The organism is Paracoccus sp. MKU1 (genome assembly GCF_001447385.1).
In the GTDB taxonomy this organism is placed as follows: domain Bacteria; phylum Pseudomonadota; class Alphaproteobacteria; order Rhodobacterales; family Rhodobacteraceae; genus Paracoccus.
The window spans coordinates 54,094-109,306 of record NZ_LLWQ01000162.1; the positions used below are offsets into that span (position 1 = coordinate 54,094).

Annotated in this window: 53 protein-coding genes, 1 tRNA gene and 1 other RNA gene (2 of these 55 running past the window's edge); 25 read left to right on the forward strand and 30 right to left on the reverse strand. The window is 67.9% G+C overall.

Annotated elements, in window-relative coordinates; translation table 11 throughout:
• A protein-coding gene (locus AQY21_RS11980; protein ID WP_058097878.1) for a TIGR00282 family metallophosphoesterase crosses the window boundary here: on the forward strand, positions 1–790 show its 3' portion. The gene continues 29 nt to the left of window position 1, outside the view; only the last 790 of its 819 coding nucleotides appear in the window; its start codon lies beyond the left edge, outside the window; it ends in the stop codon at positions 788–790.
• A 100-nt stretch (positions 791–890) separates the two neighbouring features.
• Complete coding sequence (locus AQY21_RS11985; protein ID WP_058097879.1) at positions 891–2,669, forward strand: SLC13 family permease; 1,779 nt, start codon at positions 891–893, stop codon at positions 2,667–2,669.
• Positions 2,670–2,797: 128 nt separating this feature from the next.
• Here AQY21_RS11985 and AQY21_RS11990 read toward each other — a convergent pair whose 3' ends face one another.
• From AQY21_RS11990 to AQY21_RS12000, 3 genes are all read right to left on the reverse strand, one after another.
• Entirely contained in the window at positions 2,798–3,631 is an 834-nt protein-coding gene (locus AQY21_RS11990; RefSeq protein ID WP_058097880.1) for a 1-acyl-sn-glycerol-3-phosphate acyltransferase, read from the reverse strand.
• Positions 3,628–4,407: a GNAT family N-acetyltransferase gene (locus AQY21_RS11995; RefSeq protein ID WP_058097881.1), complete on the reverse strand. Its 780-nt coding sequence runs from the start codon at positions 4,405–4,407 to the stop codon at positions 3,628–3,630. The genes AQY21_RS11990 and AQY21_RS11995 overlap by 4 nt, the downstream gene beginning before the upstream one ends.
• Before the next feature lie 137 nt (positions 4,408–4,544).
• On the reverse strand, positions 4,545–4,724 hold the full coding sequence (locus tag AQY21_RS12000) for a DUF3553 domain-containing protein (RefSeq protein ID WP_036754938.1): 180 nt from the start codon (positions 4,722–4,724) through the stop codon (positions 4,545–4,547).
• A 40-nt stretch (positions 4,725–4,764) separates the two neighbouring features.
• On the opposite strand from AQY21_RS12000, the gene AQY21_RS12005 reads away from it, so the two are divergent.
• Entirely contained in the window at positions 4,765–5,421 is a 657-nt protein-coding gene (locus AQY21_RS12005) for a histidine phosphotransferase family protein (RefSeq protein ID WP_058097882.1), read from the forward strand.
• A 3-nt stretch (positions 5,422–5,424) separates the two neighbouring features.
• On the opposite strand, the gene AQY21_RS12010 is transcribed toward AQY21_RS12005, so the two are convergent.
• The 8 genes from AQY21_RS12010 to AQY21_RS12040 all read right to left on the reverse strand — a co-directional run bounded on the left by AQY21_RS12010 (position 5,425) and on the right by AQY21_RS12040 (position 13,101).
• Positions 5,425–6,366, reverse strand: a complete 942-nt coding sequence (locus AQY21_RS12010) for a hypothetical protein (RefSeq protein ID WP_058097883.1) — start codon at positions 6,364–6,366, stop codon at positions 5,425–5,427.
• A complete protein-coding gene (locus AQY21_RS12015; RefSeq protein WP_058097884.1) occupies positions 6,366–7,637 on the reverse strand; it encodes a glutamate-5-semialdehyde dehydrogenase in 1,272 nt (423 codons plus the stop codon). Before AQY21_RS12015 ends, AQY21_RS12010 begins: the two co-directional genes overlap by 1 nt.
• Before the next feature lie 69 nt (positions 7,638–7,706).
• Positions 7,707–8,060, reverse strand: a transfer-messenger RNA (tmRNA) gene (gene ssrA / locus AQY21_RS27185).
• A gap of 182 nt (positions 8,061–8,242) precedes the next feature.
• A complete protein-coding gene (locus AQY21_RS12020) occupies positions 8,243–9,295 on the reverse strand; it encodes a PotD/PotF family extracellular solute-binding protein (RefSeq protein ID WP_058097885.1) in 1,053 nt (350 codons plus the stop codon).
• A gap of 72 nt (positions 9,296–9,367) precedes the next feature.
• Entirely contained in the window at positions 9,368–10,330 is a 963-nt protein-coding gene (locus AQY21_RS12025; RefSeq protein ID WP_058097886.1) for a YgcG family protein, read from the reverse strand.
• A gap of 28 nt (positions 10,331–10,358) precedes the next feature.
• On the reverse strand, positions 10,359–11,282 hold the full coding sequence (ppk2, locus tag AQY21_RS12030) for a polyphosphate kinase 2 (RefSeq protein WP_058097887.1): 924 nt from the start codon (positions 11,280–11,282) through the stop codon (positions 10,359–10,361).
• 2 nt (positions 11,283–11,284) lie between these two features.
• Positions 11,285–12,211 carry a homoserine O-succinyltransferase gene (gene metA / locus AQY21_RS12035; protein WP_058097966.1) on the reverse strand — a complete coding sequence of 309 codons (927 nt, stop codon included), beginning with the start codon at positions 12,209–12,211 and terminating at the stop codon, positions 11,285–11,287.
• Positions 12,211–13,101, reverse strand: a complete 891-nt coding sequence (locus AQY21_RS12040) for a hypothetical protein (RefSeq protein ID WP_058097888.1) — start codon at positions 13,099–13,101, stop codon at positions 12,211–12,213. The genes metA and AQY21_RS12040 overlap by 1 nt, the downstream gene beginning before the upstream one ends.
• A gap of 272 nt (positions 13,102–13,373) precedes the next feature.
• Here AQY21_RS12040 and AQY21_RS12045 point away from each other — a divergent pair, with 272 nt between their 5' ends.
• From AQY21_RS12045 to recN, 15 genes are all read left to right on the forward strand, one after another.
• Entirely contained in the window at positions 13,374–14,354 is a 981-nt protein-coding gene (locus AQY21_RS12045; RefSeq protein WP_058097889.1) for a TerC family protein, read from the forward strand.
• 280 nt (positions 14,355–14,634) lie between these two features.
• Positions 14,635–15,804, forward strand: a complete 1,170-nt coding sequence (locus AQY21_RS12050) for a putative peptidoglycan glycosyltransferase FtsW (protein WP_058097890.1) — start codon at positions 14,635–14,637, stop codon at positions 15,802–15,804.
• Positions 15,801–16,904 (forward strand): glycosyltransferase, encoded by a 1,104-nt coding sequence (locus AQY21_RS12055; protein ID WP_058097891.1) that lies wholly within the window; start codon positions 15,801–15,803, stop codon positions 16,902–16,904. Before AQY21_RS12050 ends, AQY21_RS12055 begins: the two co-directional genes overlap by 4 nt.
• Complete coding sequence (gene murC, locus AQY21_RS12060) at positions 16,901–18,328, forward strand: UDP-N-acetylmuramate--L-alanine ligase (protein WP_058097892.1); 1,428 nt, start codon at positions 16,901–16,903, stop codon at positions 18,326–18,328. The genes AQY21_RS12055 and murC overlap by 4 nt, the downstream gene beginning before the upstream one ends.
• The gene (locus AQY21_RS12065; protein ID WP_058097893.1) at positions 18,325–18,588 is read left to right on the forward strand and encodes a DUF2484 family protein; all 264 of its coding nucleotides are present in this window, start codon (positions 18,325–18,327) and stop codon (positions 18,586–18,588) included. The genes murC and AQY21_RS12065 overlap by 4 nt, the downstream gene beginning before the upstream one ends.
• Positions 18,589–18,592: 4 nt before the next feature.
• Positions 18,593–18,961, forward strand: a complete 369-nt coding sequence (locus AQY21_RS12070; protein WP_058097894.1) for a hypothetical protein — start codon at positions 18,593–18,595, stop codon at positions 18,959–18,961.
• Positions 18,962–19,086: 125 nt separating this feature from the next.
• Positions 19,087–19,764 (forward strand): metal-binding protein ZinT, encoded by a 678-nt coding sequence (locus AQY21_RS12075; protein WP_058097895.1) that lies wholly within the window; start codon positions 19,087–19,089, stop codon positions 19,762–19,764.
• Between the two features lie 114 nt (positions 19,765–19,878).
• The gene (gene murB / locus AQY21_RS12080; RefSeq protein ID WP_058097896.1) at positions 19,879–20,799 is read left to right on the forward strand and encodes a UDP-N-acetylmuramate dehydrogenase; all 921 of its coding nucleotides are present in this window, start codon (positions 19,879–19,881) and stop codon (positions 20,797–20,799) included.
• Positions 20,800–20,929: 130 nt separating this feature from the next.
• Positions 20,930–21,853, forward strand: coding sequence for a D-alanine--D-alanine ligase (locus AQY21_RS12085; protein ID WP_203416489.1), 924 nt, complete (start codon positions 20,930–20,932; stop codon positions 21,851–21,853).
• Positions 21,841–22,863, forward strand: coding sequence for a cell division protein FtsQ/DivIB (locus tag AQY21_RS12090; RefSeq protein WP_058097898.1), 1,023 nt, complete (start codon positions 21,841–21,843; stop codon positions 22,861–22,863). Before AQY21_RS12085 ends, AQY21_RS12090 begins: the two co-directional genes overlap by 13 nt.
• Positions 22,864–22,884: 21 nt before the next feature.
• Complete coding sequence (ftsA, locus tag AQY21_RS12095; RefSeq protein ID WP_058097899.1) at positions 22,885–24,219, forward strand: cell division protein FtsA; 1,335 nt, start codon at positions 22,885–22,887, stop codon at positions 24,217–24,219.
• 220 nt (positions 24,220–24,439) lie between these two features.
• The gene (gene ftsZ / locus AQY21_RS12100) at positions 24,440–26,065 is read left to right on the forward strand and encodes a cell division protein FtsZ (RefSeq protein ID WP_058097900.1); all 1,626 of its coding nucleotides are present in this window, start codon (positions 24,440–24,442) and stop codon (positions 26,063–26,065) included.
• A gap of 232 nt (positions 26,066–26,297) precedes the next feature.
• Positions 26,298–27,236 carry a UDP-3-O-acyl-N-acetylglucosamine deacetylase gene (gene lpxC, locus AQY21_RS12105; protein ID WP_058097901.1) on the forward strand — a complete coding sequence of 313 codons (939 nt, stop codon included), beginning with the start codon at positions 26,298–26,300 and terminating at the stop codon, positions 27,234–27,236.
• Positions 27,237–27,364: 128 nt separating this feature from the next.
• Positions 27,365–28,207, forward strand: coding sequence for an outer membrane protein assembly factor BamD (locus tag AQY21_RS12110; protein ID WP_058097902.1), 843 nt, complete (start codon positions 27,365–27,367; stop codon positions 28,205–28,207).
• Positions 28,208–28,214: 7 nt separating this feature from the next.
• Complete coding sequence (gene recN, locus AQY21_RS12115; protein ID WP_058097903.1) at positions 28,215–29,858, forward strand: DNA repair protein RecN; 1,644 nt, start codon at positions 28,215–28,217, stop codon at positions 29,856–29,858.
• On the opposite strand, the gene AQY21_RS12120 is transcribed toward recN, so the two are convergent.
• From AQY21_RS12120 to AQY21_RS12140, 5 genes are all read right to left on the reverse strand, one after another.
• Positions 29,855–30,172, reverse strand: a complete 318-nt coding sequence (locus AQY21_RS12120) for a hypothetical protein (protein WP_058097904.1) — start codon at positions 30,170–30,172, stop codon at positions 29,855–29,857. The genes recN and AQY21_RS12120 overlap by 4 nt on opposite strands.
• A gap of 80 nt (positions 30,173–30,252) precedes the next feature.
• Positions 30,253–31,128, reverse strand: coding sequence for a 3-hydroxyisobutyrate dehydrogenase (gene mmsB, locus AQY21_RS12125; RefSeq protein ID WP_058097905.1), 876 nt, complete (start codon positions 31,126–31,128; stop codon positions 30,253–30,255).
• Entirely contained in the window at positions 31,125–32,147 is a 1,023-nt protein-coding gene (locus AQY21_RS12130) for an enoyl-CoA hydratase/isomerase family protein (RefSeq protein WP_238986759.1), read from the reverse strand. Before AQY21_RS12130 ends, mmsB begins: the two co-directional genes overlap by 4 nt.
• Positions 32,147–33,292: an acyl-CoA dehydrogenase family protein gene (locus AQY21_RS12135; RefSeq protein WP_058097968.1), complete on the reverse strand. Its 1,146-nt coding sequence runs from the start codon at positions 33,290–33,292 to the stop codon at positions 32,147–32,149. The genes AQY21_RS12130 and AQY21_RS12135 overlap by 1 nt, the downstream gene beginning before the upstream one ends.
• 203 nt (positions 33,293–33,495) lie before the next feature.
• Positions 33,496–34,995, reverse strand: a complete 1,500-nt coding sequence (locus tag AQY21_RS12140) for a CoA-acylating methylmalonate-semialdehyde dehydrogenase (protein ID WP_058097906.1) — start codon at positions 34,993–34,995, stop codon at positions 33,496–33,498.
• Positions 34,996–35,102: 107 nt separating this feature from the next.
• Between AQY21_RS12140 and AQY21_RS12145 the strand changes: the two genes are divergently transcribed.
• From AQY21_RS12145 to AQY21_RS12160, 4 genes are all read left to right on the forward strand, one after another.
• Complete coding sequence (locus AQY21_RS12145; RefSeq protein WP_058097907.1) at positions 35,103–35,996, forward strand: LysR family transcriptional regulator; 894 nt, start codon at positions 35,103–35,105, stop codon at positions 35,994–35,996.
• Positions 35,997–36,090: 94 nt separating this feature from the next.
• Complete coding sequence (locus AQY21_RS12150) at positions 36,091–36,528, forward strand: CBS domain-containing protein (RefSeq protein WP_058097908.1); 438 nt, start codon at positions 36,091–36,093, stop codon at positions 36,526–36,528.
• A gap of 108 nt (positions 36,529–36,636) precedes the next feature.
• Positions 36,637–37,131, forward strand: a complete 495-nt coding sequence (gene coaD / locus AQY21_RS12155; protein WP_058097909.1) for a pantetheine-phosphate adenylyltransferase — start codon at positions 36,637–36,639, stop codon at positions 37,129–37,131.
• Positions 37,132–37,185: 54 nt separating this feature from the next.
• On the forward strand, positions 37,186–38,049 hold the full coding sequence (locus AQY21_RS12160; RefSeq protein ID WP_082658086.1) for a DUF2189 domain-containing protein: 864 nt from the start codon (positions 37,186–37,188) through the stop codon (positions 38,047–38,049).
• 58 nt (positions 38,050–38,107) lie between these two features.
• Here AQY21_RS12160 and AQY21_RS12165 read toward each other — a convergent pair whose 3' ends face one another.
• The 8 genes from AQY21_RS12165 to pyrC form a co-directional block, all read right to left on the reverse strand.
• The gene (locus AQY21_RS12165) at positions 38,108–38,611 is read right to left on the reverse strand and encodes a polymer-forming cytoskeletal protein (RefSeq protein WP_058097910.1); all 504 of its coding nucleotides are present in this window, start codon (positions 38,609–38,611) and stop codon (positions 38,108–38,110) included.
• On the reverse strand, positions 38,601–39,890 hold the full coding sequence (locus AQY21_RS12170) for a M23 family metallopeptidase (protein WP_058097911.1): 1,290 nt from the start codon (positions 39,888–39,890) through the stop codon (positions 38,601–38,603). Before AQY21_RS12170 ends, AQY21_RS12165 begins: the two co-directional genes overlap by 11 nt.
• Before the next feature lie 426 nt (positions 39,891–40,316).
• Complete coding sequence (locus AQY21_RS12175; RefSeq protein ID WP_058097912.1) at positions 40,317–41,711, reverse strand: short-chain fatty acyl-CoA regulator family protein; 1,395 nt, start codon at positions 41,709–41,711, stop codon at positions 40,317–40,319.
• A 61-nt stretch (positions 41,712–41,772) separates the two neighbouring features.
• Complete coding sequence (locus AQY21_RS12180; RefSeq protein WP_058097913.1) at positions 41,773–42,981, reverse strand: multidrug effflux MFS transporter; 1,209 nt, start codon at positions 42,979–42,981, stop codon at positions 41,773–41,775.
• Positions 42,982–43,044: 63 nt separating this feature from the next.
• A complete protein-coding gene (locus AQY21_RS12185; RefSeq protein ID WP_058097914.1) occupies positions 43,045–43,407 on the reverse strand; it encodes a DMT family protein in 363 nt (120 codons plus the stop codon).
• Entirely contained in the window at positions 43,404–44,903 is a 1,500-nt protein-coding gene (locus tag AQY21_RS12190) for a replicative DNA helicase (RefSeq protein ID WP_058097915.1), read from the reverse strand. The genes AQY21_RS12185 and AQY21_RS12190 overlap by 4 nt, the downstream gene beginning before the upstream one ends.
• Before the next feature lie 238 nt (positions 44,904–45,141).
• Positions 45,142–45,813: an orotate phosphoribosyltransferase gene (locus tag AQY21_RS12195; protein ID WP_058097916.1), complete on the reverse strand. Its 672-nt coding sequence runs from the start codon at positions 45,811–45,813 to the stop codon at positions 45,142–45,144.
• A complete protein-coding gene (gene pyrC, locus AQY21_RS12200; protein ID WP_058097917.1) occupies positions 45,810–46,853 on the reverse strand; it encodes a dihydroorotase in 1,044 nt (347 codons plus the stop codon). Before pyrC ends, AQY21_RS12195 begins: the two co-directional genes overlap by 4 nt.
• Before the next feature lie 128 nt (positions 46,854–46,981).
• On the opposite strand from pyrC, the gene AQY21_RS12205 reads away from it, so the two are divergent.
• Entirely contained in the window at positions 46,982–47,296 is a 315-nt protein-coding gene (locus tag AQY21_RS12205) for an antibiotic ABC transporter (RefSeq protein ID WP_152988208.1), read from the forward strand.
• A gap of 91 nt (positions 47,297–47,387) precedes the next feature.
• On the opposite strand, the gene gap is transcribed toward AQY21_RS12205, so the two are convergent.
• The 6 genes from gap to AQY21_RS12235 all read right to left on the reverse strand — a co-directional run bounded on the left by gap (position 47,388) and on the right by AQY21_RS12235 (position 53,437).
• Complete coding sequence (gene gap / locus AQY21_RS12210; protein WP_058097918.1) at positions 47,388–48,389, reverse strand: type I glyceraldehyde-3-phosphate dehydrogenase; 1,002 nt, start codon at positions 48,387–48,389, stop codon at positions 47,388–47,390.
• A 242-nt stretch (positions 48,390–48,631) separates the two neighbouring features.
• Positions 48,632–48,775, reverse strand: coding sequence for a hypothetical protein (locus AQY21_RS29360; protein ID WP_058097919.1), 144 nt, complete (start codon positions 48,773–48,775; stop codon positions 48,632–48,634).
• A 216-nt stretch (positions 48,776–48,991) separates the two neighbouring features.
• Positions 48,992–50,047: a flagellar motor switch protein FliG gene (locus tag AQY21_RS12220; RefSeq protein WP_058097920.1), complete on the reverse strand. Its 1,056-nt coding sequence runs from the start codon at positions 50,045–50,047 to the stop codon at positions 48,992–48,994.
• 60 nt (positions 50,048–50,107) lie between these two features.
• On the reverse strand, positions 50,108–51,424 hold the full coding sequence (purB, locus tag AQY21_RS12225) for an adenylosuccinate lyase (RefSeq protein WP_058097921.1): 1,317 nt from the start codon (positions 51,422–51,424) through the stop codon (positions 50,108–50,110).
• Positions 51,425–51,613: 189 nt separating this feature from the next.
• Positions 51,614–53,020 carry a type I glutamate--ammonia ligase gene (gene glnA / locus AQY21_RS12230; protein ID WP_058097922.1) on the reverse strand — a complete coding sequence of 469 codons (1,407 nt, stop codon included), beginning with the start codon at positions 53,018–53,020 and terminating at the stop codon, positions 51,614–51,616.
• A gap of 78 nt (positions 53,021–53,098) precedes the next feature.
• Positions 53,099–53,437, reverse strand: coding sequence for a P-II family nitrogen regulator (locus AQY21_RS12235; protein WP_058097923.1), 339 nt, complete (start codon positions 53,435–53,437; stop codon positions 53,099–53,101).
• A gap of 153 nt (positions 53,438–53,590) precedes the next feature.
• On the opposite strand from AQY21_RS12235, the gene AQY21_RS12240 reads away from it, so the two are divergent.
• Positions 53,591–55,108: an NAD(P)H-hydrate dehydratase gene (locus AQY21_RS12240; protein WP_238986760.1), complete on the forward strand. Its 1,518-nt coding sequence runs from the start codon at positions 53,591–53,593 to the stop codon at positions 55,106–55,108.
• Between the two features lie 82 nt (positions 55,109–55,190).
• Positions 55,191–55,213: transfer RNA gene (locus tag AQY21_RS12245), tRNA-Leu, on the forward strand; it runs 62 nt beyond the window's last position.

The window sequence follows — 55,213 nt, forward strand, 5'->3', positions numbered from 1 at the left end:
GGGACGCGCGGGCCGGCGCGCGATTGCAGAGGGGCTTGCCCCGCTCAAGGAACGGCTGGGCGTCGATTTCACCATCGTGAACGGCGAGAACGCCTCCGGCGGCATGGGGCTGACCGGCGGCCATGCCAAGTTGATCCTCGATGCCGGGGCCGATTGCATCACGCTGGGCGACCATGCCTTCGACCAGAAGGAGATGCTGTCCTATATCGAGACCGAACCGCGCATCATCCGGCCGCTGAACTATTCCAAGGTGGCGCCGGGCCGCGGCGCGCGGGTCTTCGAGGCGACGCGCGGGCGCAAGGTGCTGGTGGCGCAGGTGCTGGGTCAGGTCTTCATGAAGCGGCCCTTCGACGATCCGTTCTCGGCCATCGACGCGGTGCTCAAGGCGCATCCGCTGGGCGGGCTGGTGCAGGCCAGCGTGGTGGACATCCATGCCGAGGCCACCAGCGAGAAGATGGCCATGGGCCATTGGTGCGACGGCCGCGCCAGCCTGGTCGTCGGCACCCATACCCATGTGCCGACCGCCGACACGGTGATCCTGAACCGCGGCACCGCCTATCAGACCGATGCCGGCATGTGCGGCGACTATGACAGCGTCATCGGCATGAAAAAAACCGAGCCGCTGCGCCGCTTCCTGACCGGCATGGCCTCGGAACGCTTTACCCCGGCCGAGGGCGAGGCGACGCTGTCGGGCGTGCTGGTGACCACCGATGACCGCACGGGCAAGGCGGTCGCGGTCGAGCCGCTGCGCCGGGGCGGCCGGCTGGCCGGGACGCAGCTTCCCGCCTGAACCGGGCATGGCCCCGCGCTTTTGCTTGCGGCGCGGGGGAAAATAATTCTATTACCCATCGAAAGGGCCGTGATTTAGCGGCGCACGGGACAGGGATTTCATGCTGGGCTTTGAACTGACCGGAACCAATGCGGCGATCGCGATGCTGATCATCGTGACCATCATGTTCATCGAGTTCATCCGTGAAAAGCACCCGCCCGAGGTCGTGGCCATCGGCACCGCCGCGGTGATGATGCTGCTGGGCCTCTTGCCGATCAAGGATGCGGCCAGCGTGCTGTCGAACTCGGCGCCCTGGACCATCGCCTTCATGTTCATGATCATGGGCGGGCTGCTGCGCACCGGCGCGCTGGAGATCATGTCCAGCGTGGTGACGAAACGCGCCGCGGAGCAGCCGATCCTGACCATTTGCATGACCTTCGGCTTCATCATCGTCGCCTCGACCGTGATGAACAACACGCCGGTGGTCGCGGTGATGATCCCGATCCTGATCCAGCTTGGCCTGCGGGCCAACATTGCCGCCTCGAAGCTGCTGATCCCGCTCAGCTACATGACCATCCTGTCGGGCATGATCACGCTGATCGGCACCTCGACCAACCTGCTGGTGGACGGGGTGGCGCGCGAACAGGGCATGACCCCCTTCGGCATCTTCGAGATCGCTCCGGTCGGCATCGCCATCACCCTGGCCGGCATCGCCTATTTCGCCACCATCGGCTGGAGGCTTTTGCCCGAGCGCACCTCGCTGGCGGGCTTCCTGGGCGCGAGGCGCGAGATGAAATATTTCACCGAGGTCGCCATCCCCGAGGATTCCAGCCTCGTCGGCCAGCCGGTGCTGTCGGCGCCGATCTTCAAGCGCGAGGCGGTGCGGGTGATCGACGTGCTGCGCGGCGATGCCTCGCTGCGCCGCAACCTGGCCGAGGTGGTGTTGGAGCCCGGCGACCGCGTGGTGCTGCGCTCGGAAATGGCCGATCTGCTGGAGATGCAGGCCAACAAGAATTTCCAGATGGTGGACAAGCTCAGCTCTGTCGCCACCGACACGGTCGAGGTGCTGATCTCGCCCGGTGCGCGGCTGGTGGGGCGCCGGCTGGGCGACATGCGCCTGCGCCGCCGCTATGGCGTCTATGTCCTGGCCGCGCATCGCCGCAGCCAGAACATCGGCCGCCAGCTCGACGATCTGGTGGTGCAGGTCGGCGACACGCTGCTGCTGGAGGGCGCGCCCGAGGATATCGCCCGGCTTGCCGCCGATATGGAGCTGGTCGATGTCTCGCGCCCCTCGGCCCGGCCGTTCCGCCGCGAGCGTGCGCCCATCGCGATCCTGTGCCTGCTGTCGGTGGTGTCGCTGGCGGCGCTGGACGTGGCGCCGATCATGGCCCTGGCCTTCATGGCGGCGGCGATCATCCTGATCACCCGCTGCGTCGATGCCGAGGAAGCGTTCTCCTTTGTCGATGCCCGGCTGTTGGCGATGATCTTCGCCATGCTGGCGGTGGGCGAGGCGCTGGAGCACACCGGCACGGTCACCCTGGTGGTGGATGCGGTGGCGCCCTATCTTGCCGGCCTGCCGCCCTTCGCCACCTTGATCGCGGTCTATTTCCTCGGCCTCGTCATGACCGAGGTGCTGTCGAACAATGCTGTCGCGGTGCTGCTGACCCCGGTGGCCATCGCGCTGGCGAAATCGCTGGGGCACGATCCACGCGCCTATGTGGTGGCGGTGATGTTCTCGGCCACGGTCGCCTTCGCCACGCCCATCGGCTACCAGACGCATCTGATGGTCTACGGCCCTGGCGGCTACAGGTTCAGCGATTTCGTCAAGGTCGGCGTGCCGCTGGACATCATCTGCGGCATCGTCGCCTGCCTGACCATTCCGCTGTTCTGGCCTCTGTGAAATATCCGGGTCCGGCTGGACCTGCGCCGCCGCTGCATGGGTATTTCGGCAACGGAGAAAAGTCAGGGGCGGGCCGGTTCTTCTCCGTTGTCCAAATACCCATGCAGCGGCGGCGCTCGCCGAGCGTTTCAGTCTTGCTCAAAACCGCTGCGCACCGCTGTCTCGGCTTGCGCCGCCAGCGTCTTGCGGGTCTCTCCCGCCACCGGGATCGGCGTGTGCAGCCGCACCGTCACCGAGCCTTGCGGATATTGCGCCAGCACCGCCAGCAGATGCGGCCCCAGGTCCATGTCGCCCCACCAGCCGTAGAAGCGCGGGTCGCGGCCTTTTGGCGCATGGTAATGTGCGCTCATCGGCTGGATCGCCAGCCGCTCGGGCAGGGCGGGGTCCAGGAAGCCCTGGAACAGTGTCGGCTTGAAGGGCAGCACCCGTCGCCCGTCGCTGCTGGTACCCTCGGGAAAGAACAGCAGCCGGTGACCGGCGCGGGTGCGGGCGGCGAACTCCTCGGCCTGGGCGCGGGCGAGCCTGGGGTCGCGGGCGACGAAATGCGTGTCGGTGACGCGGGTCAGGATGTTGATGCCCGGCCAGCCCGCCACCTCGGATTTCGAGACGAAGAACACCGGCATCGCCGCGTTCAGCGCGAAGATGTCGAGCCAGCTGGAATGGTTCGCCACCACTGCCCCGGGGCCGCGCATCGGCTGGCCGATGCAGCGCCAGCGCAGACCCATGATCCACAGGCAGATGCGGCAGACGCCTTGCACCCAAGGCCCGGTGAGGGGCCGGCGCGGGCCGGTGAACAGACGCTCGGCCAGGCGCAACGGCAGGATCAGCAGCACGCCGAACCCCAGCACCAGCACGATGCCACCGCCACGCAGCAGGACCAGCAGCCAGCCGAGTGCACCGGGACGTGGAAGGGCGGGCGGCGGCACGTCGTCCCGCCAGGTGGCGCGGGAGCCTGCGCTCATTGCCCCTGCCGGGTTTCGTAGAACTTGCGATGCTTTTCCGACATGGCCTTGGTGTCCACCATCAGGAAGACGTCGGTGGTGTTGAATTCGCGGTCCAGCCAGGCGCCTTCGCCGACCATGCCGCCAAGCCGCAGATAGGCCTTGATCAGCGCCGGCATGCCGGTCATGGCGGCGCGGCGGTCCAGTTGCTCGGGCGGGATCAGGTCCATGCGGCGATAGCCGTCGGGCCGGGCGCGGGGCCGGATCGCCTCGGGCGCCAGGTGGTGATGATAGAGCCACGACAGCGGCTGGGCCAGCGCCTGCACGTCGGTGCCGTGGAACGAGGCGACGCCGAACAGGATCTCGACCCCGCGCGCCAGCACGTAATCGGCCAGCGCGTTCCACATCAGGAACATGCCCGAGCCGCCGCGATAGGCTGGATGGATGCAGGACCGCCCCAGCTCCAGCAGCGACCGCCCCGAGGCGCGCAGCGGCGCCAGGTCGTATTCGCTGTCGCAATAGAAGCGGCCGAAGGCCTCGGCCCGGTCGCCCGGCAGCAGGCGATAGACGCCGACCACGTGGTCCAGCGCCTCGCGCGAGCGGCGGTCGTCCACCAGCACCAGATGATCGACCACCGGGTCGAACGCGTCGCGCTCGAACCGGCCCTGATGATCGACCAGCGGGCCGTCGCCGCCCAGCTCCTCGACGAAGACATGATAGCGCAGGCGCTGCGCCGCCAGCAGGTCGGCTTCGTCCGTGGCAAGACGGGTCGCGAAATAGGACGTTTCTGGCGTCATCGTTACGGCCTGGACCCCGGCTGATGGCATCTGGCCCCGTGTCTAGGCGGGGGGGCGGCACATTGCAACCACTCGCGGCCTTTGCGACTCAACGGCGATTGACTCGCCAAAAAGTTGAATTACTCTGCAATGGTCGCCTAAAAGGGGTCGGTCGTGACCAGTTCAAGATTGATATGTCTGCCATTCACCACCTGCTTGCCGGCATTGGTGAAATTGATGGTGATACGGTCACCGATGCGCGACTGGACCTGCCCGGTGCCCCATTCGGGGGCGCCGGGATGGCGCACGATCATGCCGGGTTCCAGGATCTCATTCATCTCATGCCCTTTCCTGAGGCATCATGCAGGCTAGTCTTCCATGGACGATCTGACAATCCATCGCGCGCCCGAACCTCCCGGAGCCATCGCGCCCGAGCGCCTGGCCGCGCTGGTCGGCTCGCGGCTGTGCCACGACATCGTCTCGCCGCTGGGGGCGATCGGCAACGGCCTGGAACTGTTGCAGCTTTCCGGGGCGTGGCCGGGCATCGGCGCCAGCCCCGAGATGCAGCTGATCGCCGAAAGCGTCGAGGCGGCGCGGGCGCGGGTGCGTTGGTTCCGCATGGCCTTTGGCCATGCCGCCCCCGACCAGCGGCTGAGCCTGGCCGAACTGGCGGCGCTGCTGGCCGATGTCGAGCGGGGCGGGCGCATCCGCGTCCGGCTGGAAGCCGAGGGTGACCTGCCACGCGCCGAGGGCCGCATGATCCTGCTGGCGCTGATGTGTTTCGAGACCGCGATGCCCTGGGGCGGCAGCGTGCTGGTCTGCCGCGGTGCCAGCGGCTGGCGGCTGGTGGCCGAATGCAGCCGCACCAAGTCCGATCCGGCGCTGTGGTCCTGGCTGGACCGCGCCCCCGGATGGGAACGGCCCGAGCCCGCCGCCTCCGAGGTGCATTTCCCGCTGCTGGCCAGTTTCGCCCGTGCCGCCGCCCGTCCGCTGGCCTGGGAGCTGGACGAAACGGGCGGCGAGATTGCGTTCTGAAATTCAGATCCCGCCGGACTTCAGCGCCCGGTCCAGCCGTCGGGCCAGTGCCGGCGGGACAGCCTCGAAGCTGTCGAGCAGTTCGGACAGCAGTGCGACCGCCAGGTCCTCGCCCCGTTCCAGCAGGATCAGCCCCGCCTCCAGGCAGATGCGCGGGCTGGCGCCGCTTGCCAGCGCCCGCAATTCGCACAACGCGCGGGCGGGATGGCGGGGCAGGGCGGCGGCGGCGAGGTTCAGCCGATAAAGCTCGGCCTTGCGGCGCGCGGCACGATGCATCTGCCGGACCAGCGCCGCGTCCAGCCGGTCCTGCACCACCATCCCGGCGATGCGGCCGGTTCCGCCTGCCGCGCCGATCACCCCGGTCGCCGGATGGCCGCCGAAGGGCAGGGCGATGGGCGTCAGATGCGGAAACCCGGTCCGGATCAGCGCCACATGGGCGCGGTCGGCGCGGATCGTTGGATCATAGATCAGCGCCCCGCGTACGCCGCGGTTGCCCAGCGTTTCGGGCCGCGGCATGGGCAGGCCGATGCGTGAGAATTTCCCGTGCCGGCCGGGATCGAAGGGCGCCACCGCCGGGTCGATGCAATATTGCGGCGAGACGGCCATGACCCGGCTGGCATGGCAGGCGGCGGAATAGAGCAGCGCCGCATAGCCGCCCATCGAGAAGCCGGTCGCCGTGACCTCGGCATAATCCCGGGTCGCCTCTTGCAGCGCCTCGGCCAGCGCCGCGCTGCGGTCCGAGACGAACCAGTCGCGCCGCGCCGTCTGCACGACCAGCGCGTCGATCCCCAGCCTTGCGGCGAAGCGCGGCGCGGCGGCGGGTTCGAAGCCCGTCATGCGGTCGCGGCCATGCTCGAAGCCGACCACGGCACGGCGCCCGTCGCCCGTGCCGCGAAACAGCGTGATGCGGTGGCGGTCGTCCTGGTGCAGCCTTTCGGGCCGCATCAGGGGCGGATGGTGCCGTCGCCGGTGACCAGATACTTGAAGCTGGTCAACTGTTCGGCGCCGACCGGTCCGCGGGCATGCATCTTGCCGGTGGCGATGCCGATCTCGGCGCCCATGCCGAACTCGCCGCCATCGGCGAATTGCGTCGAGGCGTTGCGCATCAGGATGGCGCTGTCGAGCCCCTTGAAGAAGCGCTCGGCGGTGGCGTCGTTCTCGGTCAGGATCGATTCCGTGTGGCCCGAGCCATGGCGGCGGATATGGGCGATCGCTTCCTCGACGCCATCGACCAGCTTGACGGCGATGATCTTGTCCAGGAACTCCTGCCCGAAATCCGAGGGCTCGGCCGGGACGGTGCCCGGCAGCTTGGCGAGCTCGCCCTCCGCGCGGACCTCGACGCCCGCGTCCAGCAGGTCCTGGACCAGCACGGGGCCATGTTTCGTATAGAATTGCCAGTCGATCAGCAGGCATTCGGCGGCGCCGCAGATGCCGGTGCGCCGGGTCTTGGCGTTCAGCACCACGCGGCGGGCCTTGTCCAGGTCGGCGTCGCGGTCGGCATAGACGTGGCAGATGCCTTCCAGATGGGCAAAGACCGGCACGCGGGCTTCCTTCTGCACCAGCCCGACCAGGCCCTTGCCGCCGCGCGGCACGATGACGTCGATGAATTCCTGCGCCCGCAGCATGGCGGCGACGGCCTCGCGGTCGCGGGTCGGCACCATCTGGACAGCGGCCTCGGGCAGCCCGGCCTGTTTCAGCCCGGTGACCAGCGCCTCATGGATCGCGGTGGCGCTGTTGAGGCTTTCCGAACCGCCGCGCAGGATCACCGCATTGCCGGCCTTCAGCGCCAGCGCCGCGGCATCGGCGGTGACATTGGGCCGGCTTTCGTAGATCACCCCGATGACGCCCAGCGGCGTCGCCACGCGCCGGATGTTGAGCCCGTTCGGCCGGTCCCATTCGGCCAGCACCTTGCCGACCGGATCCTCTTGCGCCGCGACCGAGCGCAGCCCCTCGGCCATGGCGCGGATGCGCGCGGGGTCGAGCTTCAGCCGGTCCAGCATGGCGGGCGAAAGGCCCTTTTCCTCGGCATGGTGCATGTCGAGGATATTGGCGTCGAGGATGGCGTCCTCGGCCTTGAGGATCGCCTCGGCCGCACCGATCAGCGCGGCATGCTTGCGCTCGGGCGAGGCCTCGGCCAGCACGGCGGCGGCGGCGCGGGCCTTTTGCCCCAGATCCGCGATCAGCGCATCGGCATCGGAAGAGGTCAGGTCTTTCATGGCGGCATTCCCTTGCATGAGGCCTGAGATAGGCCCGGGCGCGCCAAAAAACCAGAGAGGAAAGGGGGAAGTGCAGGATTCTGTTGCCAGGCTCCTGCGGGCCCCGCCTTACGCTGCTAGGCGGAAGGGCTTAAGTTTCGGTTACCCGAGCTGCTTACGCAGCCAGAGCCACCGGAGCACGGTTGTCGTTGGCAACTGTACATTTTGCACCGATGACGGTGGTAGCTCACCGAGACAAAGCAAACAGCTTTAGACGTTCGTCGATCCTGTTTCGGCCCCATGTGCCCCCAACGAGGGATTCTGGTGGAGCCGCCGGGTACCGCCCCCGGGTCCGATCCGCTTATTACCTGCGCGTTTATGTCCATAGTCCGGGCGAGCCCGGACCCCACGAATATAGGCGGCGCCATTCCGGGGCGCAAGGGAGGGGAACGCTGTTCCCCTCTTGTCCCGCTGCGCGGGCCAATTCACCCCTTGGAGTATTTGGAAAACGGAGAAAGCCGGGACGCGGCGCCCGGTCTGCTTCGTTCTTCAAATACTCATGCGGCCGCTTTGCCAGCGAAACGCCCCGCCAAGGAGGCGGGGCGCTGCAAGAGAGCGGGCCGGGGTCAGAAGCCGGCCTTGATCTTTTCGAATTCCTGCAACTGGCGCTCGCGCTGCTGCGGGTCGTTCGGGGTCTGGGCCAGGATCGGGGCGTCCACGGGCGACAGGCCTTCCTGCACCGCCGGCTCGTCCTTGATCGTCTCCATGGCGGCGGTCGAGGTATGGCCGTAGCCGATGGTGTCCAGGAGGCCCTTGGCCGATTCCGGCGCCAGCCAGGCGTTGATGAAATCGTAGGCCTTGTCCTCGTTGCCCGGGCCGTTCTTGAGGTTGATGAAGCCGCAGAAGAAGGTCGAGCTGCCCTCCTTGGCCGCGCGCTGGAAGCCGACCGGGAAGCCGTCGTTTTCCAGCAGCACCACGCCGTCGTTCCAGGACCAGGCCACGTCCACCGCGCCCGAGGCCATCAGCTGCGCCTGCTCGGCCGGGTCGGCCCAATAGGCGGCGACGTTCTGATGCGCCTGGCGCAGCCAGTCGGCCGCGGCCGCGAATTGCTCGTCGGTGACCTCGGTCCAGTCGGTGGTGCCGGTGGCCAGATAGGCCAGCGCCCAGACATCGTCGGCCGAATCGGGCAGCGAGGTGCGGCCCTGGTATTTCGGGTCGATGAAGATGTTCAGGCTGGCGACATCTTCGGCCGGCACGGTTTCGGTATTGTAGGCGACCGCGGTCGCGCCCCAGTCGGTCGGGATATACCAGACGCCCTGGTCGTCCTTGAAGATTTCCGAATCGAGGAATTTCGCATCGAGGGTCTCGAAGGCCGGGATCTTCGACACGTCCCAGGGCTCGATCAGCCCGGCGTCGCGGTATTTCGACACCATCTGCGAGCAGGGATGCGCCACATCGGCTTTGAAGCCCGAGGCGAGCTTCTGATAGGCCTCGTCGTCATCGCCGTAGAAGGCGAAGGTCGGGCTGTCGCCATGCTTGTCGATATAGCCCTGGAAGATCACCGGCTCCTCGAAGCCGGCCCAGTCGAAGACCGTCAGTTCGGGGTCGGCGGCCCAGGCGGCCGTCAGGCTGGTGCTGGCAAGCGCGAGCGCCAGGGCGGGGAAGCGGAGAGGTTTCATGTCGGAGCTTTCCTTGAGGCAGTCTGGCATGACGCTAGCCGCCCCGTGGCGGCCTCGCAAGCGCGGCCGCGCCTACCAGCGCCCCGAGGCGCCGCCGCCGCGCGACGAGCCGCCGCCGAAGCCCGAGGCGCCGCGCGCGGCGCCGCGATAACCCGGTGTCGGTTCGCTGCGCAGCACCGTGCCGGTTGGCCCATACCAGACGGTCTGCGGACACAGGCGCTGGCGGCTGTCGGACCAGCCGCAGGCCGGGCAGCGCCGCGTCACGCTTTCGTGCGAGACCATGTGGCCGCCCTCGGGCAGCGGGGTTTCCTGCGGCGCGATTTGCGTGTCGAGGCCGCGGCGGCCGCATTGCGGGCAGCGGTTGCGCCGCCAGAGTTGCCGCGCGATGCCGCCGAGGATCAGGAGCCACGCGCCGCCGAACAGGAGGGGGATGATGCGGTCGGCCAGGTCCGGCTCGGGTGCCTTGACCGGCTGGCCCGCCGCGACCGGCCAGGCGATGAGGTCGATCACTGCCAGCGTGCCGTCGCGGATGCCCTGCGACATCCGGGAGTCGCGGAAGGCGGGCAGCATGGTGTTGCGCATGATCTCCTGCGCCAGGATGTCGGCGTCGTTCTCGTAGCCGCGGCCGAGCTCGATGCGCGCCTCGCGGTCCCCGGCCAGCACCAGCACCATGAAACCGTGGTTGCGCGTGGCATCGCCCACGCCCCAATGGTTGAAAAGCCGGGTCGCGAAAGCTTCCAGCCCGTCGGTTCCGCCATAGCGCGCCCGGTCGGCCAGGGTGACGACCGTGCCCTCGATGCCGGCCTGCTTCCGGAGCGCGGTCAGCGCCTCGTCGAGGGCCTGGGCATCTCCGGGCGCCAGCAGCCCGGCGAAGTCGTTGACGCGCAGGTGCTGCCAGTCGGGCAGGGCCTGCGCCTGCGCTTGGGCCGGCGCCAGCAGCGCCAGCCAGAGGGCGACGAAAAGCCATGCCGCCGTCCGGATGGGGCGCTGCGGCCTGTCGGCGCCCGGGACGGTGCTGAACGGCGAAGCCTTCATCTTGCTGCCTTTCTCTGCCGGCGGCGGCCTATCCCGGCAGGATCTCGGGGCCGCCGGTGATCTGCGGGTCGGGCTGGCCGATCACCTCGTCGTCGCGCCCGGCGAAATCCACCGCGCGCAGGATGGTCTGGATCGCCGCGAGCCGGGCGCGGCGCTTGTCGTCGGCGCGGATCACCGTCCAGGGCGCGATGCCGGAATGGCTGCGCAGCAGCGTGTCCTGGATCGCGGCGCTGTAATCCTCCCATTTCGCCAGCCCCTCCACGTCGATGGGGCTGAGCTTCCATTGCTTCAGCGGATCCTGCTCGCGATCGAGGAAACGCTTGAGCTGCTCGGCCCGGCCCACCTCCAGCCACAGCTTGACCAGGATCACGCCGTCATCGACCAGCATGTTCTCGAACAGCGGCAACTGGCGAAAGAAAGTCTCGCGCTGCGCATCCGTGCAGAAGCCGAAGACCTTTTCGACCACGCCGCGATTGTACCAGCTGCGGTCGAACAGCGCGATCTCGCCCTTGGCGGGCAGCCAGTCGACATAGCGCTGGAAATACCATTCCTCGGCCTCGCGCTCGCTGGGCTTGGGCAGGGCGACGATATAGGCCGAGCGCGGGTTCAGGTTCTCGCGCACGCGTTCGATGGTGCCGCCCTTGCCGGCGGCGTCGCGGCCCTCGAACAGCACCACCATGCGCTTGCCGGTATGGATCACGTCGCGCATCAGCCGCACCAGCTGCAATTGCAGCCCGGCCATGCGGTCGTCGTAATCCTTGCCCTTCATCTCCTCGGCATGGGGATAGGAGGGGTCGAGGATGCGCTTGCCATCCGCGGCCGCGACCGCCTTGCGCAGCGCCTCGGGCGCGTCCTTTTCCAGATAGCGGGTGATCGCGCCGACGAAGGGCAGGTCGGGCAGCGATTTCGCCTTGCCGGCCGCGTCCTTCCTGCCGTTGCCGTTCCTGGCCATGGTCACGCCTCGCCGATGCGGTTCAGGTCGAATGGGGTGGTCTGGTAGATCTCGTTGATCCAGTTACCGTAAAGCAGATGGGCATGGCTGCGCCAGCGGTTCGTCGGCGCGCGCGAGGGGTCGTCCTCGGGGTAGTAGTTCACCGGCACGTTGATCGGCTTGCCCGAGACCACGTCGCGGTCGTATTCGTCCTTCAGCGTCGTGCTGTCATATTCGAAATGGTTGAAGACATAGAGCGCGCGATGGCAGGGGTCTTGCAGCAGGCATGGCCCGACCTGATCCGAGGCGATCAGCGTCGTCAGCGCCGGAATGGCGTCCACCTCGTCCTGGCGCACCTCGGTCCAGCGGCTGACCGGCACCAGCACGTCGTCGGAAAAGCCGCGCAGATAGGGGCTGGCAGGGGCCAGGTTGCGGTGGCGGAAGCAGCCGAAGGCCTTGTGGTCCAGCAGGTGCTTTTCCAGCCGGTGGAAGTGCCAGGCCATGGCCATGCCGCCCCAGCAAACGCCGAAGGTCGAATGCACATGGCTTTGCGTCCATGCGAAGACCCGGGTCAGCTCATCCCAATAGGTCACCTCCTCGAAGGGCAGGTGCTCGATGGGCGCGCCGGTGATGATGAGCCCGTCGAACTTCTCGCCCGTCTCCTCGACCTCGCAGAAGCGGCGATAGAAGGATTGCAGGTGATCGGCCGCCGTGTTGCGGCTTTCGTGGTCGGACATGCGGATCAGCTGGAACTCGATCTGCAAGGGCGTGGCGCCGATCAGCCGGGCGAACTGGTTCTCGGTCTGGATCTTCTTGGGCATCAGGTTCAGCAGCCCGATGCGCAGCGGCCGGATGTCCTGCGTCGCCGCCCGGCCCGGCGACATGACCATGACGCCTTCGTTCGACAGGATGTCATAGGCGGGTAGGTCATTGGGCAGGGTGATGGGCATCATGCATCCTTTCTGTCGAGCTTTCCTTCGGAGGGCCGTCTTTCGATGGCATGGCCGATCAGGGCGATCAGGTCCTCGGGAATCTTTACCGCCGCGACCTCCTCGGCCAGGAGCGTCACGCCGCGCCGGGCCATGGCCTCGTAGCGCGGCTGGCGATGGGCCAGCGCCCGGGCATAGGTCCAGCGGATGAAATCGTCGGGGTTCACCTGCTCCTCGGCGAGCCCTTTCTCGACCCGGTAGTCGGTCCAGGCCCGGTCGAGGAAGTCGGGCTGGTAATACATCGGCTTCGGCGCGCGGTCGAAGCGGCGCACCAGCTCTTCGGTATGGGCGGCCGAGCCCTTGATCCAGACCAGCAGCAATTCGCGCTCCAGCGCGTCCAGCACCGGGTCGCTTTCGGCGAAGGGATCCACCACCTCGCAGACCGAGCCGCCGGAATCGCAGACGAAATTGCCCAGATTGTAGATCTCCTGCGCGCGGCGGATGAAATGGCCGGTATCCAGCAGCGCCGCGATCTCGGCCATGCGGTGCTGGTCCTGGCGGCGCATGTATTCCTCGAACTCCAGCCCGCCGCGGGTCACGCTGCCCGGCTTGCCCAGATAGGTCGAGAGCGGCGCGAGATTCTCGAAGGTGATGTTGCTGGCGATATAGACGGAATCCGACAGCAGCAGCTCGCGCAGGAACGGCACCTTCATCGCCTCGCGCTTGAAGTTGTCGGCGATGAGTTCGCCCATGTAGCGGGTGCCGATGCGGTAATCGACCGAATAGTGGAACCATTCCCCCGAGCCGCGCAGCATCGAGGCGAGGAAGGTCTTGCCCAGCCCCGACATGCCGAAGAACAGCACGCGCTTCCTCGGGGCGGCCAGCCATTCGGCTTGGGTCTTGTAGAGCATGGGCCTTCCTTTTGCTGGGCTTGGCGATAGTTAGTCCCGCGCGGGGCCAAGGAAAAGGGGTGCCCGTCCCCGCCCGTCGGCCCGCCGCCCGGAAAAGCGACCCGCCCGCCCTTGCATCCCGGCCCGGAGCCCCTATCTGGGGCGGGCGGACCGGGCCCCTCTGACGACGCTTGTCGTGATGTCGGACCGCATCGAGCCCTGCTCGGTGCCAGCCCGGAACCCATTCCCCGCCCAAGGCTTCGCACCGGCTTTCGTTCAACGTGGAGCCTGACATGGAACCTTTCTACCTGACCCTCTTTCTCGGCACGCCGATCTGGCTGTGGCTGGTCTTCCTCGGCCTCGTCGCGGCGCTGCTGGCCTTCGACCTCGGCGTGCTGAATCGCGGCGACAAGGAAATCGGCGTGACTGAAAGCCTGAAGCTTTCGGCCTTCTACATCACGCTGGGCGTGCTGTTCGGCGGCTTCGTCTGGTATCAGCTGGGCAGCAATGCCGCCGCGGAATACATGACCGCCTTCGTGGTCGAAAAGACCCTGGCCATGGACAACGTCTTCGTCATCGCGCTGATCTTCGCCACGCTGTCGATTCCGCGCCGCTATCAGCACCGGGTGCTGTTCTGGGGCATCCTGGGGGTGATCGTGCTGCGCGGCATCATGATCGGCGTCGGCGCGACGCTGGTCGCGCAATACGGCTGGATCCTCTATGTCTTCGCCGGCTTCCTGATCCTGACCGGCATCAAGATGCTGTTCATCGGCGACAAGGAGCATGACATGGGATCGAACCCGGTCCTGGCCTTCCTGCGCCGCCGGATGCGGCTGACCGACGAACTGCACGGCCATGCCTTCGTCGTGAAGAGGTCCGACCCCGCGACCGGCCGCATCCGCCGTTACGCCACGCCCCTGCTGCTGGCCCTGGTGATGATCGAGATCGCCGACGTGATCTTTGCGGTCGATTCGGTGCCGGCGGTCTTTGCCATCACCACCGACCCCTATATCGTTTACACTTCGAACATCTTCGCCATCCTGGGCCTGCGCGCGCTGTTCTTCGCGCTGGCGGCGATCATCCACCGCTTCGAATATCTCAAGCAGGCGCTGGCGGTGCTGCTGATCTTCATCGGCTCCAAGGTGTTCCTGGCCGATCTGATGGGGCTGGCGAAATTCCCGCCCGCGGTCTCGCTGGGCATCACCTTCGTCATCCTCGGCGCCGGCGTCGGCTGGTCGCTGTGGCGCACCCGCAAGGACGAGGCGCGGGCGTAGCGTGACGTGGGCGTAGCGTGGGACTGCCGGTGCCACGCGTCCGCGCCCGGTTGCTGTTGGGTATTTGGACAACGGTGAAACATGCAGGCGTCGGGTGCGCCTCGGCGCAGCATGTCAAGCTGATCCGGCCTTGCCCATACCGCCCGCCTCCGCGCGATGTGATCCGAAGCTGCCGTAGCGTTAACCAATCCGCAGTAGCGCGGTGCCGACAATCGCGCTATGCTGCCCACCAGACCCGGAAAACGGGCAAGATATATCGAGGCAGTGACGGCGGTATCCCATGACCGAGATGGTCTTTGGCACCACGCCCCTACGGGCAGGTGACCCGATTCTTCCACGTTGGTGGCGCACGCTGGACCGATGGTCCTTGGCCTGCGTGCTGGGGCTGTTCGCGGTCGGGCTGCTGCTGGGCCTGGCGGCCTCGGTGCCGCTGGCCGAAAAGAACGGCCTGCCGCAGTTCTACTACGTCACCCGCCAGGCGGTGTTCGGCGCCATGGCGCTGGCGGTGATGCTGGTGATCTCGACCTTTTCACCGCGGATGGTGCGGCGGATCGGCGTGCTGGGCTTTCTGGCCGCGCTGGTGGTGCTGATGGTGCTGCCCTTCATCGGCACCGATTTCGGCAAGGGCGCGGTGCGCTGGCTGCGCCTGCCCGGCGGCATGTCGGTGCAGCCCTCGGAATTCCTCAAACCCTGTTTCGTCGCCATCTGCGCCTGGTTCATGGCCGCGAGCCAGGAGGTCGGCGGTCCGCCCGGCAAGTCCTTCTCCTTCGGGTTGGCCGTGGTCGTGGTGCTGCTGCTGGCGATGCAGCCCGATTTCGGCCAGGCCTCGCTGGTGCTGTTTTCCTGGTGCGTGATGTATTTCATCGCCGGGGCGCCGCTCTACCTGCTGGGGGGGGTGATGGGGCTGGCCTGTATCGGCGGCGTCTTCGCCTATGGCGCATCCGAGCATTTCGCCCGCCGCATCAACGGTTTCCTCGCCGCCGAGGTCGATCCGCGCACCCAGCTGGGCTATGCCACCAATGCCATCCAGGAGGGCGGCTTCTTCGGCGTGGGCGTGGGCGAGGGCTCGGTCAAGTGGTCGCTGCCCGATGCGCATACCGATTTCATCATCGCGGTCGCGGCCGAGGAATACGGGCTGATCCTGGTCCTCATCATCATCGCGCTTTACGCCACCATCGTCGTCCGCTCGCTGCTGCGGCTCCAGGACGAGCGCGATCCCTTTGTCCGCATCGCCGGCACCGGGCTGGCCTGCGCCTTCGGCGTGCAGGCGCTGATCAACATGGGCGTGGCGGTGCGCCTGCTGCCGGCCAAGGGCATGACGCTGCCCTTCGTCAGCTATGGCGGCTCGTCGGTGATCGCCTCGGGCATCGCCATGGGCATGCTGCTGGCGCTGACCCGCTCGCGCCCGCAGGGCCGCATCGGCGACGTGCTGGGCCGGGGTCGGGGATGAGCGCCCCGCAGCCCCAAGGCCAGCCGCTGTGCCTGATCGCGGCCGGCGGCACCGGCGGCCATATGTTTCCGGCACAATCGCTGGCCGAGGTGCTGCTGGCACACGGCTGGCGGGTCAAGCTGTCCACGGACGAACGCGGCGCGCGCTATGCCGGCGCGTTCCCGGCCGAGGTCGCGCGCGAGGTGGTCAGCTCCGCCACCACCGCGCGCGGCGGCGCGCTGGCCAGGCTCGCCGTGCCCTTTCGCATCGGCGCCGGCATCCTGACGGCGATCCGCCGGATGCGGGCCGACCGCCCCGCCGTGGTGGTGGGTTTCGGCGGCTATCCGAGCATCCCGGCCATGTCCGCCGCGCTGGTGCTGAAAATCCCGCGCATGATCCACGAACAGAACGGCATCATGGGGCGGGTGAATGCCGGTTTTGCCCGGCGGGTGGATCGCGTCGCCTGCGGCACCTGGCCGACCGAACTGCCGCCCGGCGTCGCGGGCATCCATACCGGCAATCCGGTGCGGCGGGCGGTGCTGGACCATGCCGCCGCGGCCTATCTGCCGCCGGGAGAAGGGGTGCTGAACCTTCTGGTCATCGGCGGCAGCCAGGGCGCCCGCGTGCTCTCGGACATGGTGCCCGAGGCCATTGCCGGCCTGCCGGACGAGATGCGCGCCCGCCTGTCGGTCAGCCATCAGGCCCGTGCCGAGGATGCCGATCGCGTGACCGCCGCCTATGCGAGTGCCGGCATCAATGCCGTGGTGCGGCCCTTTTTCGACGACGTGCCGCAGCGGCTGGCGCAGGCGCAGTTGGTGGTCAGCCGGGCCGGCGCCTCGTCCATCGCCGACATCACCGTGATCGGCCGCCCGGCCATCCTGATCCCCTATGCCGCCGCCACCGGCGACCATCAGACCGCCAATGCCCGTGCCCTTGCGGAATCCGGCGCGGCGATCCTTTTGCCCGAATCCGTGCTTGACGCCGAGAGCCTCAGGCGCGACATGCGGGACATCCTTTCCGACAGCGCCCGCGCCATCGCCATGGCAGCAGCGGCGCTTTCGCTGGGTCGCCCCGATGCGGCGCAGCGCCTTGCAGATCTAGTGACGGAACTGACCCGATGAACGCAGCGACCAAACTCCCGGGCGAACTGGGCCCTATCCATTTCATCGGCATCGGCGGCATCGGCATGTCCGGCATCGCCGAGGTGCTGATGACGCTGGGCTACCAGGTGCAGGGGTCGGACGCGAAACGCTCGAAGATCACCGACCGGCTGGAGAGCCTGGGCGCTACCATATTCGAGGGCCAGCGCGCCGAAAACATTGGCGAAGCCGGCGTGGTGGTGATCTCGACCGCCATCAAGAAGGGCAATCCCGAGCTTGAGGAGGCCCGCCGCCGCGGCCTGCCCGTGGTGCGCCGGGCCGAGATGCTGGCCGAGCTGATGCGGCTGAAATCCAACGTCGCCATCGCCGGCACGCATGGCAAGACCACCACCACCACCATGGTCGCGACGCTGCTGGATGCGGGCGGCTTCGACCCGACCGTCATCAACGGCGGCGTGATCCACGCCTATGGCTCGAACGCCCGCGCCGGCGCCGGCGAATGGATGGTGGTCGAGGCGGACGAATCGGACGGCAGCTTCAACCGCCTGCCCGCGACCATCGCCATCGTGACCAATATCGACCCCGAGCATATGGAGCACTGGGGCAGCTTCGACGCGCTGCGCAAGGGTTTCCAGGATTTTGTCTCGAACATCCCCTTCTACGGCCTCGCCGTCTGCTGCACCGACCATCCCGAGGTGCAGTCGCTGGTCGGCCGGCTGACGGATCGCCGTGTCGCGACCTTCGGCTTCAACGCCCAGGCCGACGTGCGCGCCGTGAACCTGCGCTATGAAAGCGGCGTGGCGCATTTCGACATCGCCCTGCAAGGCGAATCCGAGCTGAACGACGGCGAGATCCCGGTGATCGAGGGCTGCACCCTGCCGATGCCGGGCGATCACAACGTTTCGAATGCCCTGGCCGCCGTGGCGGTCGCCCGCCACCTGGGCATGAAGCGCGCCCAGATCCGCGAAGCGCTGGCCCGGTTCGGCGGGGTCAGCCGCCGCTTCACCCGCGTGGGCGAGGTGAACGGCGTCACCATCATCGACGACTATGGCCATCACCCGGTCGAGATCGCCGCGGTGCTCAAGGCCGCCCGGCAGGCGACCAGGGGCCGGGTCATCGCCGTGCACCAGCCGCATCGCTACACCCGGCTGTCCAGCCTGTTCGACGATTTCTGCACCTGCTTCAACGAGGCCGACGTGGTCGGCATCGCCGAGGTCTATTCGGCGGGCGAGGAGCCGATCCCCGGCGCCTCGCGCGACGACCTGGTCGCCGGCCTGATCGCCCATGGCCACCGCCATGCCCGCGCGGTGATGGACGAGGGCGACCTGGAGCGGCTGGTGCGCGAACAGGCGCGGCCGGGCGACATGGTGGTCTGCCTGGGCGCCGGCACAATTTCGACCTGGGCCAACAACCTGCCCGAGCGGCTGACGGAGAAGGCCGCGTGATCGCGCTGGCCAGCCATCCCGCCACCGCGGCGCTGTGTGCCGTGCTCTGGGGCGTTGCGGCCTGCCTTCTGCCCTTCGTGCGGCTGCGCTGGCGCCATTCGGCGCTTTGGGCGCTGGTGCTGTGCGGCGTGCCGGTGCTGGGCTGGCTGACCTATCTGTGCGGCCCGGGCTTCGGCGTGCTGTTCCTGGCGCTCGGCCTGTCGCTGCTGGTCTGGCCGCCCCTGGGCTCGCGCCGCCGCGGCCGGCACGGCGCGCATTGAGGGGATGGAAATCGTCTGGCTGATCGTTGCCGCCACGCTGGTGGTGACGCTGTGGTTCGGCGCAGGACGCATGGCCTCTCGCTCTTTCGGAGTGCTGGCGGCGGGGCTTGCCGCCTTGTTGGCCTCGGCGGGGCTCTGCTATCTGATCGGGGACAGCAAGACCGGCGGCTATCTGGCCGGCATCGTCGGTGCGCTGCTATGTCTGTTGATGCTGATCGCCGTCGGCGGCGTGCTGGCCGGGGCGCTGTTGCGCTGGCTTTATGAGCGGCTTCGACCGCCTGTCCCGCCGCGTGCGGCCCTACGCCCGGCCTGGGACCTGATGGGCCTTGGTGCCTTTGCCGCGTTGGCGGTGATCCTCAGCGCGGTCGAATGACCCCACCCGCCGCTGCGCGAATCTTGCGCCTGCCCTTGTCATGGCGAGGAAAGCCGTCTAGGCAATATATGTAATGTAATCACATTACATATCCTCCACCGACAAACCGCAAAGGGTTCGACCAGATGCAAAAGGCCATCACCACGCAAATCGGCGCACTGGCGCTGGGTTCGATGCTGCTCTTCGCCGCCGGGGCGATCGCGCAGACCGGCGATGCCGGCCATGACCACAGCCATGATCATGCGCATGAGCACAAGGACGCCGGCCGGGATGCGATCCACGCTGGCTATTTCGAGGACGGTCAGGTCCAGGACCGCCCGCTGTCGGACTGGCGGGGCGACTGGCAATCGGTCTATCCCTATCTGCGCGACGGCACGCTGGACCCGGTCATGGCGCATAAGGCCGAACATGGCGACAAGTCCGCCGAAGAATACCGCGCCTATTACGAGACCGGCTACAAGACCGACATCGACCGCATCGCCATCGAGGGCGACCGCGTCAGCTTCCACAAGGGCGGCGAGACGATCTCGGGGCAATATGCCGGCGACGGCCATGAGATCCTGACCTATGCCAAGGGTAACCGCGGCGTGCGCTATGTCTTCAGGAAGATCGCCGGCGACGAGGCGGCTCCGCAGTTCATCCAGTTCAGCGACCACCGCATCGCGCCCGAAAAGGCCGACCATTACCACCTCTATTGGGGCAACGACCGTGCGGCGCTGTTGCAGGAGGTGACGAACTGGCCGACCTATTACCCCGCCTCGCTGGATGGCGGGCAGATCGTGGCCGAGATGATGGCGCATTGAGCGCCGTGCAGCTGGCGGGCATCTGCATCCGCCGGCTTGCGACATGCCGCGCAGGGCCGGTGCTGCGGATGCGGCCGCATTGACGGCCCGGCCCGCGCTGATTAGGAGCGCGGCATGACCCAGACGCTTCCCACGCCCCGCGGCGCCCTGACCCCGAACCGAGCCCTTGCCGACCTGACCTGGCTGCGCGTCGGCGGCCCGGCCGACTGGCTGTTCCAGCCCGCGGACGAGGGCGACCTGGCCGATTTCCTGCGCGGCCTCGATCCGGCGCTGCCGGTCTTCCCGATGGGCGTCGGCTCGAACCTGATCGTGCGCGACGGCGGCATCCGTGGCGTGGTGATCCGGCTGGGGCGCGGCTTCAACGCCATCGCCTGCGACGGCGGCATCGTCACCGCGGGCGCAGCGGCGCTGGACGCCCATGTCGCGCGCCGCGCGGCCGAGGCGGGGCTGGACCTGACCTTCCTGCGCACCATTCCCGGCAGCATCGGCGGCGCGGTGCGGATGAACGCCGGCTGCTATGGCGCCTATGTCGCCGACCACCTGATCTCGGTCCGCGCCGTGGCCCGCGACGGCAGCCTGCACGAGATCGCGGCCGCCGACCTGCGCCTGGCCTATCGCCATTCCGAGATCCCCGAGGGCTGGGTCGTGACCGAGGCGCGCTTCCGCGCCGAGCCGGGCGATCCCGCCGAGCTGGCCGCGCGAATGGAGGAGCAGCTGGCACGGCGCAATGCCAGCCAGCCGACCCGGGACCGCAGCGCCGGCTCGACCTTCCGCAACCCGGCCGGGTTCTCCTCGACCGGGCGGGCGGATGACAGCCACGAGCTGAAGGCCTGGTCGCTGATCGATGCTGCCGGCCTGCGCGGCCACCGCCTGGGCGGGGCGCAGATGTCGGAAAAGCATCCGAACTTCCTGCTGAATGCCGATGGGGCCACCGCTGCCGAGCTGGAGGCCCTGGGCGAGCTGGTGCGGCAGAAGGTGCGCGAGACCAGCGGGCACGATCTGCAATGGGAAGTCATCCGCGTAGGCCGGCCCTAGGAACCGGCCGTAACCCGCCGGCATTGCCGGAAATATCGCGCGAAACGCGAAAAGGGACTTTTGCGATTCCGCCCGAGCGGCTATCCTGACCCGACAAATACCCGGATCAACCGGGGACATGAGGCAGAAATTGGCGGGCAGGTCGAGCAGGACGGCCCCGAAAGTCGTAGTCCTGATGGGCGGACCCTCGGCCGAGCGCGAGGTGTCGCTCTCATCGGGGCATGAATGCGCGGTTGCGCTGCGGCAGGCGGGCTATGAAGTCGTCGAATTGGATGCGGGCAGGGATCTGCCCGCGCGTCTGGCCGAACATGCGCCGGACGTGGTCTTCAACGCCCTGCATGGCCGCTGGGGCGAGGACGGCTGTGTGCAGGGCCTGCTGGAATGGCTGGGCTACCGCTATACGCATTCCGGCGTGCTGGCCTCGGCGCTGGCCATGGACAAGACCCGCGCCAAGGAGATCCTGCGCCTTGCCGGCCTGCCGGTGCTGGACGGCCTGATCGCCGATGCCGACGAGGTGCGCACCCGCCATGTCATGGCGCCGCCCTATGTGGTCAAGCCGAATGACGAGGGTTCCTCGGTCGGGGTCTATCTCGTGTATGAGGCCGCGAACGGCCCGCCGCAGCTTTCCCCGCAGATGCCCGCCCGGGTGATGGTCGAGACCTATGCCCCGGGGCGCGAGCTGACCGTCGCGGTGCTGGGCGACCGCGCGCTGGGCGTGACCGAGATCGTCACCGAGGGCTGGTATGACTACGACGCCAAATACAAGCCCGGCGGCTCGCGCCACGTCATCCCGGCCGAGATCCCCGAGGACATCGCCGCCGCCTGCCGCGACCATGCGGTGCAGGCGCATCGGGCGCTGGGGTGCCGGGGGCTGTCGCGCAGCGATTTCCGCTGGGACGACAGCCGCGGGCTGGACGGGCTGATCATCCTGGAGGTGAACACCCAGCCCGGCATGACCCCCACCTCGCTTGCCCCCGAGCAGGCGGCCCATGCCGGCATGGATTTCCCCGCGCTTTGCCGCTGGATCGTCGAGGAGGCGCTATGCAGGGCCTGAACCCCTTCCATCGCGGACAGGGCGACGGCGGGCGCCCGGCGCCGGTGCGCCCCGCGCCCGCGCGCCCCGCACCGATGGCGGCGCGCGTGCCGCGAAAGGATCCCGCGCCCTCGCGGCTGGCCTATCGGCTGAACCGGATGATGCTGCGGCCGCTGGTGCGGCGGCTGGTGCATGTCGGCCTGCCGGCCTTTCTGGCGGCGCTGGTGGCCGGGATCTGGCTGTCCGACGACACCCGCCGCGCCAATCTGACCGGCGGCATCGACGCCATTGTGGACCGCGTCCAGCACCGCGACGAATTCATGGTCAAGATGATGACCATCGAGGGCGCCTCGCCGGTGGTGGACAAGGGGCTGCGCGCCATGCTGCCGGTCGAACTGCCGGCCTCGAGCTTCGACATCGACCTGGAAAAGCTGCGCGAGCGGGTGCTGAAGCTGGATGCGGTCGAGGCGGTGGACCTGCGCATCAAGCCGGGCGGGGTGCTGTCGGCCGTGGTGACCGAACGCGTGCCGGCGGTGCTGTGGCGCCATGCGCGCGGCATCGAATTGCTGGACAAGACCGGGCATCGCGTCGCATCGGTCACCTCGCGCGAGGTGCGCGGCGATCTGCCGATCATCGCCGGCGAGGGCGCCGACCGTGCCGCGCGCGAGGCGCTGGCGCTGATCGACGCCGCTGGGCCGATCCTGCCGCGCCTGCGCGGGCTGGAGCGCATGGGCGAGCGGCGCTGGGACGTGGTGCTGGACCGCGGCCAGCGCATCAAGCTGCCCGAGGACAAAGCGTTGCAGGCGCTGGAGCGTGCCATCGCGCTGGACCGGGCCATGCACATGCTGGAGCGCGACATCTCGGTCGTCGATCTGCGGCAGGAGGCGCGGCCGGTGGTCCGGCTGGGACTGGAGGCCCAGAACGCCATCCGCCAGGCCCGCGGCCAGCCGGAGCTGGGTCCGGACGGAACGCCGCTTGCGCCGGAGGCGACGGCGGGCAAGGCGGCGAAAACCACGAAAAAGAGCGGCTAACAGCTTGAGGAGGCAGCGGAGATGAAGGATCTGTATCAGGGCCAGCGGGCGATGCGGAACATGCGCCGCCAGGCCATGCAGCGCGGCGTCATCGCGGTTCTGGACATCGGAACCTCGAAGATCGCCTGCCTGGTCCTGCAATTTGACGGCCCCAGCCAGTTCCGCGAGACCGACGGCGTCGGCCCCATGGCCGGCCAGTCGAATTTCCGCGTCATCGGCACCGCCACCACCCGTTCGCGCGGGATGCGCTATGGCGAGATCGAGACCATGGCCGAGACCGAGCGCGCCATCCGCACCGTGATCCAGTCGGCGCAGAAGGTCGCCGGCGTGCGCGTCGATCACGTCATCGCCTGCATCTCGGGCGCCCGGCCGGCCAGCTATGGCCTGGCGGGCGAGATCGTGCTGCCCGCCGGCAAGGTGGGCGAGGGCGACGTGGCCCGGGTGCTGGCCGCCTGCGAGGTGCCGGATTTCGGCCGCGGGCGCGAGGTGCTGCATGCCCAGCCGGTGAACTTTGCCCTTGACGGCCGCTCGGGGCTGTCGGATCCGCGCGACCAGTCGGGCGGCCGGCTGGCCTGCGACATGCATGTGCTGACCATCGACGGCGATGCGGCCAGCAACCTGGTGCATTGCATCCGGCGCTGCGACATGGAACTGGCGGGCGTGGCCTCGGCCTCATACGCCTCGGGCCTCGCGGCGCTGGTCGAGGACGAGCAGGAGCTGGGCGCCGCCTGCATCGACCTGGGCGGCGGCACCACCGGGGTTTCGGTCTTCATCAAGAAGCACATGATCTTCGCCGATGCCGTCCGCTTCGGCGGCGAGCTGATCACCCAGGACATCGCCAAGGGGCTGCGCGTCAGCCATGCCGTGGCCGAGCGGCTGAAGACGCTGCATGGCGGGCTGGAGGCCACCGGCCGCGACGACCGCGAAATGATCGAGCTGGGCGGCGAGACCGGCGACTGGGACACCGACCGCCGCGCCGTCAGCCGCGCCGACCTGATCGGGATCATGCGCCCGCGCGTCGAGGAGATCCTGGAAAAGGTCGGCGAGATCCTGGATGCGGCGGGCTTCGACTGCATGCCCTCGCGCCAGATCGTGCTGACCGGCGGCGGCAGCCAGATCCCGGGGCTGGACGTGCTGGCCTCGCGCATGCTGGGGCAGAACGTGCGCATCGGCCGGCCGCTGCGCATCCAGGGCTTGCCGCATAACGCGACCGCGCCGGGCTTTTCCTCGGCCATCGGGCTGGCGCTGTTGACGGCGCATCCGCAGGACGAATGGTGGGATTTCGACATGCCCGCCGAACACTATCCGGCGCGCAGCCTGCGCCGGGCCTATCGCTGGTTCCGCAACAACTGGTAGCAGCGCGGAACCCGGATGCGGTGGTGCAGGCCGGTGCCTCCACCACATGCAGCAGAATGGGCAAGATGCCGCCGAAAACACCAGCGCCTACCGCGATATTTGGTGTGCCAGGTGTGTTTTTCGGGTGACGCTCGGCCCGAATCTGGCTAGGCTGGCCAGCATACGGGGATTCGACCGGACTGCGCACATGTCCGGCGCAACAGATGAAGGCAGGCGAGACATGGAACGGCAGATTCACCTGATGCTGAATGATGAGCAGGAACTGAAGCCGCGCATTACCGTCTTCGGCGTCGGCGGCGCGGGTGGCAATGCGGTCAACAACATGATCGACAAGCAGCTGGAGGGCGTCGAGTTCGTCGTGGCGAATACCGATGCCCAGGCGCTGCAATCCTCGAAGGCCGAACAGCGCATCCAGATCGGTCCCAAGGTGACCGAGGGGCTTGGCGCCGGCGCCAAGCCCTCGATCGGCGCCAAGGCCGCCGAGGAAACCATCGAGGATATCGTCGATCACCTGATGGGCGCGCATATGTGCTTCATCACCGCCGGCATGGGCGGCGGCACCGGCACCGGCGCCGCCCCGATCATCGCCCAGGCCGCGCGCGAGATGGGCATCCTGACCGTCGGCGTCGTGACCAAGCCCTTCCAGTTCGAGGGCACCAAGCGCATGCGCCAGGCCGAGGAGGGCGTCGAGGCCCTGCAAAAGGTCGTCGATACGCTCATCATCATCCCGAACCAGAACCTGTTCCGGCTGGCCAACGAAAAGACCACCTTCACCGAAGCCTTCGCCATGGCCGACGACGTGCTCTATCAGGGTGTCAAGGGCGTGACCGACCTGATGGTGCGGCCGGGCCTGATCAACCTCGACTTCGCCGACGTGCGCGCGGTGATGGACGAGATGGGCAAGGCGATGATGGGCACCGGCGAGGCCTCGGGCGAGAACCGCGCCGTGCAGGCGGCCGAGAAGGCCATCGCCAACCCGCTCCTGGACGAGATCAGCCTGAACGGCGCCAAGGGCGTGCTGATCAACATCACCGGCGGTTACGACCTCACGCTGTTCGAGATGGACGAGGCGGCCGAGAAGATCCGCGAGAAGGTCGATCCCGACGCGAACATCATCGTCGGCTCGACGCTGGACCCGTCCATGGAGGGCTCGATCCGCGTCTCGGTCGTGGCGACCGGCATCGACGCTTCGGTCGCCGAGGTTCCGGTGCCGCGCCGCGGCATGAAGGAGCCGCTGACCCAGCACCCGCCCGTCGCGCAGAAGCCGGTCGAGGAGGAGCTGCCGGTGCCGCCGCGCCGCACCGCGCCCCTTGCCGAAGCGGCGCCGGTCTCGCGGCCGCAGCCTTCGGCCCCCGCCGCGCATTATGACGAGGACGATATGCCGCGCCCGGCCTATCAGCCCGAGCTGCGCCAGCCCGCGGCCCCGGCCGCGCAAGGCGATGCGCTGAACGGCGATGCCGGCGGCTTCGTGGCGCCGACCCGCCGTCCGCAGGCCCCGGCCGGCACGCCCTCGGATGCGGTGATGCAGCGCCTTGCCGCCGCCGTGCAGAAGGCGCCCGAGCGGCAGGCCGCAGCGCAACAGCGCCCGGCCCAACAGCAGCAGCCCGCCGAGCAGGGCCGCGTCCAAGGCCGCATGGGCGGGCTCAGCCGCATGCTCGAACGCATCTCGGGCCATGGCGAGCAGGCCGAGAAGCCGGCGCCCTCGACCATCGCCGAGCGGGTGAACGAGCGCGTCGCAGCGCGCAACCGCAGCGGGTTCGATGCCGGTTTCGACGATCTGGCCAGCCCCGACCGGGCCGGCGACAATGTCGAAATCCCGGCTTTCCTGCGCCGTCAGGCGAATTGAGCCGATCACAAGATTCCGACGACGGATTCGTGAAGGACCGCTCCGGCGGTCCTTTTCTTTTGCAAAACCATGGCGTTGCGGAGGGGGGGCGGGGGCCCGGCGAAACCCGGGGCCGATTGTTTCACCCCGTTACAAAAGGTTATTTGAGCAATCGGCAGGGCGTGCCTAACTCATCCTCAGATCGCGGGGTTTCCCGCGGCGAAGGGTAATTACAGAATCGGCAGGCAAGACCATGCAGACCACAATCGCTCAGAAAGCCCAGTTCCGCGGCGTCGGACTGCATTCGGGTGCGGCCGTGCGGCTGGCGATCCTGCCGGCGCCTGCGGATCACGGCATCGTCTTCGTGCGCACCGATCTGGACCGCGCCCGGATTCCGGCGCGCTGGGACCACGTCACCCCGTCGCAGCTTTGCACCTTGCTCGATAACGGCCAGGGTGCCACCGTCTCGACGGTCGAGCATGTGATGGCCGCCCTGTCGGGCACCGGCATCAACAATGCCGTGGTCGAGGTGAACGGGCCGGAAGTGCCGATTCTCGACGGCTCCTCGGCACCCTTCGTGCAGGGCATCCTCGAGGCCGGCCTGCGCCAGCAGCATGTGCCGCTGCGCGCCATCCGCGTGCTGCGCGAGGTCGAGGTGCAGCAGGGCGAGGCCTTTGCCCGCCTGTCGCCTGCCGATCACCTGGAGATCCATTTCGACATCGACTTCGTGGACGCGGCGATCGGTCATCAGGAAAAGCGCCTCGACATGGCGAATGGCAGCTTCGTGCATGAGCTGATGGACAGCCGCACCTTCTGCCGCCAGGCCGATGTGGTGCAGATGCAGAAAAACGGCCTGGCCCTGGGCGGCACCTATCTGAACGCCGTCGTGGTCGATGGCGACAAGGTGCTGTCGCCGGGCGGGTTGCGCCATCGCGACGAGGCCGTGCGCCACAAGATGCTGGACGCGGTCGGCGATCTCGCGCTGGCCGGGGCGCCGCTGCTGGCGCGCTATACCGGCCACCGGGCCGGGCACGCCATGACCAACAAGCTGCTGCGCGCGCTGTTCGCCCAGCCGGACGCCTGGGAATGGGTCACGCTGACCCCGGCCATGGAAAGCCGCCAGCCCGGCGCGGGGGTGATCGCCTCGGCCGCGCGCCTCGCTTCTCGCAACCGCCAATTGGCCGTCGCCTGACGGTGACGGCCGTGCCGCCCATTTTGCCGTTTTGGCATTTTGCGCAGCCCGATTTTCTGTGCTAGGACGACCGGGTCGCGCGGGCCTGCGCCCATGCGGCGGCGTGAATTTCTGACGGGCGGGATGGAATGACAGGCATCAGATCGGGTTCCTTGGTCGCGGCTGTGCTGTCGTTGGGCCTGCTGGCGGGCTGTTCGGGCGGTGCGGGGAACAAGCCCGAATCATTCGAGAATTTCACCGCCGAACAGATCTACAAGCGCGGCGAATACGAGCTGGAGAATTCCCGCAGGCCCAAGGATGCGGTGCAATACTTCACCGAGGTCGAGCGGCTCTACCCCTATTCCGAATGGGCCAAGCGCGCGCTGATCATGCAGGCCTATTCCTATCACCGTGCCCGCGACTACGAAGAGGCGCGCGGCGCCGCGCAACGGTTCATCGACACCTATCCGGGCGATGCGGACGCGGCCTATGCGAAATACCTGCTGGCGCTGTCCTATTACGACCAGATCGACGAGGTCGGCCGCGACCAGGGCCTGACCTTCCAGGCCTTGCAGGCGCTGCGCGAGGTGATCGAGCAATATCCCGATACCGAATATGCCCGCTCGGCCATCCTGAAATTCGACCTGGCCTTCGACCATCTCGCCGCCAAGGAGATGGAGATCGGCCGCTACTACCTCAAGCGCGGCCATTACACCGCGGCAATCAACCGCTTCCGCGTCGTGGTCGAGGAGTTTCAGACCACCAGTCACACGCCCGAGGCGCTGATGCGGCTGGTCGAGGCCTATCTGGCGCTTGGCCTGAACGACGAGGCGCAGACCGCAGGCGCGATCCTGGGTCACAACTTCCAGTCCTCGCCCTTCTACCAGGACGCCTTCGCGCAGCTGCGTGGGCGCGGCTTGCAGGCCGAAGCGCGCGGCGACAGCTGGCTGACTCGGATCTATCGCCAGGTCATCCAGGGCAAGTGGCTGTAAGCGGGCGATGCTGCGGCATCTCGACATCCGCGACATGCTGCTGATCGACCGGCTGGAGCTGGAGTTCCAGCCCGGCCTGAACGTGCTGACCGGCGAGACGGGGGCGGGCAAGTCGATTCTGCTCGATTGCCTGGGCTTCGTCCTGGGCTGGCGTGGCCGGGCCGATCTGGTGCGCGCCGGCGCCAGCCAGGGCGAGGTCACGGCGGTTTTCGACCTGCCGGCCGGCCATCCCGCCCGCACGCTGCTGGACGAGGCGGGCTTTCCGGTCTCGGACGAGCTGATCATCCGCCGGGTGAATGCCGGCGACGGGCGCAAGACCGGCTGGATCAACGACCGCCGCGCCTCGGGTGAGGTGCTGCGCACGCTCTCGGAGCTGCTGGTCGAGCTGCATGGCCAGCATGACGACCGCGGATTGCTGAACCCGCGCGGCCACCGGCTGCTGCTCGACGCCTTTGCCGGGGTAGACCTGGGTCCGACCCGTGCCGCCTGGGCCGCCCGGCGTGCGGCGCGCACGGCGCTGGCCGAGGCCGAGGCGGCGCTGGCGGCCGCCAAGGGCGAGGAGGAATATCTGCGCCATGCCGTCGCCGAACTTGACAAGCTCGACCCCCAGCCGGGCGAGGAGGCCCAGCTCGACACCCGCCGCCGGGCCATGCAGGGCGCCGAGCGCATCCGCGAGGATGTGGCGCGGGCCTTGCAGGCGCTGGGATCGGAGGGTGCCGAGGGCGCCATGCTCGATGCCGTGCGCTGGCTCGACGGTGCTGCCGAACGGGCCGAGGGTCGGCTGGAGGCCCCCGCCGCGGCCCTGCAACGGGCGCTGATCGAGCTGGGCGAGGCGGTCTCGGGCGTCGAGGCGGCGCTGGAGGCGATGGATTTCGACCCGCGCGACCTGGAGGCGACCGAGGAGCGGCTGTTCGCGCTGCGGGCCCTGGCGCGTAAGCATGACGTTCTGGCCGACGATCTGGCCGGCCTGGCCGACGAGTTGCGGGCGCGGCTCGGCCAGATCGACGCGGGCGAAGGCGATCTGGCGCGCCTGCGCGACGCCGTGGCGGCGGCCGACGCCGGCTATGCCGCTGCGGCGGCCGCTCTGTCGGACCGGCGTGCCACGGCCGCCAAGCGGCTCGATGCCGCGATGGCGGCCGAACTTGCGCCGCTGAAGATGGAGCGTGCCGTGTTCGAGACCCGGCTCTCCGAGACCGAACCGGGCCCCGAGGGCCGCGACGCCGTGGCCTTCACCGTCGCCACCAATCCCGGCGCGCCGGCCGGGCCGCTCGACCGCATCGCCTCGGGCGGCGAGCTGTCGCGCTTCCTGCTGGCGCTCAAGGTCTGCCTGGCGCGCGGCAACGACGCGCTGGTGCTGATCTTCGACGAGATCGACCGCGGCGTGGGGGGCGCCACCGCCGATGCGGTGGGCCGGCGTCTGGCGCGGCTGGCCGAGGGGGCGCAGGTTCTGGTCGTCACCCACAGCCCACAGGTCGCGGCGCTTGGCGGGCATCACTTCCGGGTGGCGAAATCGGTGCAGGGCGGCATGACCACCTCCAGTGTCGCCGCCTTGACTGCCAGCCAGCGCATCGAGGAAATCGCCCGCATGCTTTCGGGCGAGGAGATCACACCCGCCGCGAAAGAGGCGGCGCGGGCGCTGTTGCAGGTCTAGTCCACGATCCGATCCACCTGCCGGATGATCGACAGCACCTGGGCGCTTTCCGGGTCATAGCGGATCAGCTTGCCATCGACTATGCCGTAGCGGCTGCCCGAAGGCGCCTCGCTCATGCCGTAGAGACCGGGGCGCGTCACCTGATGCAGGCGCGCGCTGTCAAGACGGTCGCCGACCCGCAGCATGGCGGGCTGTTCGGCGGCGGCTTGGGCGACCGGTTGCGCAGCCTGCCCGACCTGCTGGGCGAGGCAGACCGGGGCGAGTGCGGCCAGCAGGCCGGCGGCGACGAACAGGCTCTGGCGATTGCGTAACATGGCTCCAGCCTGACACAAAAAGCTTGATCGGGGATTAAACGCCGCAAACCCCCGATCGGCTCCCTCACGAATCCGAGAAATCAGTCGTGCCGGTGCCGGCCCTCGAATCTGGGGAGCATAGCTGAGAAGTCTTTTCCCTTTCCGTTCTCGTTTTCGACGAATCGGGCATAGAGGGCGGCGGCGAGCTCGCCCATGGGGGTGTCGGCATCCGCGGCCTCGGCGGCCTGCTGGCTCAGCCGCAGGTCCTTGAGCATCAGCTCGGCGGCGAAGCCAGGGCGATAGCCGTTGTCGGCGGGCGATTGCGGGCCGACGCCCGGCGCCGGGCAATAGGCGTTCATCGACCAGCTGTAGCCCGAGGAGGTCGAGACCACGTCGAACATCTTTTGCCGGTCCAGCCCCAGCTTGTCGGCCAGCGCGAAGGCCTCGCAGGTGGCGATCATCGTCACGCCCAGGATCATGTTGTTGCAGATCTTCGCCGCCTGGCCGGCACCCGCCGCGCCGCAATGCACCGCCTTCTGGCCCATGATGTCGAAGAGCGGCTTCACCTTGTCGAAGGCCTCGGCCGAGCCGCCGACCATGAAGGTCAGCGTGCCGGCGGTGGCGCCGCCGACCCCGCCCGAAACCGGCGCGTCCAGCGCGCCCAGCCCCGCCGCCCGCGCCTGCGCCGCCACCGCACGGGCGCTGTCCACGTCGACCGTCGAGCAATCGCAGAACACCGCGCCCGCGGCCATGGCGGGCACGATCTCATCGGCGACCGCGCGCAGGATGGCGCCGTTCGGCAGCATGGTGATGACCACCTCGGCGCTCTTTGCCGCCTCGGCGGCGCTGGCGGCGCGGCCGACGCCCTCGGGCATCGGCGCGGCCAGGTCGAAGCCCGCGACCGCGTGCCCGGCCCTGGCCAGATTGGCCGCCATCGGGCCGCCCATATTGCCCAAGCCGATGAATCCGATCTTCATGTCCGGTCCTCCCATTCGATTTCGTCCTCGCCCAGCGGCGCCAGCATCGCCGCGACATGCGCCGGGCTGGCATCGGCCGACCATTGCGGGTTGCGGTCCTTGTCGATGATCTGCGCCCGCACGCCTTCCAGGAAATCGCTCTCGGCCGTGGCGCGGGCGGTAAAGCGCAGCTCGCGCGCCAGGCTGTCGCGCAGGCTGGCGTCATTGCGCGCCGCGCGCACCAGCGCCAGCGTCGCCGCCATCGACAGGGGCGAGTTGCGGCGCAGCGGCTTCAGCGCCGCCTCGTCGCCCGCCGCCTCCAGCGCGGCCATGATCTCGGCCACGCTCGGACCGCCAAAGGCCGAAAGGTCGCGGCCCTCCAGCGGCGCCTCGGGGCGGGGGTGGCCTTCGATCAGCGCCACGTCGCCGGTCTCGGCCAGCCGCGCGATCAGCGCCGGCCATTCCGCCTCGGGGATATAGCTGTCCGCGAAGCCGGTGAAGATCGCGTCGCCGGCGCCGATCCGCGCCCCGGTCAGGCCCAGATATTCGCCGGCATGCCCCGGCGCATGGCCCAGCAGCCAGCTGCCGCCGACATCCGGGATCAGGCCGATGCCGGTCTCGGGCATGGCGATCTGGGTGCTGTCGCCGACGATGCGGTGGCTGGCATGGCCGCCGACGCCGACGCCGCCGCCCATCACGAAGCCCTGCATGAAGGCGACGATGGGCTTGGGATAGTCCTTGATCCGGGCGTTCATGCGGTATTCGTCGCGGAAGAACGCGCGCCCGACCCGGTGGTCGCCCGCCAGCCCGGCGCGATAGACCGCGGCGATGTCGCCGCCCGAGCAGAAGGCGCGCTCGCCCGCGGCGTCGATGACGACCAGCGCCACCTCGGGATCGTCGCGCCATTCCTGCAAGGCGGCGTCGATGGCCAGCGCCATCTCGTGGCTCAGCGCGTTCAGCGCCTGCGGGCGGTTGAAGGTCAGCCGCCCGGCGCGGCGGTCCTTGCGGGCAATCATGTCGGATTCGGGCATCTCGGCCATCAGTCACGCTCCGCCAGCAGGGCGCGGCCGACGATCAGCCGCATGATCTCGTTGGTGCCTTCCAGGATCTGGTGCACGCGCAGGTCGCGCACGATCTTCTCGATCCCGTAATCGGCCAGATAGCCGTAGCCGCCATGCAGTTGCAGGCACTGGTTCGCGACCTCGAAGGCGCGGTCGGTGACATGCAGCTTGGCCATGGCGCAGAACTTGCTGGCGTCGCGCTCGCCCCGGTCCAGCTTCCAGGCCGCCTGGCGCAGGAAGATCCGCGCCGATTGCAGCGCCGTCTCCATCTCGGCCAGGCGGAATTGCAGCGCCTGGAACTGGTCCAGCGTCTGGCCGAAGGCGCGGCGCTCGCCCATGTAGCGCAGGGTCGCGTCCAGCGCCGCCTGCGCGCCCCCCAGCGCCCCGGCTGAGATGTTCAGCCGCCCGCCGTCCAGGCCCGCCATGGCATAGGCAAAGCCGCGGCCTTCCTCGCCGATCAGGTTCTCCTCGGGGATGACGCAATCGTCGAACTGCACCTGGGCGGTCGGCTGCGCCTTCCAGCCCATCTTGTGCTCGAGCGCGCCGAAGCTGAGGCCGGGCGTGCCGGCCTCGACCACCATGGTCGAGATGCCCTTGGGCCCGTCCTGGCCGGTGCGGACCATCACGAGATAGCAATCCGAATAGCTGCCGCCCGAGATGAAGGCCTTGGTGCCGTTCAGCTTCCAGCCGCCCTCGACCCGCTCGGCGCGGGTGCGCAGGGCGGCGGCGTCCGAGCCCGAGCCCGGCTCGGTCAGGCAATAGGAGAAGACCTTCTCCATGCTGCACAGGCCGGGCAGCCAGCGGGCCTTGTTCGCGGGGGTGCCGAACTTGTCGATCATGCCGCCGCACATGTTGTGGATCGACAGGAACGATCCGACCGAGGGGCAGGCCATGGCCAGCGCCTCGAAGACCAGCGTCGCGTCGAGGCGGGTGAGCCCGGTGCCGCCGTGCTCCTCGCCGACATAGACGCCGCCGAAGCCCAGCTCGGCCGAGCGCGCCCACAACTCGCGGGGAATGCTGCCCGCCTCTTCCCAGGCCCGGGAATGCGGCGCGATATGCTCGGCCCCGAAATCCCGCGCCAGGTCGAAGATCGCCTGCTGTTCCTCGCTCAGACCGAAATCCATGCTATCCCCCATGTCTTTCGTGATGATGTTTTGCCCGGTCATGGCCGGAAAATGTTGCGCCAGTTTTGCAGCCTTGCGCGAAACGGCGGGGGCGACAACCGCCCCGGGGTTGTTTCGTGTCCAAATATCCCGGGGGAGCGTGCCTTGCCCCCCGTTGAGGGGGGCAAGGCACGCGGGGGCAGAGCCCCCGCCCTTCTCTGCCGTCAGTCCATGGCCTTGAAGTTCAACGCCACGCCGTCCTTGATGCCCGAGAACCAGCGGGCGGTGACGGTCTTGGTCTTGGTGTAGAAGCGGAAGGCGTCCGGGCCATACTGGTTCAGGTCGCCGAAGGCCGACTTCTTCCAGCCGCCGAAGGTGTAGTAGCTCAGCGGCACCGGGATCGGGAAGTTGATGCCGACCATGCCCACGTTCACCCGGCTGGCGAAGTCGCGCGCCGTGTCGCCGTCGGCGGTATAGATCGCCGTGCCGTTGCCATAGTCGTTGTCCATGACCAGGTTCAGCGCCTCCTCGTAGCTCTGCGCCCGCACGGTCGAGAGCACCGGGCCGAAGATCTCTTCCTTGTAGATCTCCATGTCGCGGGTCACGTTGTCGAACAGCGACGGGCCGCAGAAGAAGCCGTTCTCATAGCCCTGGATCTTCAGCCCGCGGCCGTCCACGACCAGCTTGGCGCCCTGCTCCACGCCGGAATCGATCAGCCGGTTGATGCGCTCCTGCGCGGCCTTGGTGATGACCGGGCCGAAATCCACGTCCTCGCCCGCCGTATAGGGGCCGACCTTCAGCTTCTCGATCTTGGGGATCAGCCGCTCGATCAGCGCGTCGGCGGTCTTGTCGCCCACCGGCACCGCGACCGAGATCGCCATGCAGCGTTCGCCCGCCGCGCCGAAGCCGGCGCCGACCAGCGCGTCCGCCGCCTTGTCCAGGTCGGCGTCGGGCATGATCAGCATGTGGTTCTTGGCGCCGCCGAAGCATTGCGCGCGCTTGCCGTTCGCCGCCGCCCGGCCATAGATGTATTGCGCGATCGGGGTCGAGCCCACGAAGCCCACCGCCTGCACGGTCGGGTGGTCCAGGATCGCGTCCACGATCTCCTTGTCGCCGTTGACGACTTGCAGCACGCCGTCGGGCAGCCCGGCCTCCTGCGCGAGCTTGGCCAGCATGATCGAGGTCGAGGGCACGCGCTCGGAGGGCTTCAGGATCATCGCGTTGCCCGAGGCCAGCGCCGGGCCCATCTTCCACAAGGGGATCATCGCCGGGAAGTTGAAGGGGGTGATGCCCGCGACCACGCCCAGCGGCTGGCGCATCGAGTAAAGGTCGATGCCGGGGCCGCCATTGTCGGTGAACTCGCCCTTCAGCATGGCGGGGGCGCCCATGCAGACCTCGATCACCTCGAGCCCGCGCTGCACGTCGCCGCGCGCGTCGGGCAGGGTCTTGCCGTGTTCGCGGCTGACGAGCTCAGCCAGGGCATCCATGTTGTCGTTGATGAGCTGGCCGAATTTCATCATCACCCGCGCACGGCGCTGCGGGTTGGTGGCGGCCCAGGCGACCTGCGCCTTTTCGGCGCTGCGCACCGCAGCGTCCAGCTCGGCCGGGGTGGCCAGCGGCAGCCTGGCGATCACCTCGCCGGTCGCCGGGTTCATCACGTCGCTGAAACGGCCCGAGGTGCCCTTGACTTCCTTGCCGTCGATCCAGTGCGAAAGTTCTTCCATGAGTGCCTCCCATGAGTGTCGGTCTGGCCGGAGCATAGACTTGCAGCATTGCCGGAAAAAGAGGAAGTCTGGCAAAAGGGTTTTGCATTTCTGCAAAGGCAGCCGGCATGGACTGGGACGACCTGCGCATCTTTCTGGCCGTGGCACGCGCCGACAGCCTCTCGGGGGCCGGGCGCCGGCTGGGCATCGACGCCTCGACCGTGGGCCGGCGGGTGGCGCGGCTGGAAGGCGCGCTGGGGGCCAAGCTGTTCGTCAAGACGCCGCAGGGCTATGCGCTGGCGCCCGAGGGCGAGCGGCTGCTTCCCCATGCCGAGGCGGTCGAGGCGGCGCTGAGCGGTGCCGAGGAGGCGCTGAGCGGCCCGGGCGACCTGTCCGGACAACTGCGCATCGGTGCGCCGGACGGTTGCGCGAACTATCTTTTGCCGCAGGTCTGCGCGCGGCTGTCCGAAGCGCATCCGCGGCTGGAGATCCAGATCGTCGCGCTGCCGCGGGTCTTCAACCTGTCCAAGCGCGAGGCGGACATGGCCATCGCCGTTTCGCAGCCGCAGGCGGGGCGGCTGGTGGTGCAGCGCCTGACCGATTACCAGCTGCACCTGGCCGGGCATGAGGATTACCTGCGCGCCCATCCGCCGATCCGCTCGCGCGAGGATCTGCGCGGCCATCGCATGATCGGCTATATCGCCGACATGATCTTCGACCGCGAACTGGACTACCTGACCGAGACGGGGGCGGAATGGGCGGCGCTGACCTCGAACTCGGTCTCGGTGCAGATGCAGGCGATCCGGGTGGGGGCGGGGCTGGGGATCGTGCATGATTTCGCGATTCCCTTCTGCCCCGGCGTGCAGAGGGTGCTGGCCGACCAGATTTCGCTGACGCGCAGCTTCTGGCTGATCCGGCACGCCGACGACCGCCGCTCGCAGCGGATGACCCGGCTGGCGGATGCGCTGGCGCAGGGCATCCGGGCCGAGGTGGCGCGGCTTCAGGCGCTGGTCTTTCCCTGAGTCGCTGCGCTGCAACATCGGGCTTGACGCAAGCGCGGGTTGAGGTGACGCTGGGCGCCAGCGACAGCTTTCGCCAGCCTGAGGAGGAATAGCAATGCTCGTCAACCAGATCCTGTCGATGAAGGCCAGCGGCGAGATTTTCACCGTCGCCCCGAGTGCCAGCGTGGCCGATGCCGCCAAGCTGCTTTCGGAAAAGCGCATCGGTGCGATCGTGGTCTCCGAGGACGGCAAGATCCCGCTTGGCATCCTGTCTGAACGCGACATCGTGCGCGAACTTGGCCGACGCGGCGCCACGGTCCTCGACCAGCCCATCACCGAGCTGATGACCCACAAGCTTGCGACCTGCGCCACCGGCGAGGATGCGCTGGTGATTCTGGACCGCATGACCCAGGGCCGGTTCCGCCACTTGCCGGTGGTGAACGAGCAGGGCGAGATGGTTGGCCTCGTCTCGATCGGCGATGCGGTCTCGGCGCGGCTCAAGGAGCTGGCGGCGGAAAAAGAGGCCCTCACCGGCATGATCATGGGCAACTGAGCCGGGGCCGATCACCGCCAGGCGAATCGCCGGATGGGCGCATGGCCTTGCATTCCTTGCCGAAACCCTGTTTGACTGCCGGTATTCGGCGAGGAGAAGGCAACCCCCATGCGCATCGGGCTTTACCCAGGCACCTTCGATCCCATTACCTTGGGCCATCTCGACATCATCCAGCGCGCGCTGGAGCTGGTGGACCGGCTGGTGATCGGCGTCGCCATCAACCGCGACAAGAGCCCACTGTTCGCGCTTGAGGATCGCGTCGCCATGGTTCGCGAGGAATGCGACCGGATCGTCGCCAGGCGCGGCGGCGAGATCGTCGTCCATCCGTTCGAGAACCTGCTCATCGACTGCGCCCGCGATGTCGGCGCCACGGTGATCGTGCGCGGGTTGCGGGCGGTGGCGGATTTCGAATACGAGTTCCAGATGGTCGGCATGAACCGGGCCATGGATGACAGCATCGAGACCGTGTTCCTGATGGCCGATGCCCGTCGCCAGGCCATCGCCTCGAAACTGGTCAAGGAGATCGCCAGGCTGGGCGGGGACGTGTCGAAATTCGTCTCGCCCACCGTGCGGGAGGCGCTGGTCAACCGCTTCGCGCGCTGAGGCTTTTTCTTTACCGCCGGCCTGCTAACCTTCGTTCCATTGACGGAGGAACAGATGGTCGTGACCGATTCGGACCCCAAGCCCATTCCCACCCCGATCCCCGAGCCCGAACGGCAGCCTTTGCCCGACCCCTTGCCCGATCCCGGCCCCGACGAGATCCCGCTGCCGGCGGTGATCGACCTGGATGCCATTCCGGCGGTGCTGGCGGCGGGCTGGCGGGATTTCCGCCGCGCCCCGGCCTTTGGCCTGCTGTTCGCCGCCTTCTATGTCATGGGCGGGCTGGTGCTGACCGCGGTGGCCACGGCGGCGGGGCAGGAATGGTGGCTGATGCCCTTCATCGTCGGCTTTCCGCTGATCGCGCCCTTCGCCGCCGTCGGCCTTTACGAGGTCAGCCGGCGCATCGAATCGGACCGGCCGCTGATCTGGCGCGAGGTGCTGGCCGTCGTCATCGCGCAAAAGGACCGGCAGGTGCCGTCGATGGCCATGGTCATCCTGCTGATGTTCATGTTCTGGGTCTTTGTCGCCCATACCATCTTCGCGCTGTTCATGGGCGTTTCGGCGCTGACCAACATCACCTCCTCGCCCGAGGTGCTTCTGCAAGGCCGGGGGCTGGTCATGCTGGCGGCGGGGGCGGCGATCGGGGCAGGCTTTGCCGCGCTGCTGTTCTCGATCACCGTGGTCGGGCTGCCGCTGATCCTGGACCGCGAGGTGGACCTGATCTCGGCCATCATCGCCAGCTTCCAGGCGGTGGGCGCGAATCTGCCGGTGATGCTGTCCTGGGCGATGGTCATCGCCACGCTGCTGTTCGCCGGCATCGTGCCGTTGTTCCTGGGGCTGTTCGTCGTGCTGCCGGTGCTGGGCCATGCCAGCTGGCACATGTATCGCCTGCTGATGCCGGACCCCGAGCCCGGACCATGAACGGCGCCATGAAAAAGGGCGGCTCGTTGGCCGCCCGCTTGTCAGGATGATCCTGGGATCATTCGGCGTCGCTGTTCGCGGCCCGGGCGGCGGGCGGCGCCAGCTTCTTCGGCGTCACGCCATTGGCCAGCGGGTCCTCCTGGCGCTGGACCGAGCCCTCGAAATGCGCACCGGATTCGATGGCGATGGTCTTGTGGATGATGTCGCCCTCGACCCGCGCGGTGGCGGTCAGGCGGACCTTCAGGCCACGGACGCGGCCGACGACGCGGCCGTTCACCACCACCTCCTCGGCGACGATTTCGCCGCGGATGGTGGCGCTTTCGCCGACGATCAGCTGATGGGCGCGGATGTCGCCCTCGACCGTGCCCTCGACCTGGATGTCGCCCTGGGTCTGGATATTGCCGGTGACGGTCAGGTCCGGGGACAGCACCGAAGGCGCCGTGCGCGCCCGCGGAGCGGCTGCCGGAATGTCGTAACTCGTGTCAAGGCTGCGCGCGGGTTCGGGCTCGGGGGTCGGCTGGGTGCGGGGGCCGGGTTCGGTGACACGGGTTTTAGAAAACATTTTGGGCTGCCTTGATGAAGCTCATGGGATTCACGGCACGGCCGTTCACGCGAACCTCATAGTGAAGATGCGAGCCGGTCGATCTGCCGGTATTGCCCATATCACCGATCAGGCTGCCGCGCGACACCTTTTGGCCGGCCTTCACGCGAATCTTGGACAGGTGGCCATAGCGGGTCTCGGTGCCCAGCTCGTGCTGGATCTTGATCAGGTTGCCATAGCCGCGCTGCCAGCCGGCAAAGATCACCGTGCCTTCGCCGGTGGCATAGACCGGCGTGCCGACGGGCGCGGCCATGTCGATGCCCTCATGCGCGCGGCCCCAGCGCCGGCCGAAGGGCGAGGTATAGCGGAAGGCCGATTTGACCGGCATGGCCAGCGGCATCTTCTCGATGGCGATGCGATAGCTGTTCACCTGGTCCAGCGTGATCAGGATCTCGTTGGCCTTGGCCTCGCCCTGGCTGATGTCGGCATCGCCGCTGGAGGAATAGCTGACCGGGTTCAGCGGGCCGCCCTGGCCGGAATAGCCGCGGCGCACGGTCTTGAGAATCTCGTCCGGGTTCATGCCGACGCTGCGGAACATGTCGTCCAGCGGCTTGACCGAGATGGAGACGGCATCCTCGAGCTGCGCCAGAATCTCGTCGTTGCGGGCCACGATCTGGTCGCGCTCCAGCGTGATGGCCTCGGCAATGCGCTTGGCGTCCTCGGCCTGCTGCATCGCCTCGATGCGCTGGCTGGCGGCCTGTTTCAGTTCGCCTGACAGGATGTCCAGCGCGGCTTGCAGCTCGGCGGTGCGGACCGGGGCAGCCTCGCCATTGGCAGCAGCCAGCGCCTCGGCCTGGTGCTGGGCCTTCACGATCTCTTGCAGATTGGCCTGCACCGCGCCCAGGCCGGTTTCCAGCTCGCGCCGCTGCGCTTCGGATTCCAGCAACAGCGATTGCATGCGCGACACCTGGTCCAGCGCCACGGTGAACCGATTCTGTGCCGCCGCCGCCTCGGCAGCGCGGCGGTCGCGCTCGGCCGAAAGGTCGGTCAACCGCGCCTCGAGGGCGCTTTGCGCAAGCTGCGCCTCGTTGCGGGACGCGCCGGCGCTGATCGCATCGATGACCAGGATGGAGCTGGCGATGATCGTCCAGCCAAAGACCAGCGCGATGCCGCCAAGGGCAACCAGCTGCGTGGCCGGACGCAACCGCAGGAAGCGGGTGGTCTTGTCCGATTTCAGGAAGAGGCGCTGTTCTGGCAGCCAGCGCTCAAGCACCGAATTCAGGCTATGGGTGATGCGCAATGTCCCTGGTCCATGTTGTTGCGGCCGGTCAGCCGGGCAGAGGCAGTCACGGCTGCGCACGGATAAATCCGACCTGTGGTCAAAGCGCAACAGCGGCGGGGGGCCTGCATGGATCTTGGGCGGATTGACGCCGATCCGTGCCGGGCCTGCGGGTGGATATCCGCCGGCGGTTTTGGTCTTGCTGTTGCAACCGAGGGTTGATCTTGACGGTGTGCCCTATAAGCTTATGAAATATCTCTAACAATCTTGATGGCCAGATGCTTTCGTCCATTCCTGGCGGGCTGGCGCGAATAATTGTCGCAGCCCGCAGGCTTTGCCCGGCAAATGGGCAGAGCCGGGCGGATTGCGTGGCGGCCAAGGCGATTCCCCTGTGGCTTTCGGCTGCGGCAAGGGAACCGGTTCGCGGGCCGGGCGTTTGCGGCGGTTTCAGGCGATCTCGTAGGGCAGCGGGCCGGGGCGATCCGCCGGGATGCGGATATGGCGGTCCACCGGCGGTACCGAGCGCTGGTGGCAGTTCGGCCGCGGACAGATCCGGCAGGACACGCCGATCGGCTCGAACAGCTGCGGATTGCCGATGTCCAGCCCGTCGGCATAGACCACCTCGCGGGCATGGCTGATCTCGCAGCCCAGACCGATGGCGAAGCGGCGCACCGGGGCGCCGAATGCGCCCGCCGGCTTCGACACGTCCCGCGCCAGCAGCAGGTAACGCTTGCCGTCCGGCGTCTCGGCCAGTTGCCGCAGGAAGCGGCCGGGCGTCTCGAAGGCCTGATGCACGTTCCACAAGGGACAGGCGCCGCCGAAACGGGCGAATTGCATCCGCGTGGCGGAATGGCGCTTGGTGATGGTGCCCGCCTGATCGACGCGCACGAAAAAGAACGGCACGCCCCGGTCACCGCCGCGTTGCAGGGTCGAGAGCCGATGCGCGACCTGCTCCAGCGAGGCGTGGAACAGATGCGCCAGCCGCTCCAGGTCGTGCCGCTCGGCCCGCGCCGTGGCCAGGAAGCGGGCATAGGGCATCATGGCCGCGCCGGCGAAATAGTTCGCCAGCCCCAGCCGGGCGATGTCGCGGGCCGAGACGCTGCGGAACCGTGCCAGTTCCAGCGTCGCCTCCAGCAGGTCGGCGCGCGTCTCCAGCGCCAGCAGGTGCAAGAGCTGGAAGGCTTGCGTGGCGGGCTCGGCGGCGGCATTGAGCGTGATGCGCTTGCCGTCGCGCAGATAGACCGGGCCGCTGCCCAGCTCGGCCAGGACCACCTCGATGGCGCGTTCGGCCAGCGCGGCAATGGCGCGGTCCAGCGGGCGCAGGTCGGGACGCGAGCGGGCGAAATGCTCGGCGGCGCGGTCCACGGCGTCGATATAGTTGTCGCAATAGTGGAAGAAGTCGCGCACCTCCTCCCAGGGCGAGGGCGTGGCGTTCTGCGCGCCGGCGCCAAGCGCCTCGTCCAGCGCCGCCAGCCGCTCCTGCCCCTCGCGATGGGCGCGATAGAGGTCCAGGAAGGCGCGGGCCAGCGCCGGCGCGTTGGTCGCCGCCAGCCGCAGGTCGGCACGCGGCGGCGGGCTGTCGAACAGCGGATCGGCCAGCGCCTCGGCCATGTCCATGACCATGCGCTCGGCATCGCCTACCGCCATAGCACCCAGATCGACCGAGAATTCCGAGGCGAGCCGCAGCAGCACCCCGGCCGAGACCGGGCGGTGGTTGTTCTCCATCTGCGAGAGATAGGGCAGCGACACGCCCAGCCTGTCCGCGAAGGCGCGCTGGGTCAGCCCGGCGCGGGCGCGCGTCTCGCGCAGGGCGACGCCGGCATAGATCTTCTGGGTGGCCATCTGACCTCCTGGCTTTGCAAAGATAGGGATACGCTTTGCAAATGCCTTGCCGCAAGAGGGATCAGCCGCGGCTGATGACCTGCCTTTCGCGGATCATGACCCACAGGATGAAGCCGATCGATGCGACGGCCGATCCGGCCATTATGACCAGCAGCGGTCCGGCACCGGAATCGTCATGCAGCAGTGCCCCGGCCAGCGCCGCCAGTCCCGCGCCGCCGGCCACCGCCATGGCGCCGCCCAGCCCGCTGGCGGTGCCGGCCAGTTCTGGGCGAACGCTCATCATCCCGGCATTGGCATTGGGCAACACCATGCCGTTGCCCAGCCCCATCAGCCCGACCGAGCCGAAAAAGACCAGCGGCGTCAGCCCGCCCATCAGGTCGATGACCAGTGCCAGCACCAGGAAGACCGAGCAGATTAGCGCCCCCGACAGGATCATCCGATTCATGCCGATCCGGGTCGAGAACCGCGCCGAAAGGTAATTCCCCAGCGCATAGCCGATCGAGGGGCCGGCGAACCAGTAGCCGACCTCGGCCGGCGACAGGTGCAGCACCACCTGGCCGACAAAAGGCGCGCCGCCCAGATAGGCGTAGAACGATCCGGCGCTGAGCGTCGCGGCCAGCGCATAGCCCCAGAACCGCTGCGAGCGGGCCAGGACCGGATAGGTCGCAACCTGCTGGCGCAGCGGCACGCCGCCGCCGCGGGCCGTCTCGGTCAGGTCGAAGGTGCACAGCGCCATGACCGCCAGCCCGGCCAGCCCCATGGCGACGAAGCTGGCCCGCCAGCCCAGGGTTTCGTCCAGCACGCCCCCCAGCGTGGGCGCGACCATCGGCACCAGCGACATGCCCATGGTGACATAGCCGATCATGCTGGCCGCCTGTTCGGCCGGCACGATGTCGCGCACCACGGCGCGGCTGATGACGAAGCCGGTCGTCACCACTGCCTGGATCAGCCGGAAAAGCATGAACCAGCCGGCATCCGTGGCCAGCAGCGCCCCGATGGTCGCCACCAGGAAGATCGCGAACGAGCCCAGCACCACCGGCCGGCGCCCGAACCGGTCGCTGATCGGGCCGCAAAGCAGTTGCAGCACCGCGCTGACCGCCAGGAAGGCCGAGACGGAGAGCTGCATGAAGCCGTATTCCACGCCGAAATCCCGCGCCATGGCCGGCAGCGAGGGCAGGAAGATATTCATCGAAAGCGCCCCGGCGGCCGAGATCGAAACCAGCGTCAGGATGCTTGGACGGCGGGGGGTGGAGGGGATCGCGCTGCTCATGCCCGCACCTTTGCCCGGCCGGCGGGCGAAGGCAACCGCCTGTTTACGCGGCACTGTTTCGCGTCAATGCGCGGAGCTGCCGAAATTGTGGAAGATCAGGAAGGCGCCGAAGCAGATGCAGGCAAAGCCGGCCGCCACGTTCCAGGTCAGCTTCTCGCCCAGCCAGGCCCAGGAGAACAGCACGAAGACCGAAAGGCTGATCACCTCCTGGATGGTCTTGAGCTGCGCGGCGTTGAAATGCCCGTAGCCGCTGCGGTTCGCCGGCACCTGCAACACGTATTCGAAGAAGGCGATGCCCCAGCTGATGAGGATCACCAGCAGAAGCGGCGCGGTCTTGAATTTCAGATGCCCATACCATGCGACGGTCATGAACAGGTTCGACAGGATCAGCAGACCGATGGTGACGAACGGCACCGGCAGGTTCATTCGGCGCGATCCCAGTTGCGATGCTTTTCCAGGTTGCCGAAACGGGTGAAGCGGCCCTCGAAGGACAGCTCGACGGTGCCGATGGGGCCGTGGCGCTGCTTGCCGATGATGACCTCGGCCTTGCCGTGGCAGGCTTCCATGATCTGCTGCCAGGCTGCCATCTTGTCCAGGTCGTGGTCGGCGGGCTTCTCGCGCTCGCGGTAATATTCCTCGCGGAAGACGAACATGACGATATCGGCGTCCTGTTCGATGCTGCCGGATTCGCGCAGGTCGGACAGCTGCGGGCGCTTGTCCTCGCGGCTCTCGACCTGGCGCGACAGCTGCGACAGCGCGATGACGGGGATGTCCAGCTCCTTGGCGACGGCCTTGAGGCCCTGGGTGATCTCGCTGACCTCGTTGACGCGGCTGTCCTTGGCCGAGGCCGCGCGCAACAGTTGCAGATAGTCTACGATCAACAGATCCAGCCCCATGGTGCGCTTGAGCTTGCGGGCCCGGGCGGCCAATTGGTTGATCGGCAGGGCCGGGGTGTCGTCGATGTAAAGCGGACAGTTTTGCAGATCGTGCGCGGCCTTGACGAAACGGCGGAACTCGTCCTCGGTCATGTCGCCGCGGCGGATCGCCTCGCTGGGAACTTCGGCAGCCTCGGACAGGATACGGGCGGCCAGCTGCTCGGCCGACATCTCCAGGCTGAAGAAGCCGACCACGCCCCCCGCCACCGCGCCATGGCTGCCGTCGGGCAATTCGCCCAGCTTGTGCGCCTTGGCGACGTTGAAGGCGATGTTGGTCGCCAGCGAGGTCTTGCCCATCGAAGGCCGCCCGGCCAGGATGATCAGGTCCGACCGGTTCAGCCCGCCCATCTTGCCGTCGAGATCGATCAGCCCGGTCGAGATGCCCGACAGCCCGCCGCCCCGGCTGAAGGCGGCATTGGCGGCGTTCAGCGCCCCGGTCACGGCGGCAAGGAAGCTCTGGAAGCCGCGCTCGCCCACGCCCTGCTCGCCGAGCTTGTAGAGGACCTGCTCGGCTTCCTTGATCTGCTCCTCGGCGGAATCGCTGACCGTGACGGTCGAGGCGCGCGCGGCGATGTCCTGCCCCAGCCCGATCAGCTCGCGCCGCAGGGCGAATTCGCGGATCATCTGCGCATAGTCGCGCGCGGCATGGGACGAGATCGCCGCCCCCGCGAGCCGCGCCAGATAGGCCGGGCCGCCCAGTTCCTTCAGGCCGGCATCATGCTCCATGAAGGCCTTGATCGTCACCGGGCTCGCCAGCGCGTTCCTGGCGATGCGCTCGGCGCAGATCTCGTAGATGCGACGGTGGACCGGGTCGTAGAAATGCCGCGCCTGGATGATGCGCGAGACATGGTCATAGACTTCGTTATTGGTCAGGAGCGCGCCCAGCAACTGCTGCTCGGCCTCGATCGAGAAGGGAACCGCCTGCGCGGCGGCGGCTTCGGCGATCTCGCCGGGCTTCCTGACTTCGACGGCGCGCAACTCGCTCATCCCATGGTCTCCGACCTTCGACTCGGCTGGGGGCCGTTATCCACCTTATGCGCCCCGGGGTCCATCGGGATATGCTGTGGATAAGCTGTGGAGGAATTGGCAGCGTCGCGCAGGTGGTTCGGAGGGCGTGGGTATTTAGACAACGGAGAAGAATGGGGTGCGGCGCCCGCCTTCTTCGTTGATCAAATACCCATGCGGCCGTGCTGAAAGGCGCTGTGCTCGCGCGTCTGGCGCTGGATCAGGAATGCGCGGCCTGCCAGGCGCGGGGATCGGTCAGGAAGCTCTCGACCTCGGAGAGCGTCGCCTCGTCATAGAAGCCCTGCGCCTTGGCCTCGGCCAGCACGTCCCACCAGGTGCAGAGATAATGCAGCTTGACGCCGTGATCGGCCAGGCGCTGCGTGGTTTCCGGGAAGATGCCGTAATAGAAGATCACCGCGGTATGGCCGCAGGTCGCCCCGGTCTCGCGGATGGCGTCGACGAAGCTCAGCTTCGAGCCGCCGTCGGTGGTCAGGTCCTCGACCAGCAGCACGCGCTGGCCCTCGGTCATGGCCCCTTCGATACGGGCGTTGCGGCCGTAGCCCTTGGGCTTCTTGCGCACGTAGGTCATGGGCAGTTCCAGCCGCTCGGCCACCCAGGCGGCGAAGGGGATGCCCGCCGTCTCGCCGCCGGCCACGTTGTCGAAGGCGGCGAAACCCGCCTCGCGCAGCACGGTCGCGGCCAGGAAATCCATCAGCGTCGAGCGGATGCGCGGAAAGCTGATCAGCTTGCGGCAGTCGATATAGGTCGGCCCCTTCAGCCCCGAGGCATAGGTGAAGGGCTCGGCCGCATTGAAATGCACCGCCTTGATCTCCAGCAGCATGCGTGCGGTCAGCCGGGCGATTTCCTCATGCGGGGGGAAGGGCAGGGTCATGCGGGATCCTCGACGTGCCAGTAGAGCGGGAAGCCGGGATCGAAGACGGTGACGGTCTCGTCGCCGGCGGGGATATGGGTCGGATATTGGGCGGGCGTGTCGCGCTTGACCAGCCGGATGCGGTCCTCGTTGGGGTCCATGCGGTAGAACGCGGCGCCGTGGAGCGAGGTGAAGCCTTCCAGCCGGTCGAGCGCACCTTCCTCCTCGAAGACCTGCGCCAGGATCGACATGGTATTCGGCGCGGTGAAGCAGCCGGCGCAGCCACAGGCCGATTCCTTGGCGCGGTCGGGATGTGGTGCCGAGTCGGTGCCGAGGAAGAAGCGTGCATCGCCCGAGGTGGCGGCGCGGCGCAGCGCCAGCCGGTGGGTTTCGCGCTTGGCGACCGGCAGGCAGTAGTAATGCGGCCGGATGCCGCCCGCCAGGATGTGGTTGCGGTTGATGACCAGGTGATGGGTGGTGATGGTCGCGCCGATATCGTCGTTGCCGGCGACATAATCCACGCCGTCCGAGGTGGTGATATGTTCCATCACCACGCGCAGGCCGGGCGTGGCGCGGCGGATCGGGTCGAGGACGCGGTCGATGAACGCCGCCTCGCGGTCGAAGATGTCCACCGCCGGATCGGTGACCTCGCCATGGAAACAGAGCGGGATGCCGGCCTGGGCCATGGCCTCGAACACGCCGCGCACCTTGTCGAAATCGCGCACGCCCGAGGCGGAATTGGTGGTCGCCCCGGCCGGGTAGAGCTTGACGGCCGAGATGATTCCCTGGCCATGGGCGGCCAGAACATCGGCCGGATCGGTGGTTTCGGTCAGGTAGAGCGTCATCAACGGACGCAACGTCATATCCGGGGCCAGCGCGGCCCGGATCCGGTCGCGATAGGCGGCCGCCTGCGTGCCGGTCACCACCGGCGGCACCAGGTTCGGCATGATGATCGCCCGGCCAAAATGGCCGGAAAATGAAGCCACTGCCTGCAACATGGCGCCATCGCGCAGGTGCAGATGCCAGTCGTCGGGGCGTCGGAGCGTCACGGATTGGGTCATGATTTTCCCTCTATACCGGGTGCGGCAGCAAGGCCATAGGGCAAAGATCTGTGCCAAACGGGCTCTTGGCATTTCGGCGCCATGGGCGCAGCCTTTCCGGCCTGTTGCTCGTGCAAAGGAAATTCGCGATGGGTTTCGGGATGATGAATTATTCGGCCATACAGGCGCCGCTGCTGCTGTGGCAGCAGATGTCGCGGATCGCCTGGGAATCGCAGATGGTTATTGCCCTGCGCACGGCGGGCATGGTGGGGCTGCTGCGACAGGACGCGGCCGAGCCGCAGCGCATGGTGATCGAAAAGGCCAATGCCGCCTCCGAGGCGCTGCATGCCGCATTGCGTGCCGCCGGGCGGGGCGAGCGCGCCGACCGGGTCATGGCGGCGGCGCTGCGGCCCTATCGCCGGCGCACCCGGGCCAATGTGCGCCGGCTGTCGGGCAAGGGCTGACGAGCGGTTCCTGCGCCGCGATGCCGGCCAGACAGGAAAAACGCGCCCTCGTTTCCGGGGCGCGTTTCGGTTTTCAATGCGGGGCTGAAGCTCAGATCAGCTTGCCCATGGCAACCGCGGTGTCCGACATGCGGTTCGAGAAACCCCATTCGTTGTCATACCAGGTCAGGATGCGGCAAAGCTTGCCCTCCATCACCTTGGTCTGGTCCATGTGGAAGACCGAGCTGTGCGAGTCGTGGTTGAAGTCCGAGGAGACCAGCGGCTCGTCGGTATAGCCCAGGATGCCCTTCAGCGCGCCGTTGGCGGCAGTGCGGATGGCGTTGTTGATCTCCTCGACCGAGGTCTCGCGGGCGGCTTCGAAAACCAGGTCCACGACCGAGACGTTCGGGGTCGGCACGCGGATCGCCACGCCGTCCAGCCGGCCCTTGAGTTCCGGCAGCACCAGGCCGACAGCCTTGGCGGCGCCGGTCGAGGTCGGGATCATCGACAGCGCGGCGGCGCGGGCGCGATACAGGTCCTTGTGCATGGTGTCCAGCGTCGGCTGGTCGCCGGTATAGCTGTGGATCGTGGTCATGAAGCCGCGGGCAATGCCGATGTTGTCGTTCAGCACCTTGGCGACGGGCGACAGGCAGTTGGTGGTGCAGCTGGCGTTCGAGACGACGATGTCGTCCTTGGTCAGCGTGTCGTGGTTCACGCCATAGACGATGGTCTTGTCGGCATTGTCGCCGGGGGCCGAGATCAGCACGCGCTTGGCGCCGGTCGAAAGATGCGGCTGCACCTTTTCCTTCGAGGCGAAGATGCCGGTGCATTCCATGATGACGTCGATGTCGCCCCAGGGCAGCTCGGCCGGGTTGCGGATCGCGGTGACCTTGATCGGGCCGCGGCCGACGTCGATCGAGTCGCCCGAGACCGTCACCTTGGCGGGAAAGCGGCCATGGACCGAATCGTAGCGCAGCAGATGCGCATTGGTTTCGACCGGGCCCAGGTCGTTGATCGCCACGACCTCGATATCATTGCGCCCCGATTCGATGATCGCGCGCAGCACGTTCCGACCGATCCGGCCAAAGCCGTTGATCGCCACCTTGACAGCCATGGGGTTCCTCCGCCGCTGATGAAGTTTCGCGCTGCAAATAGCCCGCATCGCCGGGGGAATGCAAATGCCTGAACCCGGCGGCGGCGAAAACTCGACAGAATGACGCATGTTAGCGGGGCAACTGCGGCTTATGGCCCCCGGCGATCGGTCCGAATGGCGACGCGGAGGTCCCGCGGGCCGAGTGCATCCGCCGCGCCGGGCGCCGTCCGGCGCCGGGTTCGGGCGAATCGCGCTGGCTGGGGTCAGCGCCAGAAGCTGAGATATTCGATCAGGTTGGCGAACTGCTTGCCCAGGAACACGGGGAGGCCCCAATGCAGCACCAGCGCATCCGCGGCGAACAGCCCCAGGATCAGCAAGCCCAGCACCAGCGCGATCTGATTTGTCATGCCAACTGTCCCGTGCCTGCCTTGCTTTGCGGCGTTGCCTCGTCCCGCCTTCTGCTAGGGCAGGGGGCGGATGCAGGCAAGGCTTAGCGCCTTTTGCACCTCTGCCGTCACGCCCAGCCTTGTCCTGGTCCTTGTCCCGCGGCTCTGCGCTGGCTTGCGGCAACGGCCGGAGCGGCCGGACGTGCCATTCGCTGCCGGCGCGCTTTGCCGCCCGGATCAGCCGTCCGGGCTTTCCGCTTCCCCCTCCTCGTCCTCGGGCTCCTGCGCGATCAGGAACAGGTCGCCCGCCGCCTCCATGCGACGGATGGCGACGACGACCTGGTCCATGGCCTCCTCGGCATCCCTGGCAGAGACCTTGCCGAGCGCCTCCATCTCCTCGCGCATCGAGTCGGCCAGGCGCGAGGAGATGCCGCCAAGCAGGAAATCCACGGTTTCGCGTGCCGTGCCGCGCGCTCCGGCCAGCGCCTTGAGCAGCACCGGGTTGTCCACCTCGCGCATGATGCGCGAGATGTCGCGCGGGTCGATGCGGCGGGGGATATGCGCCCAGGTGAAGATGGTCTTGCGCACCTCGCCGGCGAAGGCGGCATCGTCATCCTCGAGCCCGGCCAGCACGCTGTCGCGCATGCTGGAGGGCGAGAAGTTCAGGATGGCGCCGACCTTTTCGCCCGCCTTGCCCTCCAGCGGTGGCTGCGGCACCGCGTCGGCGGCCTGGATCAGCGCCTTGCCGATCCGCTGTAACGCCTCTGCCCCGATGCCGCCGGTCAGCGACATGGCATAGGCGATCTGGCGCGCCCGTTCCTGGTCGAGCAGGCCGAACACCTCGGCCGCGCGCGGCACCGGCAGTTTCGAGAACATCACCGCCGCGATCTCGACCGCCTCGGTCCGGGCGAGCTCGGCCAGCAGGCCCGGCGTCATGGCCGCGATGCGGTCCCAGGGATCGCCCGCACCGTTCAGCGCCGCCATGCGGCGCAACTGGTCGGTCGTATCGGGCGAGAGATGCCCGTCGAGCAGGTTCAGCGTGCCGTCGATATCGCCCGGAAAGGACAGACCGATGGATTCCAGCCGGTCGCAAAACTCGGAGATGATGGCATTGCGCGTCTCGCGGTCGATGACGCCCATCAGCGCCATTTCCTGCGCCAGATCGGTCTGCAATTCCGGCGGCAGCCGGGCGAGGTCGATATCCCCGCCCTCGGCCAGCACCAGCCGCACGATCACTGCCGCCTTTTGCCGCGGACTGAGCCCCGCCGTCGCCCCGAGCGCCGGAACAGCCATGGATTGCCCCCGATTCCAAACTTCCCGAGGGCAATCTGGCAGGGAAAAGCGAACAGGCGGTTAATGCGCGCCGTTTTCCCCGAAGACCCGGGCGAAAATCGTGTCCACATGCTTGGTGTGATAGCCCAGGTCGAATTTTTCCTCGATCTCGGCGGGCGAGAGCGCGGCCGTCACCTCGGCATCGGCCAGCAGCTCGGTCTTGAAATCGGCGCCCTGTTCCCAGACCTTCATGGCATTGCGCTGCACCAGGCGATAGGCGTCTTCGCGGCTGACGCCGGCCTGGGTCAGGGCCAGCAGCACGCGCTGCGACATGACCAGCCCCTTGAACTTGTTCATGTTCTTCAACATGTTCTCGGGATAGACCACCAGCTTTTCGATCACCCCGGCCAGGCGGTTCAGGGCGAAGTCCAGGGTGATGGTCGCATCGGGGGCGATGCCGCGCTCGACCGAGGAATGGCTGATGTCGCGCTCATGCCACAGCGCCACGTTCTCCATTGCCGGGACCACCGCCATGCGCACCAGCCGGGCGAGGCCGGTCAGGTTCTCGGTCAAGACCGGGTTCCTTTTGTGCGGCATGGCCGAGCTGCCCTTCTGGCCGGGGCTGAAATATTCCTCGGCCTCGAGCACTTCGGTGCGCTGCATGTGGCGGATCTCGATGGCGATGTTCTCGATCGAGCTGGCGATCACGCCCAGCGTGGCAAAGAACATCGCGTGGCGGTCGCGCGGGATGACCTGGGTCGAGATCGGCTCGGGGGAGAGGCCCATTTTCGCGCAGACATGCTCCTCGACGCGGGGGTCGATATTGGCGAAGGTGCCGACCGCGCCCGAGATGGCGCCGGTCGCCACTTCCTCGCGGGCGCGTTCCAGCCGCTCGCGGCCGCGCGCCATCTCGGCATAGAAACGGGCGAAGGTCAGGCCCATGGTGGTCGGCTCGGCATGGATGCCGTGGCTGCGGCCGATGCGGATGGTGTCCTTGTGCTCGTAGGCGCGCTTCTTCAGCGCGGCCAGGACCTTGTCCATGTCGGCCAGCAGGATGTCCGCGGCGCGCACCAGCTGCACGTTCAGCGTGGTGTCCAGCACGTCCGAGCTGGTCATGCCCTGGTGGACGAAGCGCGCCTCCTCGGCGCCGATATGCTCGGCCAGATGGGTCAGGAAGGCGATGACGTCATGCTTGGTCACGGCCTCGATCTCGTCGATGCGGGCGACGTCGAACTCGACATCCTTGGCCTTCCAGACCGCCTCGGCATTCTCGCGCGGGATCACGCCCAGATCGGCCTGGGCGTCGCAGGCATGGGCCTCGATCTCGTACCAGATCCTGAATTTGGTCTCGGGCGACCAGATGGCGACCATTTCGGGGCGGGCATAGCGCGGGATCATCGGGGGCTCCTGTGTTTGCGCGGCTTTTAGACGCTTGCCCCCCGCCCCGCAACCGCGCGCGCTGTCGGCGCGGCATTCGGCAGGCAGGCCGCAAGGAAGAACGCCCGCCCCTTCGCACCGGGAATACCCCGTCCAAAGGAAAAGCCGCCCCGGGGGGCGGCTTTCCCGTGTCACTGTCCCGGCTGCGGATCAGCAGCTGTAATACATCGCGTATTCGATGGGATGCGGGGTATGCTCATAGGCATAGACCTCTTCCCATTTCAGCTTGATGTAGCCTTCCAACTGGTCGCGGGTGAAGACGTCGCCGGCGAGCAGGAAGTCCATGTCCTTCTCCAGCTCCTCCAGCGCCTCGCGCAGCGAACCGCAGACGGTCGGGATCTCGGCCAGTTCCTCGGGCGGCAGGTCGTAGAGATCCTTGTCCGAGGCCGGGCCCGGGTCGATCTTGTTCTTGATGCCGTCGAGGCCGGCCATCAGCAGCGCCGCGAAGGCCAGGTAGGGGTTCGCCGCCGGGTCAGGGAAACGGGCCTCGACGCGCTTGGCCTTGGGCGACTCGGTCCACGGGATCCGCACGCAGCCCGAGCGGTTGCGGGCCGAATAGGCGCGCAGCACCGGGGCCTCGAAGCCGGGGATCAGCCGCTTGTAGCTGTTGGTCGCCGGGTTGGTCAGCGCATTGAGCGCCTTGGCGTGCTTGAGGATGCCGCCGATGAACCACAGCGCCTCTTGCGACAGGTCGGCATATTTGTCGCCGGCGAACAGCGGCTTGCCGTCCTTCCAGATCGACATGTTCACATGCATCCCCGAGCCGTTGTCGCCCTTCATCGGCTTCGGCATGAAGGTCGCGGTCTTGCCATAGGCGGCGGCGACGTTGTGGATGACGTATTTATATTTCTGGATGTTGTCGGCCTGCTCGGTCAGCCCGCCGAAGATCATGCCAAGCTCGTGCTGGGCGGTGGCGACCTCGTGGTGGTGCTTGTCGACCTTGATGCCCATGCGCTTCATGGTCGAGAGCATCTCGCCGCGGATGTCCTGGGCTGCGTCGATCGGGTTCACCGGGAAATAGCCGCCCTTGTGGGCCGCGCGATGGCCGAGGTTGCCGTCCTCATAGACGGTGTCGGTATTCCAGGCGGCATCGACCGAATCGAGCTCGAAGGAGACCTTCTGCGGCGTGACCGAATAGCGCACGTCGTCGAACAGGAAGAACTCCGCCTCGGGGCCGAAATAGGCCGCGTCGCCGATGCCCGAGGATTTCAGATAGGCCTCGGCCTTCAGCGCCGTGCCGCGCGGGTCGCGGGCATAGGGCTCGCCGGTGTCGGGCTCGACCACGTTGCAATGCACGCAGAGGGTCTTTTCGGCGTAGAACGGGTCGATATAGGCCGAGGACGCATCCGGCATCAGCTTCATGTCGGACTGGTCGATCGATTTCCAGCCGGCGATCGAGGAGCCGTCGAACATGAAGCCTTCCTCGAAGAAGTCCTCGTCCACCAGATCGGCGACCAGCGTCACGTGCTGCAACTTGCCCTTGGGATCGGTGAAGCGGACGTCGACATATTCGACCTCCTCGGCCTTCATCAGATCCAGAACGTCCTTGACTGTCATTGGGATCCTTCCTCCATCAGTCTGCCCGGCGCCGCCGCCGGGCATGTGTCATTGGTTTCAGAGTGCGGGTGGGCGGGATCAGACCGCGTCGTCGCCGGTTTCGCCGGTGCGGATGCGGATGGCCTGTTCGACCGGCAGGATGAAGATCTTGCCGTCGCCGATCTTCTCGGTGCGCGCGGCCGAGATGATGGCATCGACGGCGGCGTCGACCAGGTCGTCGGGCAGCACCATCTCGATCTTCACCTTGGGCAGGAAGTCCACCACATATTCCGCGCCGCGATAAAGCTCGGTATGGCCCTTCTGCCGGCCGAAGCCCTTGACCTCGGTGACCGAGAGGCCCTGGACGCCGACTTCCTGAAGGGCCTCTTTCACATCGTCCAGTTTGAAGGGCTTGATGATGGCTTCGACTTTCTTCATCGCCTGATCCTTCTCTCGCGACTTGCCTGCGCCCTGATTGGCGGGTTTGATGATGCGCGTCCATGCGGCTTGATGGGGAAAGCGGCATGCAGACAGGGAATCCCGGGCGTGTGCCCGATTATTATGCAGGTTGCCTGAATTATGTGCGATGAAATGGCCCAGCGGCCCGAGATCCTGACGACTCGAGAGATGCGAGCGGTCGAGGGTGCCGCCATCGGAAGCGGCAGCGTCACCGGACCCGCGCTGATGGAGCGAGCCGGCGCGGGTGTGCTGCACGAGATGCTGGCGCTGTGGCCCGAGTTCGAGCGCCCGGGGCACGCGGTGATTCTCTGCGGGCCGGGCAACAATGGTGGCGACGGCTATGTCGTGGCGCGGCTGCTGGCCGAGCGCGGCTGGCAGGTGCGGCTGGCGGCGCTGGCCCCGCCCGCCACGCCGGATGCGCAACTGGCGGCGGCTTGCTGGCAGGGCGAGGTGGCGGCGCTGTCCGCTCTTGGTCCCCAGGATTTCCCGCCCGGCTCGCTCTGCGTCGATGCGCTGTTCGGCACCGGGCTGGTACGGCCGCTGGCACCCGAGATCGCGGCGGCCTTGCGGCTGGCGGCGGTGCGGGGCTGCCGCATCGTCGCGGTCGACATCCTCAGCGGGCTTTGTGCCGATAGCGGCCGGGTTCTAGGCGGGTTGGACCTGCCCAGGGCGGCGCTGACCGTCAGCTTCCAGCGCGCCAAGCTGGGCCATGTGCTGGCACAGGGCGGGACGCTTGGCGGCACGCTGCGCATCGTCGATATCGGCATCAACGGCTGGATGGCGGCGGCGGGGGAGCCCGCGCGGTTCGCCGGGCCGCTGCCGGCCCTGGCCAAGCGGGCCGGGCATAAATACGACCACGGCCATGCGCTGGTGCTGGGCGGCGGGCCGGGACGCGGCGGCGCGGCGCGGCTGGCGGCGGGGGCGGCGCTGCGCGTCGGTGCCGGGCTGGTGACGCTGGCCTGCCCGCCCGAGGCGCTGGCGGAAAATGCCGCGCGGCTGGACGCGGTGATGCTGCGTCCCGTCTCCGACCGCGCCGGGCTGGAGCAATTGCTGGGGGATCCGCGCTTCAACGCGCTGGGCCTCGGCCCCGGCCTGGGGCTGGACCGGGCGCGGGATCTGGTGCCGGCGGTGCTGGCCGCGGGCCGGGCGGCGCTGCTCGATGCCGATGCGCTGACCGCTTTCGCCGGGGCGCCCGATGCGCTGCTGGACGCGCTGCATCCGCGGGCGGTGCTGACCCCGCATGGCGGCGAATTTGCCCGGCTGTTTCCCGATCTGGCGCAGCGGCTCGAGGCCCCTGCCGAGACCGGGCCGGCCTTCTCGCGGCTGGATGCGGCGCGACAGGCCGCGGACCGGGCCGGCTGCGTGGTGCTGCTGAAGGGGCCGGACACGGTGATCGCGGCGCCGGGGGGCGAGGCGCGCATCGCCGCCGCCGTGGGCGAGGCGGCCGCGCCCTGGCTGGCGACGGCGGGTGCGGGTGATGTGCTGTCGGGCATCGTCGCCGGGCTGCTGGCGCGCGGCTTCGCGCCGCTGGAGGCCGCCGCGACCGGCGCCTGGCTGCATGCCGAGGCGGCGCGCGATTTCGGCCCCGGCCTGATCGCCGAGGACCTGCCCGAGCGGATTCCGGCGGTGCTGCGGCGCCTTGGCTGCTGAACTTTCCGCTCGCAACCCGGAGAGGGCTTTGCTAAGAGGGGCGCCGATCCCTTGCGGCCTGCCGGCCGGCGCGGATCGCGATGCGGGTGTGGCGAAATTGGCAGA

Bases quoted from the DNA above. Each gene is read 5' to 3' on its own strand.
- AQY21_RS11985 (WP_058097879.1), top strand. From the start codon at position 891: ATGCTGGGCTTTGAACTGACCGGAACCAATGCGGCGATCGCGATGCTG.
- AQY21_RS11990 (WP_058097880.1), bottom strand. From the start codon at position 3,631: ATGAGCGCAGGCTCCCGCGCCACCTGGCGGGACGACGTGCCGCCGCCC.
- AQY21_RS11995 (WP_058097881.1), bottom strand. From the start codon at position 4,407: ATGACGCCAGAAACGTCCTATTTCGCGACCCGTCTTGCCACGGACGAA.
- AQY21_RS12000 (WP_036754938.1), bottom strand. From the start codon at position 4,724: ATGAATGAGATCCTGGAACCCGGCATGATCGTGCGCCATCCCGGCGCC.
- AQY21_RS12005 (WP_058097882.1), top strand. From the start codon at position 4,765: ATGGACGATCTGACAATCCATCGCGCGCCCGAACCTCCCGGAGCCATC.
- AQY21_RS12010 (WP_058097883.1), bottom strand. From the start codon at position 6,366: ATGCGGCCCGAAAGGCTGCACCAGGACGACCGCCACCGCATCACGCTG.
- AQY21_RS12015 (WP_058097884.1), bottom strand. From the start codon at position 7,637: ATGAAAGACCTGACCTCTTCCGATGCCGATGCGCTGATCGCGGATCTG.
- AQY21_RS12020 (WP_058097885.1), bottom strand. From the start codon at position 9,295: ATGAAACCTCTCCGCTTCCCCGCCCTGGCGCTCGCGCTTGCCAGCACC.
- AQY21_RS12025 (WP_058097886.1), bottom strand. From the start codon at position 10,330: ATGAAGGCTTCGCCGTTCAGCACCGTCCCGGGCGCCGACAGGCCGCAG.
- ppk2 (WP_058097887.1), bottom strand. From the start codon at position 11,282: ATGGCCAGGAACGGCAACGGCAGGAAGGACGCGGCCGGCAAGGCGAAA.
- metA (WP_058097966.1), bottom strand. From the start codon at position 12,211: ATGCCCATCACCCTGCCCAATGACCTACCCGCCTATGACATCCTGTCG.
- AQY21_RS12040 (WP_058097888.1), bottom strand. From the start codon at position 13,101: ATGCTCTACAAGACCCAAGCCGAATGGCTGGCCGCCCCGAGGAAGCGC.
- AQY21_RS12045 (WP_058097889.1), top strand. From the start codon at position 13,374: ATGGAACCTTTCTACCTGACCCTCTTTCTCGGCACGCCGATCTGGCTG.
- AQY21_RS12050 (WP_058097890.1), top strand. From the start codon at position 14,635: ATGACCGAGATGGTCTTTGGCACCACGCCCCTACGGGCAGGTGACCCG.
- AQY21_RS12055 (WP_058097891.1), top strand. From the start codon at position 15,801: ATGAGCGCCCCGCAGCCCCAAGGCCAGCCGCTGTGCCTGATCGCGGCC.
- murC (WP_058097892.1), top strand. From the start codon at position 16,901: ATGAACGCAGCGACCAAACTCCCGGGCGAACTGGGCCCTATCCATTTC.
- AQY21_RS12070 (WP_058097894.1), top strand. From the start codon at position 18,593: ATGGAAATCGTCTGGCTGATCGTTGCCGCCACGCTGGTGGTGACGCTG.
- AQY21_RS12075 (WP_058097895.1), top strand. From the start codon at position 19,087: ATGCAAAAGGCCATCACCACGCAAATCGGCGCACTGGCGCTGGGTTCG.
- murB (WP_058097896.1), top strand. From the start codon at position 19,879: ATGACCCAGACGCTTCCCACGCCCCGCGGCGCCCTGACCCCGAACCGA.
- AQY21_RS12090 (WP_058097898.1), top strand. From the start codon at position 21,841: ATGCAGGGCCTGAACCCCTTCCATCGCGGACAGGGCGACGGCGGGCGC.
- ftsA (WP_058097899.1), top strand. From the start codon at position 22,885: ATGAAGGATCTGTATCAGGGCCAGCGGGCGATGCGGAACATGCGCCGC.
- ftsZ (WP_058097900.1), top strand. From the start codon at position 24,440: ATGGAACGGCAGATTCACCTGATGCTGAATGATGAGCAGGAACTGAAG.
- lpxC (WP_058097901.1), top strand. From the start codon at position 26,298: ATGCAGACCACAATCGCTCAGAAAGCCCAGTTCCGCGGCGTCGGACTG.
- AQY21_RS12110 (WP_058097902.1), top strand. From the start codon at position 27,365: ATGACAGGCATCAGATCGGGTTCCTTGGTCGCGGCTGTGCTGTCGTTG.
- recN (WP_058097903.1), top strand. From the start codon at position 28,215: ATGCTGCGGCATCTCGACATCCGCGACATGCTGCTGATCGACCGGCTG.
- AQY21_RS12120 (WP_058097904.1), bottom strand. From the start codon at position 30,172: ATGTTACGCAATCGCCAGAGCCTGTTCGTCGCCGCCGGCCTGCTGGCC.
- mmsB (WP_058097905.1), bottom strand. From the start codon at position 31,128: ATGAAGATCGGATTCATCGGCTTGGGCAATATGGGCGGCCCGATGGCG.
- AQY21_RS12130 (WP_238986759.1), bottom strand. From the start codon at position 32,147: ATGGCCGAGATGCCCGAATCCGACATGATTGCCCGCAAGGACCGCCGC.
- AQY21_RS12135 (WP_058097968.1), bottom strand. From the start codon at position 33,292: ATGGATTTCGGTCTGAGCGAGGAACAGCAGGCGATCTTCGACCTGGCG.
- AQY21_RS12140 (WP_058097906.1), bottom strand. From the start codon at position 34,995: ATGGAAGAACTTTCGCACTGGATCGACGGCAAGGAAGTCAAGGGCACC.
- AQY21_RS12145 (WP_058097907.1), top strand. From the start codon at position 35,103: ATGGACTGGGACGACCTGCGCATCTTTCTGGCCGTGGCACGCGCCGAC.
- AQY21_RS12150 (WP_058097908.1), top strand. From the start codon at position 36,091: ATGCTCGTCAACCAGATCCTGTCGATGAAGGCCAGCGGCGAGATTTTC.
- coaD (WP_058097909.1), top strand. From the start codon at position 36,637: ATGCGCATCGGGCTTTACCCAGGCACCTTCGATCCCATTACCTTGGGC.
- AQY21_RS12160 (WP_082658086.1), top strand. From the start codon at position 37,186: ATGGTCGTGACCGATTCGGACCCCAAGCCCATTCCCACCCCGATCCCC.
- AQY21_RS12165 (WP_058097910.1), bottom strand. From the start codon at position 38,611: ATGTTTTCTAAAACCCGTGTCACCGAACCCGGCCCCCGCACCCAGCCG.
- AQY21_RS12175 (WP_058097912.1), bottom strand. From the start codon at position 41,711: ATGGCCACCCAGAAGATCTATGCCGGCGTCGCCCTGCGCGAGACGCGC.
- AQY21_RS12180 (WP_058097913.1), bottom strand. From the start codon at position 42,981: ATGAGCAGCGCGATCCCCTCCACCCCCCGCCGTCCAAGCATCCTGACG.
- AQY21_RS12185 (WP_058097914.1), bottom strand. From the start codon at position 43,407: ATGAACCTGCCGGTGCCGTTCGTCACCATCGGTCTGCTGATCCTGTCG.
- AQY21_RS12190 (WP_058097915.1), bottom strand. From the start codon at position 44,903: ATGAGCGAGTTGCGCGCCGTCGAAGTCAGGAAGCCCGGCGAGATCGCC.
- AQY21_RS12195 (WP_058097916.1), bottom strand. From the start codon at position 45,813: ATGACCCTGCCCTTCCCCCCGCATGAGGAAATCGCCCGGCTGACCGCA.
- pyrC (WP_058097917.1), bottom strand. From the start codon at position 46,853: ATGACCCAATCCGTGACGCTCCGACGCCCCGACGACTGGCATCTGCAC.
- AQY21_RS12205 (WP_152988208.1), top strand. From the start codon at position 46,982: ATGGGTTTCGGGATGATGAATTATTCGGCCATACAGGCGCCGCTGCTG.
- gap (WP_058097918.1), bottom strand. From the start codon at position 48,389: ATGGCTGTCAAGGTGGCGATCAACGGCTTTGGCCGGATCGGTCGGAAC.
- AQY21_RS29360 (WP_058097919.1), bottom strand. From the start codon at position 48,775: ATGACAAATCAGATCGCGCTGGTGCTGGGCTTGCTGATCCTGGGGCTG.
- AQY21_RS12220 (WP_058097920.1), bottom strand. From the start codon at position 50,047: ATGGCTGTTCCGGCGCTCGGGGCGACGGCGGGGCTCAGTCCGCGGCAA.
- purB (WP_058097921.1), bottom strand. From the start codon at position 51,424: ATGATCCCGCGCTATGCCCGCCCCGAAATGGTCGCCATCTGGTCGCCC.
- glnA (WP_058097922.1), bottom strand. From the start codon at position 53,020: ATGACAGTCAAGGACGTTCTGGATCTGATGAAGGCCGAGGAGGTCGAA.
- AQY21_RS12235 (WP_058097923.1), bottom strand. From the start codon at position 53,437: ATGAAGAAAGTCGAAGCCATCATCAAGCCCTTCAAACTGGACGATGTG.
- AQY21_RS12240 (WP_238986760.1), top strand. From the start codon at position 53,591: ATGGCCCAGCGGCCCGAGATCCTGACGACTCGAGAGATGCGAGCGGTC.